The organism is Corynebacterium glyciniphilum AJ 3170 (genome assembly GCF_007673095.1).
Taxonomy (GTDB): domain Bacteria; phylum Actinomycetota; class Actinomycetes; order Mycobacteriales; family Mycobacteriaceae; genus Corynebacterium.
In genome coordinates, this window is sequence record NZ_VDYZ01000010.1 from 55103 (window position 1) to 107763 (window position 52661).

Here is a 52661-nt window from a genome sequence, read left to right on the forward strand (position 1 = left end):
TTGGCCGCGAACGTTCCGGAACCACAACCTACGTCCAGCACCCGGTCGCAGACCTCCGGCAACTGCCGGAGGAGCAGCCGGTGGTAGTAGGCGTTGTGGTCCCAGGGGAACATGACCGCATGCTACCTGGGCTGCGGGACATCATTCTTCGTGAACTGCCCGGTCCGTCCCCACAGGAACCACAGGGCCGCGCCGAGGATAGGGAAGGCCAGGATCAGGAGGATCCACACGGCCTTTCCACCGGCCGCTAGGACATCACTGGTGGCCACACTGACGATGGCGGCGATGACGAAGGCCAGGATCGCGAGACCGATGACCGCGATAACGACGAGCAGGGCGATGGCCCAGCCGCTGGACAGGCTGCCGTCGGAGTTGGTGACGGCGGCAAGTGTGTACTGCATGATTCCTCCATGGATGGTGGGGATTGAACTCGGCTATTATCTGGCGCTGAGTCCAGTGCCCGCATCATCCCACGGTCTGATTATTCTTGGACGCCGCCCTCCGTCACCGTCGTGCCTCGATGAGATGCCGACTCGAGTAGGCGATGAACGGACGGCCGGCGCGCATCTGCGCATCCAGCTCGCGCAGCCTGCTGCTGTACCGGTCCACGGAGAAATCCGGGACCCACCACACGCATTTGCGCAGAATCCACACCACGGCTCCCACATCGAAGAACTCCATCCGGCAGCGTGCCTTCTCCAGACGTTCCACAGTCAACCCCGCCGCCTCGGCGGCGGCGACTTCTCCGTCAGGCCCCTCGGGATCGCGGTCTTTGCGTTCCGCTGGGCGGGGGCCGAGAAAGAACTCGATGAGTTCGAATCCGGAGGCCGGTCCCACGTGTTGTGCCAGGTAGTGTCCGCCGGGTTTCAGGACGCGGTGGATTTCCTCCCAGTTCGGGGTCACCGGGTGGCGGGCGCTGACCAGATCGAAGGAACGGTCGGGAAAGGGGAGTGGGTCATTGCCGGATACGGCGGTCTCGACGACATCGACGCCTCGCGGTTCCAGGAGTTCGCGTGCACGGTCAGCATTCGGCGCCCATGCTTCGGTCACGGTCATGTGGTGCGGCAGCGTCGGGGCCTCATTCACGACCTCGCCGCCGCCGGTGTCGATGTCCAGGGCTGCGACGCTGGAGGTATCGGAGGCATCGGGATCCGACTCCGCCAGAGCACCCAGGCGGGCTGCCAGCAGGCCCGCATACCCCCAGGGTGGCCGTTCCTCAGTGGCCCGGCCGTCCAGCCAATCGAAGCCCCATCCGTCCACGTCGGCGGTTTCTGCTTCGACGACGAGCTCATCGAAAGATCTCATGGTGACGACTGTATCGGACGGTCGGAGGCACCCTGTTTCTTGACCGTGCGACAATTCTCGCACTATCATCGTGCGGAAATAGTCGAACGAATAAGGAGCACGACATGTCCCCGTCCCGGACCTACGAACATCCCGACACCGACGACATCACCATCCACCGGGTGCTCTTCGCGCTCAGTGAACCCCTGAGATTGAACATGGTGCGGATCCTGGCCGACCGGGGCGAGGTCGACAGCATCGACCTCGGACCCGACCTGCCACGCTCCACGCTGACCCATCACACCAGCCTCCTACGGGAATCGGGCGTGGTCTTCGTCCGCGCGGAAGGACGGAAGTGCATGATCCGGTTACGCACGGCCGACCTTGAATCACGGTTCCCGGGGCTCGTCGACACCGTGCTGAGCGGATATGAGGAGGTAGGGCAGTGATCCGGAAGGTCTGGCCACTCACCGTCGCCGCCGTCGCACTCGGCATCGACGCCTACGTCCTCGCCGGCGTCCTACCCCAGATCGCCGACTCCCTGTCCACCACTGCAGCGATGATCGGACTCGGTGTCACCGCGTTCACTGCCGCGTACGCGGTGGCGGGTCCCCTGTTGTCAGGACGGCTGACCCGCGGCAGCACCGCCCGTGCGTTGTTGATCGCCCTCGGCGTGTTCAATCTCGGCAATCTCATCACCACCCTGGCGCCCGGAGTGGAGGTTTTCCTCCTTTCACGGGTCATCGCCGGCGCTGGTGCCGGCATCCTCACCGCAGTCGCGACGGCGACGGCTGCAGCGATGGTGGAGGACGCCGAACGGGGCCGCGCGATGTCGATGGTCACCTTCGGATTGTCCGCCGGAACAGTCGCCGGAGTCCCGGTCGGCATGCTGATCGGCGACACCGCAGGTTGGCGGTGGACGATGGCCCTGGTCGTCGCATTCGGAGTCTGCAGCATGGTGGTACTGGCCACGCGCGCCCGCAGCCTCCCGGTGCTGGACAGCGGTGGAGGCACACCTGTGTTCAGCGTGCTGCGTTCGGCGAAGACCGTTCTCGGCGTCCTGTCGGCTTTTCTTCTCGGTATCGCCAGCCTCGGGCTCTACACCTATCTCCTGCCGATGGCGGAATCCCGCGGCCTCGGGGACTGGGGATTCGCACTGGTCTGGGCCTGGGGGATCGGTGGTGTCGGAGCGACGGCACTGATCGGACGGCCGCTCGACCGTGTCGGCCCGCGACCCTTCCTCATCGTCCTGCCGGTGATCCTCGCGCTCGGTTTCGCTGTGGCTTGGCTCAGCGGCAATCCCGTCGCGTGGATCATCGCCGCGGTGCTGTGGGGCGGGGCAGGGTGGGCGACGGTCCCCACACTGCAGCAGGCGTTGACCGCCGACCGGCCGGCTCAGGCCATGCCGGTCATCGCCTTCCAGATGGCGGCGATGTACCTCGGCTCAGCCGTCGGCGCCGCGCTCGGAAGCAGCCTGCTCAGCGGTGGCACAGTCGCCGCGGACCTTGCCGGATGGGCGCTGATCCCCGCCCTGGCAGCGCTGTTGTCAGCCGGGACGGTCAGCCTGCGATACCTGCAGGCGAAAGGCTCTGTCAGGACTGCAGGTCGATCAGTACCTTGATGTCGTCGTCCTGGTGCTCGAACGCCTCGGCGAACCGCGACAGCGGCACGGTCCGGGTAATCAGCGACGACAACCAGTCGCGGTCGGCCTTGCCCAGCACTTCTGCCGCGGTACGCCAGTGGTCAACATTGGCGTTGACCGAGCCAACCACGGCAGTGTTGTTGAGCACCATGCCTTTACCGGCAGCTGCGATGTCGACCTCCATCTCGTCACCCTCGCGGATGCCCAGCAGGCAGATCACCGGATAGGGGTGCTCGTGGGTGAGCGCGGCACCGACGAGCGGGCCGGCGCCGGTGGTCTCGATGACGATGTCCGGGTCGACCGAGTCCAGGATCTCCCGGAATTCTCCGGTGTGGTACTCGGCGCCCAGGTCGGCGACGAGTTTCGGCTTGATGCCCTCGGTGACGCGGTCGACGACGTGGACGTCCAGACCGCGTTGCTTGCCGATCAGCGCGGCCAGCAGGCCGACGGGCCCGGCCCCGGTCACCACCACCGAGGACGGTTCGAACCAGGCGCGGTTGCCGAGACGGTCCACCTGGTCCCAGGCCTTGGCGACCACCGATGTCGGTTCCAGCAGGGCACCGGCGATGCCGAGGGCTTCGTCGACCTTGACCACGAAGTCCTTGTCGATGACCCACTGCTCGGCACCGAAGCCGTCGATCTCCTTGATGCCACGTTCGCGGTACTTTCCGTTACGGCACATGTCGAACTCGCCCCGGGCACACGCTCCGCAGGGCTCCGGGTCGGGGCGTCGTACCACGCCCACCACATGGTCACCCTCCTTGAATCCGGATCCCTCCGGGGCTGAGATCACTTCACCGAGTGACTCGTGACCGATGATCAGCCTTTTGTGGCCTTCCGGGGCCCAGCCGTACCCGCCGGAGTTGAGGTCGTGGTCGGTGCCGCACACGCCCAGTGCGAGACCTCGCACCAGAAGCTGCCCGTCGCCCGGTGTGGGGGCGTCAAACTCCTCGACGGACAGCGAGTCCGCCTTTCCCGGTTCTACGGTGATGGCTTTCATGCTTCCTCCTGAGCTAGTGGATTATCCGGCGAACGGCCGTACCGGTTGTCCGCGGGCCCCGGGGACGGCGACGTACACCGCACCGGCGGTCGGCTGGGTGCCGTCCGGCACATTCTCCCGGGTCGTGGTGATGAACAACCGGTCCAACTCCGGGCCGCCGAAGGTGCACGCGGTCACATTGGTCACCGGGAGTTCCACGACGTCGACCAGGACGCCGGAGGGGTCGCGGCACTCGACCCGGGAACCTCCGTAGATAGCCGTCCAGACATTGCCCTCCGCGTCGACGCACAGACCGTCCGGGCCCCCGGCCGGGTCACCGTCATCGAGAGTGAACAGTGTCCGACCGTCGTGCAGCCCGAGATCGGTGTCCCACGAATAGATCGTCGTCGACCGGGTCGGGGTGTCGTTGTAGTACGCCAGTGTTCCGTCGGGGCTCCAGTCCAGACCGTTGGAGACGGTCACACCGTCGCGCACGGTCGTCACGGAGGTGTCGCTGGCCACCGAGACGAGGACACCGCCGCCGGACGCCTGGTCATAGCGCATCGATCCGCCGTAGAGGGTGCCGTCCGGTGCACATCCACCGTCATTGAAGCGCACCTCGGGGGAGTCCAGCACCGTCACGACAGGACGGAGGTCCGACAAGGCGGCATCGTCGGCCAGGCAGACCGCATGTTCGGTGGCGACCACCGCACCACCGTCGGCACGGGGGCGGAAGAACGCCGCGACCGGGCTGCCCACGTCCGCCGCTGTGACGGAACCGTCCCCGTCGGCGGTGAGAATCCGACCGGCGGTCATGTCGACGTAGCGCAGCGTGCCTGCCACCGGCGACCCGTCCTGAGGCCACCACACGGGGCCTTCAGCGTGGTAAGCGACCGGGTCGGTGAACTGCACTGCCTTCATCCCGCCGAGTCTAAGCACACTGCCTGACGGGTGCAGCGGTGACACCCCCGCACCCCACTCGGAGTACCGTGGCGGCGACATCACCGGCGAGAGGAGAACGACGTGGCGAAACTAGGGAGCCGGGAGACGTGGCTGCGCAGTGGTTATTCCCTGGTCGGGGTGATGATCATCGGACTGGGGGCGGCGATCCTGCAGACCGGGGGCGTGGGTGTGGACCCCTACACGGCGCTGAACACCGGCGTCAGTTCCACCATCGGGTGGACGCTGGGAACCTACCAGCTGGTCAGCAACCTGGTGTTGTTCATCCCCGTGCTGATCTGGGGACGGAAGTACATCGGGCCCGGCACCGTGATCAACATGGTGCTCACCGGGTTCTTCATCGACCTGTTCTCCTTCCTGCTGGGACCTGTCATCCCGGACGACCCGTCCCTGTTGCTGATGACCTTCTTCTTCGCCGCCGGGATCTGCGTCTTCGCCTTCGGTGCCAGCGCGTACATGAGTGCAGGCGTGGGCACGGCCCCCTATGACGCCATCGCGCCGATGATCGTCGACAAGACCGGATGGAACTACACCAAGGTCCGTGTCCCGCAGGACGTGCTGACGGTGATCGGCGCGATCCTGTTCAAGGGCCAGGTCGGCTTCGGCACCGTCATGACCGCTTTCTTCAACGGTCCGCTGATCCAGTTCTTCACCGAGAAGGTGAACCAGCCCGCGGTCGACCGGCTGGTGGGTAAAGCCTGAGACGCCTGAGACCAGGGGTCTAGAAGACCGGCCAGGGTACGGCAGGTAACCCGGGCTGCGGACCGGGGAACACCCCCGCAGCCAGCAGCTGGTCGCACCGGTCGGCCACCGCGGTCACCTCGGCGGTAGCCAGCAGCTCTCCCAACGCTTCTCCGAGGGAGTCATCCCGACCGGAGTCCAGCTGGTCGCGGACGCTGCGCACGGCAGCGAGCTCCTCGTCTGACAAAGGTTCGGCGACCCAACCCCACAGCACGGTGCGCACCTTGTTCTGCGTGTGGAACGTCAGTCCGTGGTCCACACCGAAACGGTGTCCGTCGGCCGTCGGCAGGATGTGCCCGGCCTTCCGGTCGGCGTTGTTGGCGAGCAGGTCGAAGATCGCCATCCTGCGGAGTGCTGCAGAGTCCTCGTGCAGCAGGACGACAGGCTCGTCCTCCTCGTCCACGCCGTCAAGAACCCGGCACCACCCCGCGTCCTGGAGGACGTCGGCCTCGTCCGGGGAGACGAGGTCCACGGGGTGCCGGCCACTTGTGGTATCACACCAGAGCTGCGCCATCCCCACGCCGAAAGGCCCGTCGCGCAACCAGGTCAACGGAACCACACCGAATCCCAGTGCCTCCGACAGCAGGTAGGCCGCGACCTCGCGACGGGCGAGTGTGCGGTCGGGGAAGTCCCACAGCGGCTTCTCGCCGATCAGGGGTTTGTACACCACCGTCGTGTCACCGATCTGTCCCCGGAACGTCGCGTTCGAGGCGGTGACGATACGCCCCTCCAGCTCAAGGTCGCCCTCCGGCGCGGTCACGTCAGAACCCGTCAGGGATGTCACACTCGTGACCCTCCGGGTCCATCGGTTCACCGCAGCGTGGGCAGAGGGGGCGACCGGAGTTCACGATCGCCAGTGTCCGGTCCACGAACGCCTTCGCCGCGCCGACGGGGATACGCACGGAGAACAGTTCGTCCGGCTCCACCTGGATCTCGACGGGTTCATCGGAGTCGACGGACGCCTGCAGTTCCTCGATCTCCTCCGGATCGAGCTCAGGCGGGGGAGCGGCCTCGATGACCACCTGGGATGTCTTCGGGTCCCAACCCAGACTCAGGACGCCGACGCGGAACTCCTCGTCAACCGGCATGTCCAACGGCTCGTCATCAACGAGCAGTTCATCGGTCTCATCAGGGACGTTGAAGGGGTTGCCGTCCTGGTTGCGCAGCTTGCCGAGCAGCTCGGCGACGCCCTCGGCGAGCGCGGCGGACTGCTGCTTCTCCAGTGAGACGCTGACGGTCACACCCCGGTCACGTGCCTGCAGATAGAACGTCCGGTCACCGGGCAATCCCACAGTGCCGACGACGAAACGGTCCGGCCAGTCGAATCCATATGTGGTGGTGGGCATAAGCGCCATTGTAGGAGCCTTACGCTGATTGGTGCAGCGAATGGTGCAGTGAAAGGCGTGCACCGGACGCGCGGGGGAACCAGGTCAGTCGGCGTGACCGGCGCCGCCACCGACCTGGGCACCGTCATCCGTGCTGTCTTTCTGCTGGTCGGGGGACGGCGCCAGCCAGGACAGATCACCGGCCTCGGTGTTGACGCAGAGCACGTGCGGCATAGCCTCGGTGTAGCGGATGACCGACACGGAGGCGGGGTCTGCGTGGACCCGCTGGAAATGGTCGAACGGCATGCCGTAGGCGTCGGCGATGACGGACTTGATGATGTCGCCGTGTGTCACGGCCACCCAGACCGCGCCGGCGCCGTGGTCAGCCTCCACGGCTGCATCGTGCCGCCGGACAGCAGTGACCGCCCGTTCCTGCATCCCGGCCAGGGATTCCCCACCGGGGAACACGGCCGACGAGGGGTGCCCGACGACGGTCTTCCACAGTTCTTCCTTACCGAGATCGGTGAGCTTGCGGCCCTGCCAGTTGCCGTAGTCGCACTCGGTGATGCCGTCGTCGGTGGTGAAGGACGGGGTGCCCGACTGCCGCCCGAGGATGGCCTGGGCGGTCTGCCGGCACCGTTCCAGAGGGCTGGAGACCACCCCACGCAATGGGACGGTCGCGAGACGGTCTCCGGTGCGCTCGGCCTGCCGGTGGCCGGTGTCGTCGAGGGTGACGCCGGGTGTTCGTCCCGCCAGGGTGCCTTCGGTGTTCGCGGTGCTGCGTCCGTGCCGGACCAGGATGACTGTGGCCATGCGGCCGAGGTTAGTCGGGACGGGGCCAGTCGTGCAGTGGTGCCGGTGCTGTCCCGTTGAGGTAGCAACCCCGCAGGTTGGTGCGACCGACCTCCGGGGTTGCTGACTGCTGCTGGGTGGGTAGTGCTGAGGGGTCAGGTGGGCCGGGGCCAGTTGACGAGCCGGTTGTTCGCTACGATGAGCGCCCGGGCCGGGGTGAGTCGCAGTGCTCCATCGCGTAGACCGGCGAGCAGTGGATTGGACGCTTGGGCCACCCGCCCGGCCGTACGAGACCCCCTCATTACTGAGGTCGTGCGGGGTCGGCGGAGTTCGTCATAGGTGAGCAGCGTCGATTCGAGGGCATCCGGGGAGGCGTCCCGTAAGAGGACGGTGAGCGTCGCGGCGTCCTCAATGCCCTGGCCCGCCCCCTGGCCGAGATTCGGGGTCATGGCGTGGGCGGCGTCGCCGATGACTACGGTGCGGCCCTTCACCAGGGAGGGGAGTGGTGCGGCGAGGTCGTAGACGTCATGTCTCAGGAGCACTTCCGACGGGGTCGCTTCGATGCATTCCTGGATCGGCGGGTGCCAGTCGGCGAAGCGTCGGCGGACCTCTGCATGCTCATCGGGGAAGGTTGACCCGGCGGGGCAGTTCAGCGTTCCGAACCAGTAGATGCGGTTGTCGGAAAGGGGGACGATACCGAAGATCTGCCCGCGTCCCCACGTCTCGCCTGCCTCGTGGTGGACGTCCACCGGCGCGCCGGTCACGCCGCGCCAGGCGGTGTAACCGGCGTAATGCAGACCGGTGTCCAACCCAAGAATACGACGGTTGGGGCTGTGGATCCCGTCCGCGACGACGACCAGGTCGACATCCTCGGACTGGCCGGCCGCGACGATGCGTGGTGTCCCGTCGGCCGAGACAGTGGCGGGCGTGCCTGTGCGCAGCGTCCCCGTGTGAAGGGAGTCTATAAGGACTCGGTGCAGGTCACTGCGATGAATGCTGCGTACCGCTCCTGAGGTCGACGGAGAAGCGGTGGTCATCCAGCGTCCTGAGGGAGTGCGTTGTCCGGCGCGCATCGATCCGATGGCGGTGCTCGACACACCCCGGACAGTATCGCCGAGTCCGACGAGGTCGAGGGCTTCGAAGGCATTGCCGAACAACGTGAGCCCTGCACCCACGGCATCGGAGTTGGAGCGACGTTCGAAGACGGCCACGTCGTGACCGTCTCTCTGCAGGCCCGCGGCGGCGACCAGTCCGGCGATCCCGGCACCGATGACGGCGATTCTCATGGCGTACACCCTTTCGCGTTATCAAGTACTCTACATATGTAGAGTACTCGATGTGCACTAGGATTGCCGATGTGTCGGAGCAGTCACCAGGGCAAGACCGCCGAACAGAGATCGCTGACGCCGGGATCCGGATCATCGCGTCGCGCGGTGTCCGTGCGCTCACCCACCGGGCCATCGACACGGAGGTGGGACTGTCCGCCGGATCGACGTCGTACTACGCCCGTACCCGGCGTGACCTCATCGTCCTCATCGTGGGGCGGTTGGCGACGCGCACGACAGCGGATACGTCAGCGGTGCGGTGGCCGGAGTTTCTCACGGTGTCTACCGCAGCGACGCTGGTTGCACGGGCCATCGGGGCGACGCTACGGCGCGAGGAGGAGCACGTCGCCCGGATCGCCCTGCGCATCGAGTACCGTCACGACGACGAGATACGCGTCCTGTTGGCGGGGGACCTACCGGTGCGTCCGCAGCTGGTTGCAGCAGCCGAGCGGTGCCTCCAGCTCCTCGGGGTGGATGACGCTGCGGAGGCGGCCGCCGATTTTGTCGCGTTGGTCGATGCCCTGCTGACGCAACGGATCATTCGGGGAGGCGGTGTCGACGTGAGCGACGATGCCGGCGTGGAGCGGATCGTCCGTCACTACCTTGCCGGACTGGTCACCGGCGAACGCTGACGGTCGCGGTTCGGCAGCCCCACGGGCTATGGCTGTCACTGCCGGTGCTAGTCACGGCAGGGGCCTGGCTACCTGGTTCGCGCCGGGGCACGGTGACGGGCATGGAAACAGTAGAGGAGACTTGTTCACCCGGTATGTCGCGACGCACCGCCTCCCTGGCCCTGCTCGCGTTGAGTACCGGTGGTTTCGGGATCGGGCTCACGGAGTTCGTCATCGCCGGACTGCTCACCGAGGTCGCGGACGACCTGGGGGTGAGCATCAGCGTCGCCGGTCATCTCGTCGGTGGTTATGCCCTGGCGGTGGTGCCCGGTGCGCTTGTTCTCACACCGTTGCTGATGAAACGTCCGCCCAAGCAGGCGCTGCTGGTACTGCTGGCGTTCTTCATCGCTGGAAGCCTGTTGTCCGCCTGGTCGCCGAACTACGAGGTCATGTTCGCTGGGCGTGTCTTCGCCGCGCTCGCCCACGGCGGCTACTTCGGAATCGGTGCCGTGCTGGCTGCATCCCTGGTCCCGCGTCAACGGCAGGCCTCCGCCGTGGCGGCGCTGTTCGCCGGGCTGACTATCGCCAATGTTCTCGGTGTCCCGGCCGGGTCGTTGATCGGCCAGCAGTTCGGGTGGAGGACGGTTTTCTGGGTGATTTCGGCGGTGGGCGTGGTGGCTTTCGCCGGACTCGTCGCTCTCGTCCCGCGCACTGAGCCGGAGGAAGAGCAGCTTCCGGTCGGCCAGCAGTTCAGGGCACTGGCACGGCCGCAGGTGCTGGCGTCACTGCTGACCACCGCGCTGGTTTTCGGAGGCATGTTCGGCGTCTTCACCTACATCGAACCGCTGCTGCGCGAGGTCAGTGGCTTCTCGGCTGCGACGGTGCCGTGGCTGTTGGTGTTGTTCGGTGTGGGGCTGTTTCTGGGGAACATCGTCGGCGGAAAGGCGGCTGACCGCAACGCCGACAACGCCGTGCTGATCCTGTCTCTGCTGCTGCCTGTCGTTCTGCTCGTCCTCGGGGCTGTCGCTGCGATGCCGGTGGCTACCGGCATCATGCTCTTCCTGCTCGGGCTCGTGGGTTTCGCCACCGTGCCGGGGCTCCAGGCGCGGGTCATGCGGCATGCTCATGGTGCAGCCACCCTGGCGTCGGCCACGAATATCGCGGCGTTCAACCTCGGCAACACCATCGGTGTGAGTATCGCCGGAGCTGCCATTGCTGCCGGGTTCGGGCTGCGGAGTCCGACGTTCACCGGTGCTGCACTGACTGTTGTCGGGTTGATTCTCATCGTCATTGCCAGAGCCGCTGCCCTGCGCCGTACGGAAGCGTAGGCCGGGGAAGGAGAAGCTGGCTATCACGTACGGCCGTCTCAACGGCCGCGGGGGATGGTCAGGGCGCTCTTTTCGTTATACATTATTGTCATGAGCGAGAATGAGACCATCAACGGGATACCTGTTACTGACGACCAGATTGAAGCGTGGGCGGAGGAGGCTGAGGCAGGTTATGACGTCAACGCGCTCAAGAAGCGTGGTCGTGGGCGTCCTGGCCGCGGTGCAGAACCTTCTCAGGTGGTCGCCCTCCGTCTCACTTCCGAGGAGATCGCCGAGGTTGATGAGCGGGCCGGGAGAGAAGGGAAAACCCGCTCCGATGTTATCCGCGAGGCTCTGCGCAACTCGGTCGCATGAGAGTTCATGATTCGGCTCTGAAGCATGGAATTCCGCCTCAAGATTCGATTCAGGCGGCTTCGCGGCCGTTGTGGATCGATGATCTTGATGAAGAATCCCCGTCACGACAGCTGAGACTTGGTTTTGATACTCACGGAGAATGCTTGAGACTGTCGTGCTGGTATTCGACAGTGGCAATGAGCTGATCATTCATTCGATGAAGGTTCGGCCGCACATGTTGGATCTGCTCCCTTGAGGATATTTGTGCTGTTCCACCGCTAGTCCGTCCGTTCAGTAGGTAATTGAGCTGGCGGGAGTGCACTGTCGGCAATTTTCGCGATTGCCTCCAAGCTGTGCCGCGGAACACCGTCACGAGCCCGCTGGGCCAGCCCGCTCAGCACGGTCATCACGTAGGCAGCTGTCGCTGATGAGTCTGTTTCTGAGGGGAGCCGTCCTGCTCTGGTGTCATCGTCGATCTTGGCGGCGATCTGGGCCGTCTTGCGCTGGCGGAGTTCTGACAACTCATGGTGGACGTCTTCATCGTCTGTGCCGGCGTCCCCACCGGCAATCAGGCAACCCGGGGGCAATCCGTCGCGGGTGTAGCGCTGTGGTGCTTCCGTCAGAATTCGGCGCAGTGCGAGGGTGGCCGTCGGTTCCTCGTCGAGTGCGGCATCGATGAATCCTCCGTACGTGTGGTCGTACACACCGACAGCTTCGGTGAACAGGGCGCGTTTTCCGCCGAAGGCGTTGTAGAGACTGGGTTGCCCGATTCCCAGCTCCTGGCTGAGGTCGCGTACCGACGTGGCCTCGTAACCCTTGCGCCAGAACACCCGGATCGCGGTGTCGAGGGCGGTGTCCCGGTCGAAGCCGCGGGGCCTGCCGCGGGGTGGCGTGGAAGTCATTCCTCCATTGTATGTCGGGCGCTACAAAATGTGCTACGGTCTCTTTTTGTAGCACTCGATATAAAAAGGAGGACGGCGATGACATCGCTCACGGGAATGAACACTGCAGTACCCGGGTATGGAGAGGGGGCACTATTGTGATGCCACTCGCAATCTGGGGTATCGGATTCGGCATCTTCGCTCAGGGCACCAGCGAGTTGATGCTCGCTGGTCTGCTGCCTGACATGGCCGAGGACCTCGACGTGACCATCCCGCAGGCGGGCATGCTCATCAGTGCATTCGCGCTCGGCATGCTCGTCGGAGCGCCAGTGCTTGCGGCACTGACCCTGCGCTGGCCCCGACGCTTCGCTCTGCTGCTGTTCCTCGCAGTGTTTGTCGTCAGCCATGTGGTCAGCGCGCTCACCGGAAGCTATGAACTGTTGCTCGCCATGAGATTCATCGGAGCATTCGCCTACGCCGGTTTCTGGGCTGTCGGTGGGAGCACCGCGATGGCCTTGGCTGGACCAGAGCGACGTGGTCAGGCGATGAGCATCGTCGCCGGCGGGCTGACCGTCGCCACCGTGCTCGGTCTCCCGGCAGGAACGTGGATCGGGCAGCATCTCGGCTGGAGGGGCGCCTTCTGGACGGTCGCGGCTGCCGTCATTGTGTTCTGCGTGCCTGCTCTGCGTCCGGAGAACCCGCCGGATCTCCGTGCGGAGCTCAGGGGCATGCGTCCGCCCCGACTGTGGTTGTCCTATGCGATGACGGCGACAGCGACCACCGCACTGCTCGGGACGTTCTCCTACCTCTCGGCGATGTTGGTCGAGACCACGGGCGTCGCCTCCTCCTGGGTGCCGGCGGTGTTGTTCGGCTACGGTTTCGGGGCACTCGTCGGCATCGCCCTCGGTGGCAAGGCTGCCGACCGTTACCCGAAGTCCGTTCTCGGTATCGGATTCGCCGGGCTGCTGGTGACGTCCGTGCTGCTGGCTCTGTTCGCGCAGTATCCGGGGGCGGTCATCGCACTAGTCGTGGCGCTGGGCTTCCTCGGTTTCAGCACCAACCCTGCGTTGAACTCGCGCTTCATCCCTCTTGCTCCGGATGCTCCCACGTTGTCAGTCTCGGGGAATGTATCGGCGTTCAATGTCGGGATCACTCTCGGGCCGTGGCTCGGCGGGTTGGCGCTGTCGGTGGGGCATGACTATCCGGCGATTCCCGCTATTGGTGCCGCGGTCGCGGTTCTTGCGCTGGTGCTGTGGGCGTGCGACATGCTCCTGGACGGTAGGACGAAGCGAGCGTCTGCCAATCAACGACGAGAGCAGGGTAGTCGGCAGGTGGAAGGAGCCGAGACTCCTTGTGGATAGGCGTCAAAGGCGTGGGGCTTCCTGGGACGTGCACTGCTGGTTGGTTTTGAGAGGCGTGGCCACCCCTGAGTGTCCGTCCCGGAGGCACTTTAGTCTGAGGAGCTAAACTCTGACACTTATGTGAGAGTCATTCCCGGAAAGGAGTCCTCGATGCGGATCGGCGAACTGTCGCGGCAGACCGGGGTGAGTATCCGTTCCCTGCGTTACTACGAAGAGCAGAACCTGCTGCACCCGGACCGGCTGTCCAGTGGGTACCGGATCTACGACGACGCTGATGTTGACCGTGTGCATCGTATCCAGACACTGCTGTCTGCGGGGCTGAGCACCCACAAGATCGAACACATCCTGCCGTGTCTCCAGGGCCACGAGGGTGATCCTATGGCGCTGGCCTGTTCGGACCTCTACGACGAACTCGTTGCTGAGCGTGATGAACTCCTCGACCGTATTGACGCATTACGCACCTCAGTGACGGCACTGGATGCTGTGATCACTGCCAGCCCGCGGCCCACGACGGCTTGACTCTCACACCGGTGTGAGGCTTTAGCGTCGACACCATGAGCAACGTCACGAATAAGCGAATCGCCTACTACCGCTACGGTGGCCCGGGCGTCCTTCGCTGGGAGCTTGAGGAACTCTCCGCTCCTGGAGCTGGGGAGGTGCGGATCCGGCAGGAGATGATCGGGGTCAATCCGGTGGACTGGAAGATGGTCGCCGGATACTTCCGGCACACTGACCGTGTGCCGTTTCCACACGTCCCGGGGTGGGCCGGCACAGGGGTGGTCGAGGCTGTCGGACCTGGAGTGCCTCATCTTCACATCGGTGATCCGGTTATAGCCGGTGCCCGCGGAGGGTCCTTCCGGGAGCATCTGGTGGTGGATGCCAGCCTCGTCGTGTTCCGTCCGGACTCGCTGAGTATCGAGCAGGCGGCAGGGCTGCCGTCCTCCGCAGTGGCCGGGTACTCGCTGGTCGAAAACCTTGGTGTGACGGCGGGGGACACACTGTTGGTGCATGGCGCCGCCGGCAGCGTCGGCTCGGCGGCAGTGCAGATCGCTGTAAGTCGGGGAGCCAGGGTCATCGGGACAGCATCGGCAGGTAACCACGACTACCTGCGCTCGCTCGGTGCGGTCGCCGTGGAGTACGGCCCCGGGCTTCTCGACTCACTGAGACGCCACCGTTCCATCGATGCCGTCGCTGACGCCGTCGGCGGGCGGGAAACGGTGGCCGTGACTCGCGAGGTCCTGGCCACGGGCGGTCGTGCCGTTACGGCGTGGGGAGACCACCACTCGGACGCCGCCGGAATTCTGTGGGTGCGACACCCGGCGGACGAGTTGGAACAGACCGTTGCACTGGCCGCACATGGCGTGGTCAACGTGAGAGTCGGTGCGACCTTTCCACTGGCTCGGGCCGCAGACGCGCTGACGTTCAGTCAGACGGGCCACCCGGCCGGAAAGATTCTGCTGGTTCCTTGACCTGGTCGATTCTCGTCTGTGAGGAACGATGTCAGGCACTCTGGAATCCAGGTAGTTTTCTAGGTAGGATTACTCGCATGAGGACATTCTCGATTACCGAGGCCAACCATGCGGGCATCTCCGGGCTGGTGAGTGCGGCGGAGGCAGGCCAAGAGATCGGCCTGTCGCGTCACGGACGCGTTGTTGCCGAAGTTGTCGGTGCAGATGATATCGCCCAACTCCGCGAGGACCGCGAGAATCTCCGGGAGGTGGCCCTCCTGCTGGCCCGCTTTGCCACAGACAGCGGCGTTCGCACGTCACTCGACGATGCGATGGCAGAGTTCGGTATCAATCGCGACGATATTGAGGCCGAGATCTCTGCGGGTCTCCACTCGTTGCGGTGAGTGGATCCGGACGCATAAGGCGTGTGCGGCTGACAGAATATGCCGTCGAGGATCTCCGGAGGTTGCACCGTAAGGACCCCCAGCTTGTCAGGGACGTCTTCGCTAAAATGCTGCTTCTGGAACGTGCAGCCGACGCCGGGGAACCACTTGTCGGTGCTCTCGTCGGGTTTCGGAAACTGGTTGTCGGGAACCGTGCGTGGAGGATCGTCTGGCGTGAAACCACCGACGAGAACCACCGACCGGTGCTCGATATCGCTGAGATCTGGGCGGCAGGAGCCCGTGAGGACGGGGAAGTCTACGCCGAGATGCGGGACCGGGTCGCCATTCTGAAGGCACAGGGGAATCCGCTCGCACGACCATTGGCGGAGGTAGTCGAGAAGTTAGGGAGGCAGTACGGCGACGTGGACGTCAGTCCCGAGCCGTACGTGTCGGATTCTCTGCCCGCCTGGCTGGTCTCCGGCCTCCGGTCGGAGCTTCACATGACCGAGGAACAGATCTCCGAACTGTCGCAGGCAGAAGCCCACCAGCTCATGATTGCGCACTGGTCACGCCCCACGTAGCTGGACTGAATGGGGCCGGCGAGACGTCACTCCCCCGTATGGATGCGCAGGGCTTCGATGAACTCCCGGTACAGTTCATCGCGAGCGACGAGCTCCTGGTGGGTACCGGAGTCACGGACCTTTCCTCCGTCCAGGACCACGATCTGATCAGCATCGAGAATGGTGGACAGCCGGTGGGCGATGGTCACTACGGCTCCGGTTCGGGCAGCTGTACTGATGACCTTCTGGATCGCGGCCTCGGTCGTGCCGTCCAATTGCGCGGTGGCCTCGTCCAGCAACAGAACGTCCGGCCTGTGCACCAGGGCCCGTGCCACGGCCAGGCGCTGGCGTTCGCCTCCGGAGAGATTGGTGTCCGCCACAGCGCTGTCGAGTCCGTCCGGGAGTGTCTGGATCTTCGCGTCCAGTTGCACGGCGGAAAGAGCGTCCCACGCCTCCTGGTCAGAGGCGTCGGGGGCGCGGAACAGGACGTTGTCCCGGACGGTACCGGGGATGACCGGGGTCTCCTGCTCGACATAGGCGATGCGTGAGCGCACGTCGTTGATGCTCAACCGCTCGTAGGGAACGCCGTCGAGCTCCAGGCGTCCCGAGCGAGGATCGATGAAACGCAGCAGCAGTGAGAACAAGGTTGTCTTTCCTGCTCCCGACGGCCCGACGACGGCGAGATGCCCGGTCCGCGGGACTTCGATGGTCACATCATGCAGTACCGGTTCATCGGCACTCTGGTAACCGGCGGTCACCTGTCGCAGCGCCAGTGCCGGTCCGCCGTCCGAGGATGTGTTCTGTGGGCCGTCGGCGGGTCGTGCGTCGGTGTCTTCGAGCGCCAGGTGCTCTGTCTCCTGGATACGTGCGGCGGCTGCCAAACCGGACTGGATGGACGAGAACGCCCCGGCCAGAGAGGTGATCGGATCGACAATATTGAAGGCGTACATCAGAAAAGCCACCAGCGTCGATACGGCGAGCTCGCCCGAACTCACCCGCCACGCACCCAGCCCCAGGATCACGATGATCGCCAGCTGCATGCCACCGCCGGCCACCGTCCAGATCAGCGACGAATACCAGACGGACCGGATGGAGTAGCGCGCGGACTCCTCGGCCTTACCGGTGACGCGGTCGATCTCACGGTCTTCGGCACGACTCGACTTCACCGTGCGTAGGGCCCGCATCCCGCCTTCCAGCGTTGACCCGAGCCCTCCGATCGCGTCCTGCGCCTGTTTGTCGGCCTTACCGATCTGGGGCACGAGAACGCCGAACATCACGCCGATGATGAGCAGTGCCAGCAACGTGGTTGCCAGCAGAGGCAGGTCGAGAAGCGCCATCAGAACGATGGTGCCGACCAGGGACACCGCTCCGTTGATCAGTTGGACAACGCTGGACGTCGCGGCCTCGCGGAGCAGCACGGTGTCGCTGGTAACCCTGGTGACCAGCTCACCGGTCTTGAAACGCTGGATCTGCTCCAGGCGTGCACGGAAGAAACGGTGGATCAGCGACCGCCGGGCGTCCAACACGATATGCTCCGCCAGCCGACCGAGCAGCACACTCTGTACGAAGCCAGCCAAAGTACCGACGAGCAGGAGCGCCACCAGGATTGTCACCGGGCCGGCGAGACTACGCCCGGTACCCAGCCCGTCCAGAACCCATTTCGCTGCCATCGGGGTCGCCAGTGTGACCGCGGTGGCGAACAGTCCCAGGAGAACGCCGACGAGGAGAATGCGCAGGTGTGGCCGCGCGTAGGAAACCAGCAGGGAAAGCCCTCTGCGGAGGGGGACGTCGGCTGTCGGGGCGTCAGGAGTTGCCATCGTTTGCCGCGAGAGCGCACAGGCGCTCGCGTTTCTGCTCGAGTGTGCTCTGCTGCGCCGTCAGCTTTGTGGCCAGGGCATCGAGTTCGGCACGCAGATCCGGGCACATCTCCAGCGACAGACCATGATCACCGGTGCGGGCACAGTCGATGTAGCGGCGGATCGGATCAGTGCCCAGGCCGGCAGCGATCATGGTCTGGATCTGTGCCACCCGGACAACGTCCTCCTCTGTGTAGATCCGGTAGTCGTTGGTGTCGCGGTGCGGGACCAGCAGTCCGCGTTCCTCGTAGTGGCGCAGCGCGCGGGTGGATACCCCGGTCCGGTCCGCCAGTTCACCGATGAGCACATGTCCTCCTCGTGGATTTGACCTTCACACTAACGTGAACCCCTATCGTTCCGTCGCATGGTAACTGGAACAACCTCACGACGTGCAACGATCATCCACGGCTACGGAGCGACGCCCGAGGACCACTGGTTCGGCTGGTTGGCCGAACGTCTTCGCTCCGACGGCATCCCGACGACCGTCCCCGCGCTACCTGATCCCCTTAACCCGGAGCCCGTGAAGTGGTTCGACGCTGTGCGCACCGCGGTCGGGGAGGTGGACGAGAACTCGGTCATCGTCGCGCACAGCCTCGGATCCCTCACCGCCCTTCGGTATCTGCAGTCACTGAGTGGCGCATGGCGCCTGGGGACTCTGGTGCTGGTCTCCGGCTTCATTGACCGGCTTCCCTCCCTGCCGGAACTGGACGACTACATTGCGGACGGAGGTGATGTGACGGGACTGGACGGTCACATCGACCGAATCGCCATTCTGCGTTCCGACAACGATCCCCTCGTCCCGCCGTCGTACACGGATCGGCTGGCCGAGCTTCTGGGGACGACGGCACAGGTTGTACCCGGCGCCGGCCACTTCCTTGCCGCTGACGGCGTCACCTCGTTGCCCGAGGTCCTGGAGGTCATCGGACAGTGAGATTCATGAAAGACCCCATGTACATCCGCATGGCCGTCCTGATTCTGGCCATTTTCTGCGTCGGTACCGCGGAACTCTCGCCCAGCGGCATGCTGGGCGAACTGTCCCGGGACATGTCCGTGACCATCCCCACCGCAGGACTCCTGGTCACCGTCTACGCATTGACCGTGGTCTTCGGCGGGCCGATCATGACCGCTGTCACCACCCGTATCCGACGCAAACACCTGTTGGTCCTTCTTCTGCTCGTCTTCGTCCTCGGTAACGTGGTCTGCGCCACCGCCCCCAGCTTCGGTGTCCTGCTCGTCGGTCGGGTGATCACCGCCGTCATCCAGGGAACTTTCATGGCTGTCTGTGTCGTCACCGCCGGCGCCATGGTCGCGGAGAACCGGCAGGGGTCCGCGGTGGCAGGCACGCAGTTCGGTGTGACACTGGCCACCGTGCTCGGCGTGCCGTTCGGAACGCTGATGGCGCAGCAGGTGGACTGGCGGGCAACCTTCGGCACCGTCGCCGTCCTTGCCTCCATCGCGATCGTGCTCATCCTGCTGACGATTCCTGACGCTGGTGGAGCATCGGTTCACTCCTCCGTGCGACATGAGTTCCGCGCGTTCGCGAACTGGCAGGTGATCGGCACCGTAATGGCCACCGTGTTGTGCTCGGGTGCCATGTTCACGGTCATCACCTATATGGTGCCGTTGCTCACGGATGTGGGAGGTTTCCCCGCTGCGTGGGTGTCAGCGGTACTCCTTGCCTACGGCGTTGGCTCCATCATCGGCAACGTCATCGGTGGCCGGTGTGCCGACCGTTCCGTCGAGGCCACCGTCCTCGGACTCTCCTGGACGCTCGCCGTCGTGTGCGTCATCTTCTGGATCGCCGCCCCGTCGGCGGGCGGTAGCGCAGCTTTGCTCATCTTGTTCTCGATAGCGACGTTCGCACTGATCCCGGGGCTACAGGTGAGGATCCTCTCGACGGCGTCGGACGCCCCGACGTTGTCGTTGACGGTCAATATGGCAGCTTTCGCGCTGGGTGCCGCGCTCGGGTCGTGGGCCGGGGGACAGGTCATCACCCTCGGCTTCGGCGTCCGCGCCGTGACTCTCGCTGCCGGCCTGTTCGGTGCTCTCGGCGCACTCGTGATCACGCAGGTCGTGTATGCCGCTCGGCGTACCACTGCGTCGACGGACGCGGGGGCGGCGGGGAGCAAGGTAGTTCGATGAGAGACTCCTCTGCGCAGAACCAGGTCAACGCGACGACGATAGCGAAGCTGATCGCGCTTGCCGGCGCGACGTTCGTCTACGTCACCTTCGAGGTGTTTCCTGTTGGGCTCATCCGGGACATCGCGGACGGAGTCAACGTCGGTGAAGGGCAGGTCGGTCTGCTGGTCAGTGGCTATGCGATCGTCGCTGCTTGCGCCACGATCCCCACCGTGGCGCTTGCCTCGCGGGTACGCCGTCGAACTGCCCTCGTTGTTGGCTCTTCGGCTTTCAGAGTGCGTAGCAACTGTGAAGCCAGTGGGATGAGCGATCACAACATGTAGGGTGCCGGGGCCGGGAAGGTAGAAGGATCCTGCAGTGACAAGATGAAGGTGTCTAATCACCACCTCGTCACTCCAGGATCCATGTCTCACCCTACCGTCACACCTGCCTCTGCCCCGAACCTCGTCGCCGACACGATCTGCCGCACCGTCGAACTGGGCCTGAGCATCGACAACGCCGCCGACGCCGGTAACACCACCCACCTGTACTGCCACCCCGTCACCGTCACGACCGCCTGCCCGCACTGCGGACAGGCATCCCGGGTCCGTGACCATGTCGAACGCCGATTGACCGATCTTCCCATCGCCGGGCACCCCAGCATCCTGCATGTCCGCCTACCACGGTTGACCTGCGGCAACGACAACTGTCCGGTGAGCATCTTCCGCATGCCGATCCGCACAGCCGCCGCCGACCGACAGTCAGTCACCGACAGGGTGACCCGGTGGATTCTGCAGCGCATGGCCACCGACGGGATGAGTGTCGCCGCCTGTGCCCGCGCCCTGGGCCTGGGGTGGAAGACCGTCGGCCGGCTGGCCACCGAGGCGTGCCGGCACCTGGCCTACGGTGACGCCCACCGCCTGGACCACGTCCGGGCGCTGGGGGTTGATGAACACAAGTGGAAGCACGTGCGCGGTGACGGGTCCTCCAGCTTCGTGACAGTGATCGTGGATCTGACCCCGCAGGTCGACGGTACTGGTCCGGCCCGACTGCTGGACATGGTGCCCGGTAGAAGTGCTGGCGCCTTCGGTGACTGGCTCGCCGCCCGCCCCCAGCGGTTCCGCGACACCGTGAAGACGGTGACGATGGATGGCTACACCGGCTATGCGAAAACAGCCTCCCAGCAGATCGGTAAGGCCAGGCAGGTCATGGACCCTTTCCATGTCGTGCACCTGGCGGCGAACAAGCTGGATTTGTGCCGCCAGCGAATCCAGAACGAGACCACCGGTCACCGGGGCCGGTCAGGGGATCCGTTGTACGGGATCCGCAGGGCGATGATGACCCGGATCAGGCTGGTCACCCCAACGAAGGCGGAGAAGCTCGACGAGGTGCTCACCGACGACAGGCATGTGGCGGTGCAGGTGACCTGGCAGGTCTACCAGCAGATCATTGCGGCGTTCGACGAGCCGGTCGCCCGCGACGGTAAGCGCCGACTGTTCAAGTTGCTGAAGAGGATCAGGTCCGGCCTGCCGGCCGGGCTGAGCGAGTTGGCGACGCTGGGTAGGACGTTGTGGCGTAAGCGCTCCCAGATCCTGGCGTACTTCGACACCGGGGCGACCAACGGCCCGGTCGAGGCGATCAACGGCAGGCTGGAGCATCTGCGGGGTATCGCGTTGGGTTTCAGAAACAAGGAGCACTACATCTTGCGGTCGTTGATTCACTCCGGTGGGCTTCGATCCGCAATCGACGCACTCTGAAAGCCGAAGAGCCTCGTTGTCGCGCTTGTCTTCCTCGTTGTCGCGGAAACGCTCACCGTCGCATCGACGTCGTTTGCGATGCTCGCTGTCAGCCGACTCATTGCTGCACTCACCCACGGCGTGGTCTGGTCGCTGGTGGCACCCGCCGCCGCGACGCTCGTTCCGCGTGAGCGGGTCGGTACCGCGACTGCCGTGGTGTTCGGCGGAGCCTCGCTGGCGTTGATCCTCGGCAGCCCCGGAACCACGTTCATCGGTGGGCTCATCGGCTGGCGGGCCACTGCTCTTCTGCTCACCGGAGTGACGATCGCGGTCACCGTTGCCGTCTTCTACTCTCTACGGTCAGTGGGGGAGGAGGCTGCGGTGCCACACGGGGACGCCGGGCCGTCCCTCGCCGAGGTGAACTGGCGCACCGTGCTGGTGCTCTGTGGGATCTCGGTCCTGCTGGTCACTGCGCATTTCATCTCCTACACCTACATCGCGGTCATCGTCACCGAGGTCACGGGGACAGCGGGGCTCGTGGTGGCAATCCTCACGCTCTTCGGCCTCGCTGGAGCTGTCGGTACGGTTCTCATAGGACGTGTTATCGACCGCGGGGCACGGCGGGCGGAGGTAGTCACGATGTGGACGTTCGCTGCTGGCCTGGTGATCCTGGCGCTGGCCATGCTGTCTCTGCCCACGGGGCTTCGGTACGCCGGAGTGTTCGTTGCTGCAGCGGTGTGGGGGCTGGCGTTCGCTGCCACGGGCCCGGTGTTTCAGACCGGTGTCATGCGTATCGCGGAGGGTGACGCTGACCGGGCGTCTTCGGTGTACGTCACCAGCGTTCAGGTCGGCATCGCCACCGGATCCGCGTTGGGTGCCCCGATCCTTGCCCGGTCGGTTGCATGGCTGCCGGCGGTGTCGGCGATGTTGGCGCTGGTTGTCCTGGCGCTGGTTGTCCTGGTGCTTGTGATCGTCCGCCGTCCAACGTCTGCTGTAGTTCCTGACCGGAGGTTGCGGTAAGAGATGTGCCTTGACCACTGGAATCGTACCGATGCCCGGGTTTCCGGTGACTGACGCCCTTTCATTAGCGAAGGCTCGTAAGCTGTTGTGCGCTTGCCCCCGCCCTCACCCTATAACGGAGTCTGGAACAGGTGAGATGGACAATTACGAATCATCAGGAGGCTGGTTGATACTCGTTGGCGTCGGGGTAGAAGCCCGCCCATTCTCGCATGATTCGCGCCTAGCATAGATCACCACGGCACCTGCTAGTGCGAGGAGTAGCAGCGCGGCACCGGCCGTGATGACCGACTGACCTGCGGCGAAGGCAGTCTGCGCGGCTTCTATCAGCCTGCTTTCGTCCGATTCAGACAAGGTGTCAGCAGTGGCCGCGGCATTCTGAAGAGACTGTTCTGCTTGCTCGGTGTCGCTGGTGTTAAGCCCCGGAGGAAGCGAGAGCATCCTCCGGTAGACCATAGAGGCAGCGGTACCGAGGACGGCGATGCTCAGTGCTGCGCCGAGTTCGGAGCTTGTCTCCGACAAGGCGGAGGCAGACCCCACCTGATCAGGCGGAGAAGCGGAGACTGTGAGGTCAGTGGCCAATGAGAGGAACGTGGTGACGCCGATACTCAGCACGATCCCGCCGAGCAGAACCAGGATGAGCGACTGCGTAGGTGTCGCCACGGCGATACCGATGAGGCCGATACTCGCAGCAATTAGTCCGAATACGATCACCCGGGTTTTGGGTAGCTTGGCGATGAGAGCGCTCGCCAGGATCGCGCCTGAGATCCCGAATACTGCCATCGGGACCATTGCCAACGACGTCAGCAGCGGGGAGAGGCCGATAACGAGTTGCATGTACTGAGACAGGAACATGTTTGGCCCAGTGAGTGTGAACATCCCCGCCGCTACGATCAGAAGTCCTAGCCTGACAGTGGGCATACGGACCAGGCCACGGTCAACCAGAGGGTGCGCTGCACGGCGTTGGTGCCCCGCGAACGCGGTGCACGCTGCAATCGTGAGAGTCAACAGAAGCCACTCAGTTGCACTCCAGGCACCGGCAGTCGCCTGCTTCAGTAACGCCATTGCAGAGACGACGAGGACGAGACCAATGAGGGCACCGACGAGGGGTAATGGCGCGGGCATCCTTGCACGAGACTCTGCCACCCAAAGTCGTATACCGAGCAGGAGGAGCAACACAACGGGAACGTTGATGATAAACACCGAACCCCACGGGAAGAACTCAAGCAGTACGCCGGCGACCACGGGCCCCAATGCGCCGCCTGCCGCGAACGCCGCCGTCCATAGGCCGATGGCCCGGGCACGTTGCTGCTCGTCGGTAAAAGACGTGCGGATGAGCGCAAGCGTCGATGGCATGGGCGTGGCGCCACCAAGGCCCATCATGGCGCGGGAGATAATCAGCCACTCGGCCGAAGTCGAAACGGCGGAACTCAGGGATGCGAAGCCGAACAACAGTGCTCCGATCAGAAGCAAGCGTCGACGCCCAATGCGGTCACCGAGCCTTCCTGCAGGAATCAGTAGCGCGGCCAGGACGAACCCGTAAGCGTCCATGATCCACAGCAGTTGCGAACTGGAAGGACGTAACTGCTCACTGAGGGAGGGGGCCGCCAGATAGAGCACTGTGAGGTCCATCGAAATGACCACTACCGGAAGTAATAGCGTGGCCAGAACAAAGCGCTGACGTCGATTCATTTTCATGTTCTTGACGTTAGAACTTGAACATTAGTTGAAGTCAAGTGATACTGAAGGCATGATCACCATCGAATCCAATGGAGCCGAGTTACTGACCGTCGGCGAGGTGGCAGAGCTCGCTGGCGCCGCAACATCGGCGATCAGGTTCTACGAACGGCGGGGGCTGATTGAGTCGCAGCGTACTTCTGGCAATCAGCGCCGCTATCAACCGTGGGTACCTTGCGTCGTTCGTGTGGCCCGCGTGGCTCAGCGTGTCGGGTTGTCAGTGCAGGAGATCGCCGAAGTGTTAGAAGACATTCCTGATGAACCGAGGCCCGAGGACTGGCAAAGGGTGACCGACTACCTCGTAGCTGATGCCGAACGACGGATTGCCGAACTCCGCGAGGTACTTGTAGACCTAAAATCGGAGACCAAACGTTGCGACCTTCCCGGTCGGTGAGCTTCCTTGCTCAGAACCCTGCTACCGACAGCTGGATTCCTTGGTCAATTTCCGAGGGAGTCGTGGAACTGCCTCAGTGTTTCGAGCCGTCGATCATATGGCTGTCACCATGGGCTGCAACGAAGGTAAGTGGTACGGACGTGCCGTTCTGGATCAGAGGGTCGAGATTTTCGATATGCTGTCGGAATCTATCCGTCTGGGCCCAATTTTGCATCGCCTCTGCGGACTGGAAGCGGGTCAGGACAATCAGCCTGGTGTTGTCCTGTGAACGGTAGACTTCGTTGCCCAGCCAACCGTAGGCGGTCGCTTCCTCGCTCATGTCCTGCATTTCGGTGATCTGAAAGGCTGTCAGGGCCTCGATTCCGCCTTCAATAGCGATGAAGATGTTGATTGATATGTGCAGGCGATTATTCTGCTCACTGGCCATGGGATGATCCTCTTGGGTCGATGTGCGGAGTGCGTTTAGAGTTTCTATGATCAGGTGGGGAACGGGTGGTGGGTGCGAGCTTGGGTGAGAATACTGGCCCACCAGTCCAGCTCTCTCAGCGCACGATTGAGTGCCGTTGCCGCCGTCTCGCCCGGTGCAAAGCGTTCTGCCTCGTCCAAGGATTCCCACGGGGCAGGCAGACCGAGGCACCGGCGGATCGTGACCATGTTCAGCTCTGCCAGTACCCCTCGTAGGTGCTCTATTGCCGCGTGCCCACCGTGAACTCCGTAAGCAACGATTGTGGCTGGCTTGAGCTTCCACTGGGAGTAGTGCCAGTCGATCAGTCGCTTCAGTGACGCGGGATAGGAGTGGTTGTACTCCGGGGTGACGAACACAAATGCGCTGGCCGCCTCGATCCTTTCGCCGACCTCAGTGGCGGGCCCGCCTCCGGGGTAGAGCAGGTTATCGTCGGGAAGCGTGATTTCGGCAAGGTCGACTAGGTCGACCTCGAAGTCGGCCTGGTCTGCCAGCGACGTGAGAACCCAACTGGCGATGTTCGGGCTGATCCGATCGCTACGGACACTGGAGGAGACGACCATAATCCGGTTCCTGCGGGGTACTGGGGCGGGGTAGTGATTGCGTAGTTTTGGTGTCGATGAGGTCATACGTGCCATGGTGATGGTTGAACATATGTTGAAGTCAAGCCCCTTACAGCGGCTTTTGTGCCTCAGTGTCCGGGTCGTTGCTAGTCAGTCGTCGCGCGTTTCATTGATGATTACCGTGAACCGCTCATGCCGCGGTCTGTGGCCTCCGGTGGCAGAACGGGTCCGAGTGAGCCGTGGCTGTGTAGGGCGAACGTTCCTCGCACCGGTTGTCCTCATGCTTGTTGTCGGCTCGTCCTTGACGACTCGGAGGTGCGCCCCTATTTTCGTCTCGATATCGACGAGCGTATCGACCGAGAACTTGTCGGGGTTTCCGTGGTCAGGTCAGAGAGCCCCCAGCGGGGGACAAATCAACTGACGATGCCCGGCGATCTCCGAGGGCAATGAGAGTATGGATATACCCTAGAAGGGAAAAGGGAGGAATCCCCGGCAGTCGGCGTTGATGAGAGGGGATCATGATGGCTGAGCGCAAGGGCTCGGTGGAGCCAAAAGCAGTTATCGTCGGGACCTTCGGTGCAGTTGCGGCGATATGGCTCGCCGCACGGAACGAATCGGTGGTCGGTGGCCTCATATTCTTCGTTGTCGTTCTCGTCGGCGCGGGATTCGTCCATTGGGTGAACCGCAGGGCCGGCAGGTAGCTCAAATAGCTGTGGGTCCCGCCGCATCACATCGGATGGCTACCACAGGGATCGACCGTGCTCGCAATGGGTGTTCTCCTCGAGATGCAGAGCCTTCGCAGGCGGTGGCACTCTAGCTCACCCTCGAAGAGGTCTCTGCTGACACCGTTTGTCATCTGAGTCACCGCTCAGGACGAATCGGAGGCCAGAATCGCCCTGAGCGGTGACTCAGATGACAGGGCGTGCACACGGAGTCGGGAGCAGGCACGTCGGCCCGGCCCACACCGCCCGGAACCCACCCCGGAACCCGCCCCGGAAAACTACCCCGACCACGCCGAATCCAGCGCCGCGACCCCGGGCGCTACACTCTTCCCCGATGGTAATCATGCGTGCAGAGGCGGCCTATCAACGGACAGCGGCGGCCTTCAAGAACCCGACACTCGACCTGCTTCACGGCCGGTACGCGCCGTTCGTCGTCGCAGCGTTGTCGCTGATCTTCACCCCGGACCGTCCCACCGTCGCGATCTCCGATGCGCATGTGGAAGTCGGCGATGTCGTGGACGAACTCCGCACCGCCGGATATGACGAGGATGACCGGGGTTCCCGTGGCCTGCCGTCCGGGAACGGTCGGGAGATCTGCCGCTACTGGGTCCGCGTCGGGTGGCTCGTTCCCCAGATCGAGGATGATGTCGAGGTCTACCGGCTCTCCGCTCAGGCGGTCGGTGCCCTGGAGATCGTCGGCCGCAGTGGACTCGGACGCGCACGGGTGTCCCGCTCCCGTGTCCGGACCCTCCTCGACGCCGTCGACCAGCTCGCCCATGCGGCGGAGACCGACCCGGAGGAACGCATCGCCACGCTGCGTGCCGAACGTGCGTCGATCGACGAGGAGATCGAACGGCTTGAGCGCGGGGACATCGACCCGGTCGACGACGATCAGCTCCTGGAAGAGGCGGAGAACGTCGTCCACCTGTCCCGCGAACTCCCCGCTGACTTCGCCCGGGTGGCGGAGTCGATCAATGCGATGCAGCGCGATGTCGTCGCCGACCTCCGGCGGGACGTCCGCCCGACCGGCGAGGTGCTGCGGGAGTACCTGCACCGTGGTCAGCATGTCATGGAGGCCACGCCTGAGGGGCGCGCCTTCTCCGGTGCACTCAACCTCATCGGTGACCCGGAGAACATCGACCACCTCACCGACCAGCTCAGCATGCTGATGGCGTTGCCCTTCTCCCGGCACATGAGTGCTGATCAACGCCGCGAACTGCTCGCCATCGCCCGCCGCGTCGAGCAGGGCGTGCAGGAGGTGCTGACGGCGCAACGTCGCGCGTCCCACGTGATCACCGCGCAGGTGAGAACCCACGACCCCGTCCGTGACCGCGAGGTCGACGACCTGCTGCGCAACGTCATGTCCGGCCTGCAGGCCTGGATGCAGGAGACGAAGACCGATTCCCGTGGACATGACGCCGTCGAGCCGCTGCGCAGTTTCCCCACCGCGCATCTCGGCCACCTGCGTCAGACCCTCAACGACCTGCACCTGCCGGGCGCCCCGGAGCCGCTTCGACGCGAGGACGACGACGGGACCGACATCGAGTTCCTCCATGCCGACACCCGCGCCTGGGGTGGGCCGCATTACCCGGAGCTGGAGCAGTTCGTCGCGGATCTCGAGGGCCCCTTCGATCTGGCCACGGCGTTCGGCACGGTGCCGGACGGCTCCCGGCGCCCCGTCGACCTGCTGGGGTTGCTGGAGATCGCCCACCGCAACGGCATGGAGGAGGGCGAGGAGATGTCTGTGGTCGAGACGCTCCGTCCGGACGGTACTGTCAGACGGTTCGCCTTCGGAGCTGTCAGCGCCCAGTCTGTACAAGGAGCAGAAGAATGACCGAGAACGATCCGTTCATCGACACCGTCTCGATGGAGAAGGACCCGGACGAATGCTTCGCCGGTGACCGCGGCGTACTCGACCCGGAGGTCCGGCGCGTACTGGTGCGGTTGTTGCAGCGCCGGTTCCTGCAGGCCGACCGTAACCGCGACGACTGGAAGGTGCTGATGGACAACCAGCAGGTCATCGAGTCGCGGCTGCACGACCTGTTCGTCCGGCTGGTGGTCGATTCCGGACGTGGGGTCGCCTACAAACAGCAGGTGCGCTCCGATGAACTCGATGTGCCGATCCTGCTCCGCGACGAGGCCTACACCAGGGCCGAGACACTGGTGCTGGTCTACCTGCGCACCGTCTACCAGCGCGAGTCCACCGCCGGTGAACTTGCCGCCCGGGTGGACGTCGAAGAGGTGGAGCAGACCGTGATGACCTACTTCACCGAAGCCAACGGCGACGTCGCACGCCGACAGAAACTGATCCGAAACGCCCTGGGCCGGCTGCGCCAGGAAGGCATCATCGACGAGGAGACCGAGGGTCGCTACCGGATCAGCCCGCTGGTCGAGATCGTGCTCAGTGCCGACCGGCTGCGTGAACTCAACGACTGGCTGCAGGAACAGACACGGAGTGGACAGACACAGGGAGGCACTGAGCTGTGACCATGCTCGACACATTGTTCGGACTGGTGCCGGCGGAGTCCCGCGGGCAGCAGTGGCTCGCCGACGAGCTTCACCTGGTCAACTGGGGCGGGTACGACGGCGCCCACCGGGTGAAGTTCTCTCCCGAGGCGACGCTGCTGTGCGGTGGGTCCGGTTCCGGGAAGTCCACACTGATGGACGCCTACATCGCGCTGATGATGCAGCACACCACGCCGTTCAACGGCGCCTCCAACGGTGGTGTGACGGGACGTCCACGCGGGGAGGACCAGCGCAACATCCTGTCCTACGGCCGCGGGAAGATCGACGAGTCCCGCACCGATGACGGAACCCAGGTCACCGTCCTGCGCGGTGACGGGTGCGACACCTGGACGGCGGTGTCGATGACCTGGCGTGACCACGACGGTTCGCGGTTCACCGCGGTGCGCGCCTGGTACATCCCGGCATCGGCCCGGGTCCTCGACGACACGGTGAAGGTCCGCGGTGTGGTCGACGGGGACTTCGACCTCGCCGTGCTCGAGGGTGCAGCCACGCAACGGCTCTCGGACTCCGCGGTGAAGGCGACGGGGCTGGAAACCATGGCCACCGACCGTGAGTTCCTGGCGCGCGTGCACTCGGTGCTGGGCATCGGAGCCGCCGGGGCAGGTGCCAAGGCCATGAGCCTGCTTGCCCGAATCCAGGCGGGCCAGCAGATCACCACCGTTGATGAACTCTACAAACGCATGGTGCTCGAAGAGCCTGAGACGATGGCCACCGCCGACGCCGTCGTCGCCCACTTCGACGAACTGGAGAGCACCCGGAGCCGGATGGTCACCGCGCAGAAACAGGTGCGGATGCTGCAGCCTGTCCGGGGGTTCCGGACGAAGATCGAGGATGCTGCCGAGCGGTTGCGCCTACTCGATGAGATCGGGCGTTTCTCGGATCCGTCGTCGCTGGCGGCCCTGTGGCGCACAGGACGCCGACTGGAGCTGCTCCACGAGGCGGAGACCGAGGTCCGGAAGCAGAAGCAGGCGGCGGACGCCGACGTCCGGGCGCAGGCGGCCCTGGCCGAGGCCGCGGAGGTGGAGCGCGACGGTCTGCTGGACGTCCTGCGGCATTCCGGCGGCGACCGGTTGGACACCGCCGAGCGTGAGCTCGCACAGGTGGAACGTCGGCTGACAGCGGTGCAGCAGAACCGCGCGCGGTTCGACGAGAACATCGCCTGCCTCGAGCAGGACATCGACTCCGAACAGGACTTCACCGAGCTGGCGGAGCGTGCCCGCGCCGCACTCGCTGACCCCGGGGCGAAGACCTCCGCCCGCGACGGTTATGCGGAGTCCCGTGTGGAACTGAAGAAGCTGCGGCGTCAGCTCGCCGAGCTGGAGACCGAACAGCGGTGGACCGAGCAACGCAGGGACAACATCCCGGAACGTCTCCATGTTGCCCGTCGACTCCTGGCGGACGCTGCGGGCCTGCAGATCGACGATCTGCCGTTCGTCGGTGAGCTCGTCGACGTGTCAACCGAGTATGAACCCTGGCGGGAGGCGTTCAACCTTGCCCTGGGTGGGTTCGCCACCACCATGCTCATCGACGCCGACGACCTGCCCCGCTTCCGTGGTGCCGTCGATGCGGTCCGCACGGACGTCCGGCTGCGGTACGAAGGCGTGCACACCGACTTCGAACAGCGCGACCGACTCGACCCGCAATGCCTACCCGGACGACTGGACTACCGGGACACAGCCTTCACCGGATGGTTGCAGGACCGCCTGGAACGGCAGTTCGGGTTCTACTGTGTGGATTCCTTCGACTCCGCCGAGGGGCTTTCAGCGCGGCAACCTGCGCTGACGATCAACGGTCAGGTGTCCCAGGGGGACCGTGGTGCCCATGGCGGTCACGGCGGGCGTAATGTGCTGGGATTCTCCAGCCGACGGCGGCTGGCGGAACTGGACGACAGTATCGCCGCGCTCCGGGACGAGATCAGGGGAGCCGAAGCCGCTGAGCGACGGGCAGGCGCCGAACTGGATGACCTGGACGCCCGCCATGCCGCCTACACGCGGGTGACCGACGTGACCTGGGACCAGATCGACGTCCGGTCCGTCGAGCAGGAACGTGACCGCTGGGCCGGCATCATCGCCGAGATCACCGACGGCAACCCGGAGATCGCCGACCTGCAGCAACAGATCGCTGACCTGAAGGCCAAGGTCACCCGGTTGCAGGAGAGCACCGGTCGTGCCAAAGGCGAACAGGACCGGCTGGCCCGCCAGTGGGCCGACACGGTTGACGAGGTCGATGCCGCGCAGGAGGCCCTCGACGAGGCGGAAAACGCCGAGCGGACCTTGAACGACGCCCAGGCGTCCTACCTGAACGAGCGCTTCGACCCGGCGGGCGGTGAGGCCTCCGGCTCCCGGCTCGCCCGCTTCGACGCCGCACTGGACACCGCGTCCCGACGCCTCGAGGAGGACCGTGCGGCCGCTGAGGCCACGCTGACTGAGCAGCGCGAGTCGCTGCGCCGCACCCTGGAGACCTTCCTCGACACCTGGCCGAACCCCACGCTGCGTGCCGATCCGGACACCTCCCTCAAGGACTTCGAGCGGATCCTCGAGGACCTGGAGACCAGCGGTCTGCATGAGCTGGAGGCGGAGTGGAAGAACAGTCTGCTGACGCTGTCGGGCAACGACCTCACCAACCTCGAATCGACCTTGGGACGCTCGCTGCGGGAGATCCGGGAGCGGATCGAACCGATCAACCGGATCATGGAGAACCTGCCGTTCTACGACGACGACCACCGTCTCCAGATCGTCCCCCGGGAGAACCAGTCGGAGGTGCGCCGACGGTTCCGCAAGGACCTGCGTGACGTCCGCAGCCTGATCGAGGACGCCGCCAGCGACGCGGAGCGGGAACAGGCCTACGAGCGCATGGCACGGTTGATCAACCGTATCCGTCGGACTGCGCCCGACTTCGCCGACCTGGTGGACGTGCGCAACCACGTGCGGGTCAGCGCGGAGAAGATCGATGCGGAGACCAAGGAGCATGCCGCGTTGTACGACCACATCGGGGAGAAGTCCGGCGGTGAGTCGCAGGAGTTGATCGCCTTCATCGTCGGCGCTGCGCTGCGCTACCAGCTCGGTGACGCCGACGCTGAACGGCCGCGGTATGCGCCGGTCTTCCTGGATGAGGCGCTGATCAAGGCGGACGCGCACTTCACCAAACGTGCCATCGGCGCATGGCGTGGTCTGGGATTCCAGCTGGTCATCGGGGCCCCGAATGACAAGTACAGTGCGATCGAACCGCATGTGGACGTCGAGTACGACATCCTCAAGGACACCTGGGGCCGCTCCTGGGCGAAGCCGAAGGTGGGGCTGCCTGTTTAGCCGTCGTCGGTGCGGCGGGTGACTTTCAGCTCGCTGGGTGCGGTCGCGGTGAGGTGCCAGTTCTTCGCGTCGATCGCCGTTCCTGCACCGGTGGTGTAGGCGCTGACGAGCAGGCGGCCGGCAGCGGTGTCGGTGCTGTGGTCGGGAATGATTTCGGCCTCAGCTTCGGATTCGTCGGAGAACAGCAGCAGACACTCGGCAGGAACGGCGGGGTACGGCTGGCCCTCCGGGAGACGCAGTACCGCTCCGGGGAAGAGGTGGGAATGGCTCACGCGGAGGGTGATGACGCTGTCCATACGGTTTATCGTACGGAGGATTCTCAGCGGGCCGTGAACACTTTCAGCGACCAGGCGCACACCGCCACCGCGACGAGGGCGACGATGCCGTTCGTCACTGCGGCGGCGGTCGTCACCTCGTCGAAATCGGACAAGGACACCACGACATCCAGGAAGATCAGGACGGTGCCGAGGAACAGCAGCGTCACGCAGCTGACCACTCCTCCGGTACGGAGGACGTGACAGAGCCACGCCGCCCCGACGAGAAGGGGGCCGAGGACCAGGGAGACCAGGAACACGGGCCGGTGCCGTGCCGTCCTACTGCTGGGTGGTGTTGACGATGTAGAGGTCGCACGCGGCTTCCGCCGCCACCTTGCGCGCCACACTGCCGAGGATCCGCGAGATGCCCTGGACGTGCTTGTTGCCGACGACGATGGTGTCGGCGTCGAGCTTCTCCGCCTGGAGCAGGAGTACGTCGGCCGGGGTTCCTTCGACGGCGGAGGCGTGGACGGTCAGCGACGGGTAGGCCTCGCGCAGGACGGCGGCGACGGAGTCGGCGACCTCCTGGGCGGCGCGCGAGTAGCCGTCGGTGAGTTTCTGGTAGGCGGCCGAGGTCCCGGGACCCATGTTGTTGCTCTTGGCCGCCTGCAGGGTGACCGAGGCGCTGATGCTGTACGCGGAGAGGACGTGGAGTTCCGCGCCGATCCCGTCAGCCAGCTCTGCCGCTTTCTGCGCAGCGGCGAGCGCCGTCTGGCTGGAGTCGACTCCGGTCACAATAGTCTTCGTCATGGTGCGCCTTTCGGAAAGTGTCGCGGACACCGTGGTGGGTTGTGTTCCGTCAGTGTAGCTTGATGCGGCCTGCCCCGGAGTGGCGGCGAGCGTCAGCGGTGGGTGGTGTTGACGATGTAGAGGTCGCAGCTGGCCTCGGCCGCGACCTTCCGGGCGACGCTGCCGAGGATCCGGGAGATCCCCTGGACGTGCTTGTTGCCCACCACGATGGTGTCGGCCTTCAATCTCCGGGCCTGGTGAAGGAGAACCTCGGCGGGCGTCCCTTCCTCCGCGGAGGCCTCGATCGTCAGGTCCGGGTGCGCCTCGCGGAGGACGGCGGCGACAGCATCGGCGACCTGGTCAGCCGCCCGGGCCTGTCCTTCCGTCAGGTTCTGGTAGGCCACGGAGGTGGAGATCCCGAGGTCCTTGGTCTTGAAGGACTGGAGGGTGTCTGCGGTGCTGATGCTGTACGCGGAGAAGACGTGGAGTTCCGCACCGAGGCCTTCAGCCAGCTCGGCTGCCTTCTCTGCGGCGTTGAGGGCGGTCTGGCTGGCGTCCACACCAGTTATGATCGTCCTGGTTTCTCTGGTCATCGGGTGCCTTCCTGTTCTTCGGCGGGTGCCGCGTCGGTGTCGGTGGTGCCGGTGGTGCCGGTGGTGCCTGTGGTGCTGTCGGCATCGGTGTCGGTGGCACCTGTGGTGTTCGGGCTGGCCTGCTCGGCCTTCTCGATCAGCTTGGGGCGCCGGACGGCCTGCCAGATGGCGAAGCCGATCGAGGCCAGGGTCAGGATGCCGAGAACCAGCGGGATGGGTTCAAGCATCCACCGGAAGCTGCCGTCGTTGATGATCATGGCACGCCGGAAACCGCTCTCGGCGATCGGCCCGAGGATCACGCCGATGATCAGCGGGGCCAGCGGGAAGCCGCCCTTGACCATGATGTAGCCCAGGATCGCCGCCAGGAACATCACCAGCACGTCGAAGATGCTGGAGCGCATGGCGTAGGACCCCACGACGGCCAGGACGATCACCGACGGCCAGAGCAGGCGTGGTGGGACGGACTCGATGAGTTTCACCCAGAAGCTCGTGCCGAACCATCCCAGGATCAGCAGGACGAGATAGACGAGGGCGAAGCCGATGAACAGGCCGTAGATCAGGTCGGGGCTACCGGAGAAGAGGGTCGGTCCCGGCTGCAGACCGTGTACGGTCAGCGCGCCGATGAGCACCGCGGAGGTCACGTCGCCGGGGATGCCGAGGGTCAGTGTGGGGACCAGGGCGCCGGCGGTGCCGGCGTTCTTCGAGGACTCTGCGGCGGCGATACCACGCGGGTCGCCCTTGCCGTACCGGGACTTGTCCTTGGATGCCCGCTTGGATTCGTTGTAGGCGACGAAAGAGCTGATGTCACCGCCGACGCCGGGGATGATCCCGATGATGAATCCGATGGCGGAACCCAGGAGGCTCGACGGCATGAGCTTGCGGAACCAGGACGGAGAGGCGCGGAACTTCTCCGGCTTCATCTTGAGGTTCAACTTCGCCAGCCGTTCGACCTGGAGGAAGGCCTCGGACACGGCGAAGAGGCCGATCATCAGGGGGATGAAGGAGATTCCCGAGATCAGGTCGGCGTTGCCGAAGGTCAGGCGCGGGAAGCCCTGGATCGTGTCCAGGCCGATCATGGCGATGCCGAGGCCCAGGAAACCGGCGATGAGGCCCTTGACCATCCTGCCCTCTGAGATGGAGGCGATGATGGTGAGGGCGAACAGGGCCAGCATGAAGTTCGCCGAGGAGCCGAAGCCCAGGGCGAAGTCGGCGATCACGGGGGAGAAGAAGGCGAGGAGCAGCACGCCGATGAAGCCACCGATGCAGGACGCCAGGACCGAGATCTTCAGCGCCTGCACACCCTTTCCTGCCAGCGTCATGGCGTGTCCGTCGGCGACCGTCGCTGCCGACGCCGGTGTTCCTGGCGTCCGGATCAGGATCGCCGGGATCGACCCGGCGTATACGGCACCACCGTAGATACCGAGCAGGAGCATCATGCCGGCCAGCGGTTCCAGGGCGAAGGTGAAGGGGAGCAGCAGGGCCACTCCGACGGTGGCGGAGATGCCGGGCAGGGCACCCACCACCATGCCGATCAGGACACCCAGGACCAGCATGATCACGACCTGGACGTCTGCGACGGCGCTCAGGCCGTCCATCCAATTACTCATGGCAGAATCCCCTCAATGATGCCGGAGGGCAGGTAGACCCCCAGGGCGTCGGTGAACAGGTAGTAGACGGCGACCGAGACGATGATCGGGACGAGGACGAGTCGCAGGATGCTCCGGATGCCCATGATCAGCAGGGCGAGCACCATGAAGATCAGGGAGGAGAGCATGAACCCCAGGGGCGTCAGCGCGAATGCGTAGGCGATCCCTGCGACGATGATCAGCCCGGTCCGTGTGCGTGTCCCCGGTTCCGGCAGGAAGATGTTCTTCTCGCTGTTGAACAGGAGCATTATTCCCAGGATGACCAGTGCCCCGCCGATCAGACGTGGCAGCGCTGCGGTTCCCGGATCCTCCGGCTGCCCTGGGGAGGGGAAACCGAATGCCAGGAAGAGGATGACCGCTCCCAGCACGATGACGATCGCGGCAATGATGCGGTCGCCGAGCAGCGAACCGTCCTGCGTGGGCGCTCCGGTGCCGGTGGGTGTGTCTGTAGGTGATGACATCAGTTGCCTCCCAGTCCAGCGTCCTCGACGACCGTCTGGTACCGGTCGTATTCCTCGGAGAGGAAGGAGTCGAAGTCGGCGGCGTTCTTGTACTCCTGGGTGAATCCCAGGTTGTCCATGTAGCTGGAGAATCCTTCGGTCTCGCGTGCCTCGTTGAAGCAACGGTTGAGTTCGTCGACTGCGTCATCCGGGGTACCCGCAGGTGCGAAGAGCCCGAGGATGGCGAAACTCGTCCAGTCCATGCCCGCTTCCCCGAGGGTGGGGACGCCGGGGAGGAAGTCGTCCAGCCTGTCTTCGCCGGCGATCGCCAGGGCGCGCAGCTGCCCGCCCTCGATGAAGGGGGCGATCTCCGCGGCACCGACGGAGACGGCCCGGGTCTCGCCGCCCATCACGGCCTGGAGCGCGCCGGCGGCACCGCCGTAGGGGACGTTGCGGATGTTGGGCTGGTCGGCCTCCTGGGCGAGGCCGGCGAAGCCCATGTGGTAGATCGAGCCGGTGCCGGAGGTCGCCATGGTGACGTCCTCGTCGGTGGTCAGCAGCTCGTCGATGTCCTCGATGTCGGAGTCCGGCGGCACGCCGTAGGCGATGGGTTGTTCGCTGTACTGCATGATGCCGCGGACATCGTCGGGGCCGATCTCGGAGACGCCCAGGTGCGGCAGGATCGACAGTTCGATGGACGCCACGCCGATGGTGTTGCCGTCGGCGGCGGAGGACGCGACGGACTGGAAGCCGACGGTGCCGGAACCACCGGTCTCGTTACGGATGATCACGTCCCTCCCGCAGGTCTCCTGGGCGTAGACGGCGAGCTGGCGGGCGGTCCCGTCCGCGGATCCGCCGGGATCGAAGGGGACGACGAGGTTCAGCGGTGCACCGCCGCCGGAGGATGAGCCCTCTGATTCGTCATCGGCGCTGCAGGACGTCAGAGCAAGCGCTCCGATCATCGTGAGGGCTGCGATGCTGGTACGTGCTGTGCTGCTGGTTCGTGTTTTTCGTCTAGTTGGGATCTGTCCACTCATTCATGTGTCCTCTGGTCTCAACGTCTTCCGCGACGATCGTTCGCTGTGCGCACGTTCGTTCGCTTTACGACTAAAACTTACCTCATGAAAAGTGTCAGTCCCAACATTGGGAGGAAAACGCGAGGTAGATCACACAGTGGTGCGTGTGACATAGCTATAGAAGGCATGAATAATCACGAAGTGATGTAACTGAGGTGCCAGAAACGGTCGGTCTGGAGGCTCTGCGCCGACCGATCCTGGCACCTGGCTCACGTCACCCGTCGAGATGTCCCGACCATCGATTCCCTGTCGCTATGCGGCATGGGTCCTGGCCCCCGGAGGAGGACATTCTCCGGGGTGCAGGCGGTTCACGGTGCTGAGTGGAGCGGAGGCTATCCCTCGGAAGCGTCGGTGACCTCAACCGTCGTCGCGCCGAGAATCCGCCCATTGGCCTGGATCTCGATGAGGTGCGGACCGGGCCGGATGGTCCTGATCGAGACGTGTTTGAATGCATGGCGCCGCGAGAAGCTCACGGGCTCACCGGCCGGGAGGTCCCGTACCGTCAGTTTGAACACCTTGCCCGCTTTCGCGCCGTGCGCACCCTGGTAGTGCACCAGGTAGTCGATCGCAGCCCTAGCGGGAGTGGATGCGTGCAGCGTGAAAGAGATCGTCGTCGTTTCCCCGATGGAGACCGTCGACGGACTGCAGGTCAGTTCCGTGAGCTCGATCGGCGCGTCGTGGTCGAAGCCGAGAATGGCGAGAGCCCCGGGGTCGCCTCGTTTGATCAGTGTGCGCAGGCCGTGGCGCACCACGAAGTCACCCTGGGTGGACTCTCCGGCCCACCTTCGGGCGGTGTCGAGGACGAGCCCGGGGTGGTCCTTGCTGATGTCGTTGAGGTGGTTCGCGACCGAGCGCCGGACGTAGAGTGAGTCGTCGTTGATCAGCGGTTCCAGGAGCGCCAGAGAATCGCTGGGGTCGACGATGAACCGGTGGAGACGGCGCCCCCACGGGAGCCGTGGCCGTGACCCCTCGGAAACGAGCCGCCGGACATGCTCGTCAGCGCTGGTGGTCCACGCCCGCAACTGCTCCATCGTCGTGTCGTAGTGCGCGTCGATGAACGGACGGATCGCGAACTCCGCCGTGTAGAGGGACGTCAGAGTGCCCAAGAGGGGTAGAGCGATGTCAGGACGGTCGAGCATGGCCGCGGAAATGTACTCGTTGACGGCCATGGACGCCCAGCCCTGCAGGTTCCCCGTCCCGGTCCGGTTGTCGTTGTCGACCACGTGCCGAATCAGTTGGGCGGCGTCATCGGGTGGCGTCGGTAGCGACTCTGCGAGTGCTCGGGCGATCCAGGTAACCCGGGCTTTCAGTTCGAGACCGTCGAGTCCGGATACCGCTCGTTGCTGGAAGTTGGCACCGTCGAAGGATTCCGAGACAGCCGTGAATGCGTCGGCCAGGCGAGTGACGAGCTCGGGTGACAGTTCATCCTTGAAATCAGCCATGCGGATGCACCTCCGGAGCCTCACCGCGCAGCGTGGACGTCGCCCGCTGCAGCAGAGCGCGTAGCTGCCTGCGTTCGGAGGTGCTGAAAGCCTGGCCGAGCCGTTCCTCGATGCCGCGGGCGAGGTCGTCGGCGCGGAGGACGAGCTCGGCACCGTCCCGGGTGAGGGTGGTGACCAGCACCCGACGGTGGATGGTGGACGGGGTGCGCTCGACCAGGCCGCGCTTCTCCAGTTTGTCCAGGATCGTCCCCATCGTCTGCGGTGTCACCGCGGCGACGCGGGCGAGCTGGGCGGAGGACTGTCCCGGTACATAATGCAGCGACATCAGAACGGCGTACTGGGGCACTGTCAGTCCGAGGGGACGCAGGGCGGCAGTCTTCGCCGTCATCATCGCCTGCTCTGCCTGCTTGATGTGCGATCCGACCCGTGCGTCCAGATCCTCGGCGAACTCGTCGCCCCCGTGGCGTGGCAGGGGGAGACAGAAGTCGGGGTCCGGGGTATCAGTCATCTCACCAGAATAACGGTGCTGAGACCACGTCGGCGACCAGCACACGATGTCGGCCAGAACGATCAGCTGGGCGAGGAGCGTCCGACCTTCCAGTAACCGTAGAACGAAATCGCCGACTTCGGTACGCCTGCCGCAACGAGCCCACGTCGTGTGCCTGTCGCCAGCGAGTTCTCTCCAGCCACGAAGACGGTGCCAGGACCGCCGGGCGGTGGCGTGGCCAAAGCTGCGGCGCGGGCCAGCTCACCTGGCACCCCGCCGTCGCCGTCAGAGCTCGCGAGCCATGTCGCGGAAACATGAGGGCCGAATGTCGTTCCCAGGATGTCGTCCGGCGTCGGGACCTCGACGATGAGACGGGTGGGAAGGGACGAGGGTGTCTCCTCGGCGATGGCGAGAGCGGCGGGTAAGCCACTTCCGTCGGCGACCAGAAGTTGCCACTCCGCATCCTCGCGCGGCTGGTACCTGCGGCCTTCGTCGAACATCCCCACCGGGCTGCCGGGTTCTGCCTGTTGCGCCCACACGGAGGCGGGCCCGTCACCGTGGACGACGAAGTCCACGTCGAGTTCATTCGACTCGGAGTGGAAAGCGCGGACCGAGTAATTCCGGACGTAGGGCCGTACGTCCTTGGACATCAGGAAGTACTGCGCAGCCCAACCGTTGTTGGCGAACGTGGGCATGCGTAGCTCAGTCTGTCCGGGGCGAGGGAAGAACAGACGGAAGCACTGGTCACCGCCTTTGTAAGAGAAGCCTTCGAGGGCATCGCCTCCGACGGTCACTCTGACCAGGTGCTCGGACATCCTGGTTCGTCTCACCACCGTCAGCGACATCATCTGACGCCGGTTCTCTTTCCCGAAGCGGGCCATTCTCATCTCCATTCCAGTGGCGTCCAGGACGCGTGCGACCGGATAAATTTCTTGGTCAGCGACCAAGGAGTTACTGTAGGCTTACATGGGCGGCAGGTCAACAGGGTCGAGAACGCGGCATGAAACGGGGAAGAACACTATGGCGACTGAACGACGGGTGCGTGGAGACGTGGTCACCGCCGCATTCGAGCTGCTCGATGAGGCGGGACTGGAGGTACTCACCCTGCGTGAAGTGGCGCGGCGCCTGGGCGTGCACCTCAACACGGTCTCGTACCAGGTGAAGACGAAAGCCCGGTTACGCGAACTCATGGCAGATGCGATCCTCGGCTCGCTCTCCCTCGACGGCATGACCGGTGACCCGGTGGTCAGGGTGAAAGAGATCCTTCGTCGCTACCGGACGGCGCTGCTCTCCCATCGTGACGGAGCACGCCTGGTCGCCGGCACTGTCGCCGTGGAGAGGAACACGTTACGGGTGGGGAATGCGATCATCGGGGCGCTGTTGGAGTCCGGTGCCGACAATGAAAGTGCCGTGCGGACATTCTGGGGCCTCCACTACTTCCTTCTCGGCCTCGTCCAGGAGGAGCAGGGGCTCCCCGCCCAGGAGCATAAGGACGTCCTGGAGGTGATCCATTCCGGGGGCTACCCTGCGATGGCAGAGGTGGGGGACATCATCCTGAACGATCCATTCGACTGCCGATTCGAGTTCGGCCTCGACGCCTTTCTCAGGCATCCAGAACGATGAGGGAGAGTGAACTGGCGGCCAGGGCAAGGTAGAAGCCGGGGAAGGCGATGGTGTGGAACACCCGCGCCCGCAGATGCGCCAGGTTCGCCCCGAGGAAGAAGCACACCAGTCCGGCGGCAGCGACGGTCGGCACCACGGGCACATCGAAAAACCACAGCGACAGACCCACACCACCAGATCCCTTCAACACCGCAAGGGTGGGCAGCCACTTGGCGGGCACGTTCACCTCCGCCGAGTTTTCCAGGACGAAGCGTGCACGCAGGAGGTCGGCCGCCGCGATGAAGATGTTCGCTGCTACGGTCACCCCGACGACCGCACCGGTCAGAAGCGTTATTGCCATCGTCATGCGTCCGGGAATTCGGCGGCGACGGTAAACAGACCCGGCCTCGCAGTCGCCAGCGCCGCAACCCTCTGCGCGTAGCGCGCCGCAGCGGGTTCCGCCTGGGTCTGGGACGCAGCCTCAGCATCTTCCCAGGTGGCTATGTTGAGGACACGTGACCTGTCGACACTGGCCAGGATTTTCGAGGATATGAAACCCGGGCGCTTGGAGATGACCTTCTCGGTACCCTCGACGAGAAGATCGACGACCTCCTGCTGTTTCTCCGGGACTGCATCGATGAGGTCAATGATATTGACGAACGTCGCGGACATGGTGTGCTTCCTTTCTCTGAGCGGTGATGGTCGGCACGTTGTCGCGCCTACCGTGGTGATGAGACGAGACAGCGTCTCTTTCCGTGAGGCGCCTCACGCTATTACCGGCTACGTCGTCTCTACAGTGAGATCACTGTGTGTCGAGGTGGAAGGACAAAGGATGCGGGACGAGGCGACGAGCACCGGGAACCCGGAGGCAGACCGTGGCGTCCTGTTGGGGTTGTCGTACCGACTGCTCGGGACGTTGTCTGATGCCGAGGATGCGGTACAGGAAACCTACGTCCGCTGGTACCGGATGAGTCCGCATCAGCGCCAGGAGGTTCGTTCACCGCGGGCGTGGCTGATCAAGACCGCGGGACGTATCGGGCTGGACATGCTGACCAGTGCCCGGGCGCGCCGGGAGACCTACGTCGGGGAGTGGCTTCCAGAACCCGTACCTGGGGATGTGCCGTGGAACGATATACCCGGGCGCGCAGATGGGGAGGATCCGGCGGTCCAGCTGGTCCAGTCCGAGTCCGTGTCCATGGCGTTGATGGTGGTTCTGGGGACAATGACTCCGGCCGAGCGGGTGGTGTTTATCCTCCATGATGTCTTCGGGTTCACCTTCCCGGAGGTTTCCGAGGTGGTGGATCGCTCTCCGGCGGCATGCCGGCAGCTGGCCACATCGGCACGTCGGCGTGTGCGGCGTGAGCGGGTAGGTTCCACGGTGGCGGCAGATGCGGAGGAGCATTCGCGGATCGTGCGATCGTTCCGCCGGGCCTGGAGTGCGGGGGATGTGGCCGGTCTGGTCCAGATATTGGATCCACAGGTGACGGCGGTGACCGATGGCGGTGGAGTGGTGTCGGCGTCGATTGCACCGTTGCGTGGAGCGCAGGATGCGGCGAAGTTCTTCGTCGGGGCTTTGACGAGGCAGCCCGGACTGGTGATCGTGGAGGACCAGGTCAACGGGCAACCTGGGCTGGTGGCATCGCATGAGGGTCGGGTGGTCGCGGTGGTCAGCCTGCTGGTCGACGGCGGACGGGTCGTTGAAGCGTGGGCGGTGCGTAACCCGGAGAAACTTGTAGCGTGGAACCACGGTGAGTGATGCGGACGAACCGCTTGGACATGGTGTACTGCAATTCGATGTAGTACAGCACCAGCCGCTGACCGGCTGTGTCACAACACTACCGTTTTCGGTATAGTTGTGACATGAATGCCGACGCGAAGTACCGGGAGATCGTGCGGGAGATTGCACTCGATCACTACGGGTATGTCACAACTCGTGAAGCGACCCAAGCTGGGGTGCCCGCTGTGGAACTGCCCAAGCTTGCCGCACGCGGCGGCCTGGAAAACGTCGCTTACGGTCTCTACCGCGTGCCGGATATTCCGCCGACGGCCTACGACCAGTTCGCTGAAGCGCTCCTGCGGGTCGGTGAGGGGGCTTATTTGCATGGTGAATCCACGCTCGCGTTGTTCGGTCTCGCAGACGTCAATCCACGGCGGATCAAGGTAGCTGTCCGCCGCCGTGCCCGTCCCACACTGCCGCCGTTCGTCGAGATGACACGGGTGACGAACGAGGAGCGCACGACATTCTATGAGGGGCTGCGGGCTCAGCCGGTTGTGGACGCTATCCTCGAATGTCGAGGTCGCATCGGGACCGAGCGTCTTCTGGACGCTGCCAGGCAAGCACGTGGCGAAGGGCTGTTGACCACCACCGAGTGGCAGCAGGTGAAGAAAGGGGTTCGACCGTGAATTACACTGCCATGCCGACAAGCGTGCGTTCTCTTGAGCAGCGCATCCGCAACGTGGAGGGTAGTGACGGGCTCGCACTGCGGCGTCGTGTCGGAATGGCACTGGTCGTCGTTGGCCAGATGCTGCCCGACGGAGCGATCAAGGGTGGCAGCGCGATGGCGTTGCGCTACGGGCGAGGTACGCGGTTCACTCAAGACCTCGATGCCGCGAGAGTCCAGCCGATTGCGAGATTCCGCAGCGACTTTGAGGACGCTCTTTCTGTTGGGTGGTCAGGGTTTACCGGAAGGCTGGTCGAGAAGTCGCCACCCCGTCCACCGGCGGTGCCTAGGGCGTATGTCATGCAGCCTTTCGAAGTGAAGATCGACTATCGGGGACGGCCATGGTGCACCGTGAAGTTCGAGCTGGGTCATAATGAGATCGGTGACGCTGACGAGCCCGAGTACCAACTCTCCCCGGATCTAGTCCAACTCTTCATGGAGGTCGGGCTCGAAGCGCCGAAGCCCGTGGCTGTCATGCGATCTGACCATCAGGTCGCGCAGAAGCTCCACGCCGTTTCGAGTGTAGGAAGCGAGCGGGCGCACGATCTCGTCGATCTCCAACTTCTCGACAAGGGTGAAGACCTCGATCTCGCTCAGGTGGCAGGGACGTGTTCGCGGCTCTTCGACTATCGCCGCCAGCAGGCATGGCCACCCATCATCACGCCTGGTACTCGGTGGGACACACTGTATATCGAAGCCACTGATGGTCTCGATGTTCTCCCGGTTGTCGAGGAAGCGGTGGCCTGGGTGAACAACTTCGTCCAGCGTATCGTAGCGTCGATGGACTAGGAATCCCTGAAACGGTCGCTTAACGCAAGACCGGCCTATTGTCGCCTCCCGCGGCGTGGGCGGTGCGTAACCCGGAGAAACTTGTAGCGTGGAACCAGTGTAAGTGAAGCGAATGAGGGGAGGATCTGGTTCATGATCGAGGAGGGAACAGGGTTTTACGCGGTTCCGAGTTCGGTGAAAGTGGTGGTCCTCGCCGCTGGGAACGCAGGTGGGAAGGTCTTGCTCGGACTTAATGGCAGAGGGGAGTGGGAGTTGCCTGGTGGGTGGCCGGATAAGCAGGACGTGACCCTGGCGGATACCGCGGCTCGGGAGGTGCTGGAGGAGTCAGGAATCGTTCTTGATAATGATCCCGTACTCGTCGGTGCCGAACTTTTCTCCCCGGTGCCGGGGCGCCAGGTGACTCTGGTCTGCCTCGCAACCCGACTGGATACTGCAGAGGCACCGACACCCAGTTCGGAGCACAAGGACGTGCGATGGTTCGGGGTGGACGCGCTGCCTTCGAATCTTCCCGCGGTGTACCGGGGGTTCATCGACGGCGCTGCACGGCAGGAAGCAAGAGCGAGATGAGAGCGTATTCCGTCCGAGAAGGCCGCGACGACGAGATCTATCCCGCCGTCACGGCCTGTTCAGTGTGGATCGTGGTTGGTGCTGTCGTGCTGCGGCGTCAAGCAGCCAGCGGTACGGCCTCCGGAGCTGCTTCGGACGACTCCTTCTCCTTAGGCAGATGCAGGAACGCGCCGAGCAGTATCGCCGCAACCAGCGCGATGGCGGCGTTGACACCGATCGCCAGCTGCAAACCGGGCAGCAGGGTTGCTGCGACCATACCTGTGGCGATGGCTGACATGACTGGGGTGCCCAGGGCGATACCGACCTGCTGACTCATGGTCACCAACCCCGTTGCCAGCCCCTGCTGGTGGGCCGGCACACCTGCGGTGGAGGTCACGGTGTAGCCGACGATAGCCACCAGGTTCGCCACACCACCGAGGAACGTGAGGATCAACAGGGGGGTCAGCCAGCCGTGGCTCTCCTCGGCGAACGCCAGAGGGGCGGTCGCGGCAGCCTGGACGAGAAGACCAATGACAATCGCGGTCTTCGGGTTGGTCTTACCGATGATCCTTGGGGCAATGAGACCACCGATGACGGTACCGATACCGAGAACACCGAGGATCAGTCCCGCAGCGATCGCGCTGTAGCCGAGGATCTGCTGCAGGTACAGGGTCAGCAGGAAGACCAGCGACGTGAACGTACCGAAGGCGAGGAGCCCGGCGGTGTTGCCCCAACCGATGTTGGACCGCTTGAGCAGGGAAGGCGCCACGAGAGGCTCCGTGACGCGTCCTTCGATCGACAGGAACACGGCGATCAGAACGACGGCGGCGACGATCGGGCCCCAGGTACCCGGGTGCGTCCACCCCTGGTGACCGGCGGTGTCGATACCGAAGACCAGGGCGACAAGAGCCAGTGTGATGGTGATCGCGCCGGGGACGTCGAGCTTCGGGCGGGCGTCGGACGCCGGCTCGCGCAGGACGAAGGGGGCGATGATGATCACGGCGACGGCAACGACGACGTTGATGAAGAAGGCCCAGCGCCAGGACACCGCACCGGTGAGCAGGCCACCGAGGACGGAACCTGCGGTGAAACCGGCAGCCATGAGCGCTCCGTTGAGGCCGAGCGCCTTGGACCGGGCGGGTCCTTCCGGGAACATGGTGGTCATCAGCGACAATGCGGCGGGAATGACCATGGCACTGGCGATACCCTGACCGACGCGGGCGGCGAGCAGCAGGACGGGCTCGGTGGCCAGTCCGCCGGCGAGCGAGGATAGCCCGAGCAGGACGATACCGATCATAAACAGCTTCTTGCGACCGAAGAGATCGGCCACGCGGCCGAAGAACAGGGTGAACCCGGCGGCACACAGGGCGAAGGCGGTGACGATCCACTGCAGGGACGCCGTGGCGAAACCGAGCTCAGAGCCGATGTGCGGCAGAGCCACATTCAGGATCGAGAAGTCCACCGCGAGGGTGAAGTTGGCGGTCAGCAGGACGACCATCGCGATCTTCTGCGCGGCAGTGAAGCGTTCGGTGGGGGACGGGATGGGTGGGTGTAATGTCTCTGTGTTTCTCATGTGTCCCAGCATCGTGGGAGGCGACAAGGGTAACCAGAGCCCTGATGTGCGTGGTCTGGGGTCAGCTGGCCTGAGGTTGCCTAGCACTGACAGGGGTAGGCAACCATCGGCCAGGTAGGCAACAATAGGTTGTATGAACACACCACAGTCGTTGCAGGCAGGCGGTCCGGTCACCGAGCTGGGGGAGTTCCTGCGGTCACGTCGCGACCGCATCAGCCCTGACGACGCCGGGATCAACAGCTACGGACGCCGCCGCGTCCCAGGCCTACGGCGCGAGGAACTCGCCCAGTTGGCGGGAGTGTCGGTGACGTACCTGACCCGGTTGGAGCAGGGGCAGTCGCAGAATGCCTCTGACGCGATCATCGACGCCCTTGCCCGCGCCCTGCAGCTCGACGCCGATGAGCGGGCACACCTTTATGCCCTGGCACACCCCGCCCCGGTGAAGCGTCCGCGGTCCGCGGTGAAGCCGGAGGTCGCCAAACCGGGCGCTGAGCGTCTGCTGCATTCGATGGGGGACGTCCCGGCGGTGCTGTTGGGCAGGTTCAACGACATCCTCGCGTGGAACCACTCCGGTCACCTGCTGCTGGCCGGCCACCTGGACTGTGACGCCCCGTCGCGCGTCGAGTACCGGCCGAACCAGCTGAAGCTGTTGTTCCTGGACGAGCACGTCCGCGATCTCTACGTCGACTGGGAGGACGAGGCCGCTCTCGCCGTTGCCTCGTTGCGCTATGTCGCCGCGCAGTTCGCCGACGACCGGCGCCTGGCAGAGTTGGTCGGGGAGCTGAGCATGAACAGTCCGGAGTTCGCGCGGCTGTGGGCCGGTCATGACGTTCGTCTGTGCACCAACGGAGCCAAACGATTCCGCCATCCCGAGGTCGGTGAGATGACGTTGGACTACGAGGTGCTGCATCTGCCTGAGGGCAACGGCCAACGCATCCTCACCCATACCGCGGAACCGGGAAGTGCGTCCTTCGCAGCGCTGCGCCTGCTCACTGCTGTGTAACGGCTATTGTGCGCACTGATGCGCGTCGCCGAGTCGCGTCGGGACGCTACCACCGGCCGGCGTGAGCCAGGTGCCAGAATCGGTCACCGCGGCCCCTCCGATCCGACCGATTTTGGCACCTGGCTTACGCAGAACCCAGAAAGCTCAGTCGGCGAATTGTTCGGCCAGTAGCCGGTAGGAGGTCAACCGGTCGTCCGGGTCGCTGGTGAGCGTGTTGACCATGATTTCGTCCGCGCCATGGTCCCTGGCGACGTCGTGAAGCCGCTGAGCTACCACGTCCGGAGTGCCTGCGATGATCGCCGTGGACCGGGCCTTCGCCCGGGTGCGTTCCGCGTCCGACCACTGGTGGGCTGCGGTGGCATCGACGGACGGAACCGGCCCGTCGTATCCGAGGTCCTTCCGGGCGCGCCACAACAACATGGCATCGGCGAGCTGCTGTGCTCGGTCAGGGTCTTCGGCGGTGACCGCCCGTACCGCCAGCACCGTATGGGGACGGTGATCCTTCGCCGTCGAGGCCTCCCGGTAGGCGGCGGTGGCCTTCTCTCCATCGCGCAGGACGAAGAAGTGCCCGTGCGCGTAACCTGCGCCGAGGCCTCCTGCCAGAGGTGCCGCCGAACCACCGGCACCGAGAACCCACACCCTCCCGTCCGGCTCACCGGGCACGGCGGGGTGCTCGGCGCCCAGTGATCCCACGAGGGCATGGATCTTCTCCGCGTAGGCGGGATCATCCAGAGCGGCCCTGCCGACCCCGGTGTCCACCCGGTCGCCGTGGACCATGCCGAGCAGGCCCATCACCTCGATGACCTTCGTCGCCTGGTATCGGGGCAGCAGAATGCCACCGGTGCCGACGCGGATCGTCGCCGTACGTTCGAGTGCCAGTGCGGCCATCATCTCCGGGGCGGGGCTGGCGAATGAGGCGGAGCGGTGATGCTCGGCGAACCAGATGCGATGGTAGCCCAGCACTTCGACCTCTTGTGCCAGGCGCAGACTACTGGCGAGCGCATCTGCTGGAGTCGGGGTGTGGTCGGTGACGGGGACCTGGTCGAGGACGGAGAGCCTCATGCCGACCGCCTCTCGGTGGCGGGGTGGACGGCCGGGATGATCCGCCAGTCACCACCGACCTGGAAGACCAGGTTGTGGATGTCTGCCGCGGCGATGGTGCGCAGCACCGGTACCAGCTCATCGGCATGCTCCGGGCTGGCGACGTTCAGGGGCCATTCGCCGATGGTGGCACCGCGCAGGTGGGGATGGTGGAATCCGGCGCCGTAGGTCGCGATGAGGCTGACCGGCGCCAGTTTCGCCGCGCGTTGCTCCGGCCAGGTCAGCAACCACGAGGAGAGCAGGCCACCGCGCTGGTCGCGGTGCAGGCCGGTCACCTCGATCTTGCCGGTGCCGGCGAGCAGGTGGTCGTTGAACTCGACGAGAACCTGTCGGGCCGGCCCATCGAGAAGCTGTACGGCCTCGGTGAACGCAGATTCTTTGCCGGCACGGGTGATGTGGCCGAAGTGGTTACCGTCGCGGAGATCGATGAAGTGGCGGGTCAGTGCTTCCAGCGGGGCGGGAGCGGTTGTGGTGGTCATGGGAGTTTTCCTTCCAGGTAGTGGTGGGATCGATGTTGGTCGCGGTCACCGCTGAGCTCGTTGAGCCTGGTGACGACGGCGGGTAGGACGAGTCCGGTGGGGTCGAGGATGTCGGCGTGCCCGGTGTTCGGCACCGTGCGTAGTGCCACCTGCACGCCGTCGTCCTGCAGCCGGGCGGCGTAGGCGCGCACGTCGTCGCGCACCGGGTCGTCGGCGCCGACGATGAGGGACACCGACGCCAACCCGGTGAGGCTGTCGGCTTGCAGGGGAGTGGTGGGGACGGACCGGGGCGATGTGTGATCGCCCAGCCACAGCCGCCAGGCGGTCACGAGGCCTGGACGATCAGGTGGCACTCCTGGTGCGCCGCGGTAGGACGCACGGGAACATTCAGGGTCCAGGGGCGGGTAGGCCAGTAGTTGCGGTGGCACCCGATCGCCGGTGTTCCGGCGTGTCAGGGCAGCGAGGGCGGCGATCGTCCCGCCGGCGCTGTCACCACCGACGACGATCGGCAGGCCGTCCGTCTGTTGCTCAGCCCAATCGAGCGCGGCGAGTGTGTCGAGAACCGCCGCCGGATGGTGGTGGCCGGGGGCGAGACGGTAGTCGACGGAGACAACCGCCCACCCAGACAATGCGGCGATCCTGCCGGTGAGGGGTGCCCACTGGCGGGCGGACCCGTACTGCCAGGACCCTCCGTGTGCCCAGACCAGCCAGCCTCGTGGCTGGTCGGGATGGTGTACGAGGAGCGGAACGTGGGTCCCGTCGGACGTCGGAGAGTACTCCCACCGGGTCTGCACCCGGATAACGACCCGGCTACCGACGTGGGGTTCTGTGGGGCTCATGGGTCGGCCTCATATCTGGCGCAGCGCGCCACCGTCGACGGACCACTCGGCACCGGTGACCTGTGCGGCACGCGGGGAAAGCAGATAACAGATCACCGTGGCGACCTCGCCTGGTCGTCCGATCTTCCCGGTCGGCAGTCGACGCTCCTCGCGGATGAACCGTTCGATCGCCGTATCGGGGTCGGTGCCGAATCGTGTGGAGAGCTGGTCACCGAACCCACCGGGTGCGTCGAACAGCGCGGTCCGGGTGGGGCCGGGGGAGACCACGTTCGACCGGATTCCGGTGGGGCCGAACTCGATGGCCAGCGACTTCGACACCGACAGCACTGCAGCCTTGGAGGCGGCGTAGGCGGACATGGTCGGATCGGGCATCCGGGCGGCCTCACTACCCAGGTGGACGATGCTGCCGGCCGTGTTCGTGGTCCGCATCGCGGTAATGACGGCACGGGTGAGACGGACGAGCGCGACGACGTTCATGGCGAACGTCTCGTCCCACAGTGCGTCGTCGAGATCGGTGAACGAGTCGCGGGTGTCGAACAGGGCAGCGTTGTTCACCAGCCCGTCGATATGACCGTGGCGGTCGAGTGCGTGGTCGACCAGCCGGGTCGCTGATCCGGGGTCGGTGAGGTCAGCGGCCACGAAGTCGGCACCGGGTGGAAGGAGGTCGGATGAGGGACGGTGGCGGGCGACAGCGACGACGCGGGCACCCTCCGTGACGAGTTCCTGGACGGTAGCCAGGCCGATGCCGCTGGTGGCTCCGGTGACGATGATGACGTGGCCATCAAGCTGCAGGTCCATGATCTTCTCCTGTGTGGGGGCATGTACGTGTGGTCATGCCCCCACACTCGTTCGTTCTGCGAGAGGTAGCCAGAACCCCCGGTTGCCTAGCACCGGTAGGGACAGGTAACAGCTGCCGCGTGCAGGGCCCCTTTGGCGCAGTCACCAGGATTGCGCAACATATCGTAAAATCGTAATGTGGCAATGTGGCCGACAATCGGTCACTACTTGATCTCGGGGTCTGACGGCGCTGCCGTTATCGTCCGTGCCTGGTATCAGACACGATAGGACAGAGGAAAAGATGTCTACCAGAAACAAGCCGCTCATCGTTGTCGCAGGTGCGACCAGTAAACAGGGCAGGAGCGTGGTTACCTCCTTACTGGACAGTGGACGGTTCCGGGTCCGGGCACTGACACGAAACACGGATTCTCCGCAAGCTCAGAAATTGGCGCACCTCGGAGCGGAGATCGTCACCGTTCCGCTCGAGTTGGGGCATCAACACGAGTTCGTGCAGGCTTTCCAGTCGGCCGACGGCGCGTTCCTCATGACACCTCCGATAGCGCCGCCCTCGACGGCGGAGTTTCCGCTGGGATCCCAACTCGCCGACGCCGCGGTAGAAGCAGGGGTAGGACATATCGTCTTCAGTGCGCTCGAGAACGTTCAGGAGCGATCGGCTGGGACCAAGTATGCTCCGCATTTCACCGACAAGGCGTTCATTGCCGAGCACATCCGAGGGTTACCTGTCGATCACGCCATCATCATGCTGTCGTTCTTCTACACCAACGCGCTGGAATACTATGTCCCGCGCGTTGAGGGCGACAGAGTGCTAATGCCGTTCTATCTTCCTGAAGACTTCCGCGCACCGTTCGTCGACCCGACCACCGCGACTGGTCCGGCAGTGCTTGAGATATTCTCCGATCCCGGGACGTACCGTGGTGCCTGCCTTCCTGTGGTCGGCGAGGAAATCTCGCCACGCGACATGGTCGAGACCTTTTCTCGCGTCACGGGGGCTCAAGGCCGAGTACCGGGACGCCTACTCCAGGGAGGAACTACTGAAGTTTTTCCCTGCGCTCGGTGACAATCCTCTTGAAGTCGATGAGATTCTTGGTATGGCCGAATATGCAGTCGAGTTCGGGTACTACCGGGAGGACCGTGACTTGCAGTGGAGTCGGGGACTCGGCACTGGTCCGCTGAGTTGGGAGCAGTTCCTGCGCGCGACTGATTGGCGCGGTGGCCGGATGTCCTTCGGGAGTTGAGCAGGACTGGCGATACCGCAGGAAGGGGGGTCAGGCTGTCTCGTCGTGTGGGGCAATGGCCTGGCTGATCTGTGCCAGGCGCTTCTCGTCACGCTTGTAGTGGGTCCACTTGCCCACGCGGGTGGAGTGCACGAGACCCCCGCGCTCGAGGGTTGCCATGTAGGACGACACGGTAGACTGCGCCAGACCGCTTTTTGCCTGGATGTGGCTGACGCAGGCGCCGACCTCGTTACGGTCGGCGATGGGTTCGTAGTCGGCGAACTCGGTGTCCGGGTCACGCAGCCAGTCCATGATCTGCAGGCGGACCGGGTTGGCCAGCGCCTTCAGTGCTGTGAGCAGAGCCTCGGCGGACAGGGGTTCAGCCTCTTCGGCATCTGCAGCCATTTGCGTCTCCTCCTATGCGTCGAAACCCGATATGTCGATCTGTCGACCGATAGTAGCAGCGACGATACACGGGGCTCCACCGAGGCCCCTGGTGGACAGACGGGTTTCGGCCTGGTCACGCTGCTGTCGGGGTCCTGGCTTCGAGCGCCGGGCTGTCGGCCAGCTTCAGCCAGACGACGCCGGCGATGATGACCGCCAGCCACAATGCCTTGACCAGTGTCAGGGTCTCGTCGAAGAACACCGGACCGAGGACGGCGGCGCCGACGGCACCGATGCCGGCCCACACGGCATAGCCGATACCGACGTCGATCCGTTTGAGGGCGATGCTGAGGAAGAACAACGTGAACAGGAAAAACACCACGGCGATGATCGACCAGAGCGGGTCAGTGAACCCGGCGCTGCCGTTGACGCTGAGGGCGTAGCCGACCTCGAAACCGCCGGCGATGAGCAGGGCGATCCAGCCGCTGCCCTTACCCTCGGTCCGGGTGGGGCTGTCAGGTGAGGTTGTCGTTGTCATGGGGATGTCCTTTCGGGGAAGTTGTGGGTGCTTCAGGCTGTGCCGGCGAGGTTGAGTCCGATGACGCCACCGATGACGACAGCGATACCCAGGAGCTTTCTCCAGGTGAGTTTCTGTGCCAGGAATAGTGCGCCGACGATGACGATGCCGACGCCTGCCAGTGACGTCCAGAGTGCGTATCCGACACCGACATCGAACGTCAGCAGGGCGAGGCTGAGGAAGAAGGTCGCAATG

General features: G+C 64.7%; 63 protein-coding genes and 1 pseudogene (2 of these 64 running past the window's edge). 29 read left to right on the forward strand and 35 right to left on the reverse strand.

All coding sequences use genetic code 11. The features are described from left to right. The 3 genes from FS507_RS10830 to FS507_RS10840 form a co-directional block, all read right to left on the reverse strand. Positions 1 to 113 carry the 5' end (the start) of a class I SAM-dependent methyltransferase gene (locus FS507_RS10830; RefSeq protein WP_145942800.1) on the reverse strand. The gene continues 523 nt to the left of window position 1, outside the view, so only the first 113 of its 636 coding nucleotides appear in the window; its start codon is at positions 111 to 113; its stop codon lies off the left edge, out of view. A gap of 9 nt (positions 114 to 122) precedes the next feature. Beyond that, positions 123 to 401 carry a PLDc N-terminal domain-containing protein gene (locus FS507_RS10835; protein WP_145942801.1) on the reverse strand — a complete coding sequence of 93 codons (279 nt, stop codon included), beginning with the start codon at positions 399 to 401 and terminating at the stop codon, positions 123 to 125. 103 nt (positions 402 to 504) lie between these two features. After that, entirely contained in the window at positions 505 to 1305 is an 801-nt protein-coding gene (locus FS507_RS10840; RefSeq protein ID WP_145942802.1) for a class I SAM-dependent methyltransferase, read from the reverse strand. A 104-nt stretch (positions 1306 to 1409) separates the two neighbouring features. On the opposite strand from FS507_RS10840, the gene FS507_RS10845 reads away from it, so the two are divergent. Continuing rightward, positions 1410 to 1733: an ArsR/SmtB family transcription factor gene (locus FS507_RS10845; protein ID WP_145942803.1), complete on the forward strand. Its 324-nt coding sequence runs from the start codon at positions 1410 to 1412 to the stop codon at positions 1731 to 1733. Further along, complete coding sequence (locus tag FS507_RS10850) at positions 1730 to 2905, forward strand: MFS transporter (RefSeq protein WP_145942804.1); 1176 nt, start codon at positions 1730 to 1732, stop codon at positions 2903 to 2905. Before FS507_RS10845 ends, FS507_RS10850 begins: the two co-directional genes overlap by 4 nt. Here the strand turns inward: FS507_RS10850 and FS507_RS10855 are convergent. Both FS507_RS10855 and FS507_RS10860 read right to left on the reverse strand, forming a co-directional pair. Next, entirely contained in the window at positions 2877 to 3926 is a 1050-nt protein-coding gene (locus tag FS507_RS10855) for a glucose 1-dehydrogenase (protein WP_145942805.1), read from the reverse strand. The two genes, FS507_RS10850 and FS507_RS10855, sit on opposite strands and share 29 nt — an antisense overlap. A 21-nt stretch (positions 3927 to 3947) precedes the next feature. Then, positions 3948 to 4826: an SMP-30/gluconolactonase/LRE family protein gene (locus tag FS507_RS10860; RefSeq protein WP_145942806.1), complete on the reverse strand. Its 879-nt coding sequence runs from the start codon at positions 4824 to 4826 to the stop codon at positions 3948 to 3950. A gap of 102 nt (positions 4827 to 4928) precedes the next feature. Here FS507_RS10860 and FS507_RS10865 point away from each other — a divergent pair, with 102 nt between their 5' ends. After that, the gene (locus FS507_RS10865) at positions 4929 to 5567 is read left to right on the forward strand and encodes a YczE/YyaS/YitT family protein (RefSeq protein WP_222121412.1); all 639 of its coding nucleotides are present in this window, start codon (positions 4929 to 4931) and stop codon (positions 5565 to 5567) included. Positions 5568 to 5586: 19 nt separating this feature from the next. Here FS507_RS10865 and FS507_RS10870 read toward each other — a convergent pair whose 3' ends face one another. From FS507_RS10870 to FS507_RS10885, 4 genes are all read right to left on the reverse strand, one after another. Then, complete coding sequence (locus FS507_RS10870; RefSeq protein WP_260853333.1) at positions 5587 to 6390, reverse strand: SCO1664 family protein; 804 nt, start codon at positions 6388 to 6390, stop codon at positions 5587 to 5589. Further along, entirely contained in the window at positions 6368 to 6952 is a 585-nt protein-coding gene (locus FS507_RS10875) for a DUF3090 domain-containing protein (RefSeq protein ID WP_145942807.1), read from the reverse strand. Before FS507_RS10875 ends, FS507_RS10870 begins: the two co-directional genes overlap by 23 nt. Positions 6953 to 7036: 84 nt before the next feature. Beyond that, positions 7037 to 7744, reverse strand: coding sequence for a histidine phosphatase family protein (locus FS507_RS10880; protein ID WP_145942808.1), 708 nt, complete (start codon positions 7742 to 7744; stop codon positions 7037 to 7039). Between the two features lie 134 nt (positions 7745 to 7878). Further along, positions 7879 to 9009, reverse strand: coding sequence for an FAD-dependent monooxygenase (locus tag FS507_RS10885; protein WP_145942809.1), 1131 nt, complete (start codon positions 9007 to 9009; stop codon positions 7879 to 7881). A gap of 71 nt (positions 9010 to 9080) precedes the next feature. On the opposite strand from FS507_RS10885, the gene FS507_RS10890 reads away from it, so the two are divergent. The 3 genes from FS507_RS10890 (at position 9081) to FS507_RS10900 (ending at position 11341) form a co-directional block, all read left to right on the forward strand. After that, a complete protein-coding gene (locus tag FS507_RS10890; RefSeq protein ID WP_145942810.1) occupies positions 9081 to 9680 on the forward strand; it encodes a TetR/AcrR family transcriptional regulator in 600 nt (199 codons plus the stop codon). Between the two features lie 101 nt (positions 9681 to 9781). Continuing rightward, positions 9782 to 10987, forward strand: coding sequence for an MFS transporter (locus FS507_RS10895; protein ID WP_145942811.1), 1206 nt, complete (start codon positions 9782 to 9784; stop codon positions 10985 to 10987). Positions 10988 to 11077: 90 nt separating this feature from the next. Further along, entirely contained in the window at positions 11078 to 11341 is a 264-nt protein-coding gene (locus FS507_RS10900) for a ribbon-helix-helix domain-containing protein (protein ID WP_145942812.1), read from the forward strand. 257 nt (positions 11342 to 11598) lie between these two features. Here FS507_RS10900 and FS507_RS10910 read toward each other — a convergent pair whose 3' ends face one another. Next, on the reverse strand, positions 11599 to 12222 hold the full coding sequence (locus FS507_RS10910; protein WP_145942813.1) for a TetR/AcrR family transcriptional regulator: 624 nt from the start codon (positions 12220 to 12222) through the stop codon (positions 11599 to 11601). A gap of 140 nt (positions 12223 to 12362) precedes the next feature. On the opposite strand from FS507_RS10910, the gene FS507_RS10915 reads away from it, so the two are divergent. The 5 genes from FS507_RS10915 (at position 12363) to FS507_RS10935 (ending at position 15974) form a co-directional block, all read left to right on the forward strand. Beyond that, complete coding sequence (locus FS507_RS10915; protein ID WP_145942814.1) at positions 12363 to 13562, forward strand: Cmx/CmrA family chloramphenicol efflux MFS transporter; 1200 nt, start codon at positions 12363 to 12365, stop codon at positions 13560 to 13562. A gap of 150 nt (positions 13563 to 13712) precedes the next feature. After that, positions 13713 to 14081 (forward strand): MerR family transcriptional regulator, encoded by a 369-nt coding sequence (locus FS507_RS10920; protein ID WP_145942815.1) that lies wholly within the window; start codon positions 13713 to 13715, stop codon positions 14079 to 14081. Positions 14082 to 14116: 35 nt separating this feature from the next. Continuing rightward, entirely contained in the window at positions 14117 to 15031 is a 915-nt protein-coding gene (locus FS507_RS10925) for an NADP-dependent oxidoreductase (RefSeq protein ID WP_145942816.1), read from the forward strand. 77 nt (positions 15032 to 15108) lie between these two features. Beyond that, entirely contained in the window at positions 15109 to 15414 is a 306-nt protein-coding gene (locus FS507_RS10930; protein WP_145942817.1) for a type II toxin-antitoxin system Phd/YefM family antitoxin, read from the forward strand. Positions 15415 to 15437: 23 nt separating this feature from the next. Beyond that, positions 15438 to 15974 (forward strand): type II toxin-antitoxin system RelE family toxin, encoded by a 537-nt coding sequence (locus tag FS507_RS10935; protein ID WP_145942818.1) that lies wholly within the window; start codon positions 15438 to 15440, stop codon positions 15972 to 15974. Between the two features lie 26 nt (positions 15975 to 16000). Here the strand turns inward: FS507_RS10935 and FS507_RS10940 are convergent, their stop codons facing one another. Next, positions 16001 to 17770, reverse strand: a complete 1770-nt coding sequence (locus FS507_RS10940; protein ID WP_145942819.1) for an ABC transporter ATP-binding protein — start codon at positions 17768 to 17770, stop codon at positions 16001 to 16003. After that, on the reverse strand, positions 17757 to 18116 hold the full coding sequence (locus FS507_RS10945; protein ID WP_145942820.1) for a MerR family transcriptional regulator: 360 nt from the start codon (positions 18114 to 18116) through the stop codon (positions 17757 to 17759). The genes FS507_RS10940 and FS507_RS10945 overlap by 14 nt, the downstream gene beginning before the upstream one ends. 57 nt (positions 18117 to 18173) lie before the next feature. On the opposite strand from FS507_RS10945, the gene FS507_RS10950 reads away from it, so the two are divergent. The 5 genes and pseudogenes from FS507_RS10950 to FS507_RS10970 form a co-directional block, all read left to right on the forward strand. Then, positions 18174 to 18740 carry an RBBP9/YdeN family alpha/beta hydrolase gene (locus FS507_RS10950; protein WP_145942821.1) on the forward strand — a complete coding sequence of 189 codons (567 nt, stop codon included), beginning with the start codon at positions 18174 to 18176 and terminating at the stop codon, positions 18738 to 18740. Positions 18741 to 18745: 5 nt separating this feature from the next. Continuing rightward, on the forward strand, positions 18746 to 19951 hold the full coding sequence (locus FS507_RS10955; RefSeq protein WP_145942822.1) for an MFS transporter: 1206 nt from the start codon (positions 18746 to 18748) through the stop codon (positions 19949 to 19951). After that, positions 19948 to 20271 (forward strand): MFS transporter, encoded by a 324-nt coding sequence (locus FS507_RS10960; protein WP_145942823.1) that lies wholly within the window; start codon positions 19948 to 19950, stop codon positions 20269 to 20271. Before FS507_RS10955 ends, FS507_RS10960 begins: the two co-directional genes overlap by 4 nt. Before the next feature lie 81 nt (positions 20272 to 20352). After that, the gene (locus FS507_RS10965; RefSeq protein ID WP_145942824.1) at positions 20353 to 21684 is read left to right on the forward strand and encodes an ISL3 family transposase; all 1332 of its coding nucleotides are present in this window, start codon (positions 20353 to 20355) and stop codon (positions 21682 to 21684) included. A 21-nt stretch (positions 21685 to 21705) separates the two neighbouring features. Beyond that, positions 21706 to 22683: pseudogene (locus FS507_RS10970) on the forward strand (MFS transporter); the annotation flags it as partial. Between the two features lie 144 nt (positions 22684 to 22827). Here FS507_RS10970 and FS507_RS10975 read toward each other — a convergent pair. Next, positions 22828 to 24378 carry an MFS transporter gene (locus FS507_RS10975; protein WP_145942826.1) on the reverse strand — a complete coding sequence of 517 codons (1551 nt, stop codon included), beginning with the start codon at positions 24376 to 24378 and terminating at the stop codon, positions 22828 to 22830. Positions 24379 to 24430: 52 nt separating this feature from the next. Between FS507_RS10975 and FS507_RS10980 the strand changes: the two genes are divergently transcribed. Further along, positions 24431 to 24811 (forward strand): MerR family DNA-binding transcriptional regulator, encoded by a 381-nt coding sequence (locus FS507_RS10980; RefSeq protein ID WP_145942827.1) that lies wholly within the window; start codon positions 24431 to 24433, stop codon positions 24809 to 24811. Positions 24812 to 24884: 73 nt separating this feature from the next. Here the strand turns inward: FS507_RS10980 and FS507_RS10985 are convergent, their stop codons facing one another. Continuing rightward, positions 24885 to 25238 (reverse strand): antibiotic biosynthesis monooxygenase, encoded by a 354-nt coding sequence (locus FS507_RS10985; protein ID WP_145942828.1) that lies wholly within the window; start codon positions 25236 to 25238, stop codon positions 24885 to 24887. A 50-nt stretch (positions 25239 to 25288) separates the two neighbouring features. Continuing rightward, positions 25289 to 25837, reverse strand: a complete 549-nt coding sequence (locus FS507_RS10990; RefSeq protein ID WP_145942829.1) for an NADPH-dependent FMN reductase — start codon at positions 25835 to 25837, stop codon at positions 25289 to 25291. Positions 25838 to 26355: 518 nt separating this feature from the next. Between FS507_RS10990 and FS507_RS10995 the strand changes: the two genes are divergently transcribed. The 4 genes from FS507_RS10995 to FS507_RS11010 all read left to right on the forward strand — a co-directional run bounded on the left by FS507_RS10995 (position 26356) and on the right by FS507_RS11010 (position 32393). Then, positions 26356 to 26538, forward strand: coding sequence for a hypothetical protein (locus FS507_RS10995; RefSeq protein ID WP_186314651.1), 183 nt, complete (start codon positions 26356 to 26358; stop codon positions 26536 to 26538). Between the two features lie 355 nt (positions 26539 to 26893). Next, a complete protein-coding gene (locus tag FS507_RS11000; protein ID WP_145942831.1) occupies positions 26894 to 28393 on the forward strand; it encodes a DUF3375 domain-containing protein in 1500 nt (499 codons plus the stop codon). Continuing rightward, on the forward strand, positions 28390 to 29046 hold the full coding sequence (locus tag FS507_RS11005; RefSeq protein ID WP_260853337.1) for a DUF4194 domain-containing protein: 657 nt from the start codon (positions 28390 to 28392) through the stop codon (positions 29044 to 29046). Before FS507_RS11000 ends, FS507_RS11005 begins: the two co-directional genes overlap by 4 nt. A gap of 2 nt (positions 29047 to 29048) precedes the next feature. Further along, on the forward strand, positions 29049 to 32393 hold the full coding sequence (locus FS507_RS11010; RefSeq protein ID WP_260853338.1) for an ATP-binding protein: 3345 nt from the start codon (positions 29049 to 29051) through the stop codon (positions 32391 to 32393). Here the strand turns inward: FS507_RS11010 and FS507_RS11015 are convergent. The 10 genes from FS507_RS11015 to FS507_RS11060 form a co-directional block, all read right to left on the reverse strand. Then, positions 32390 to 32689 carry a hypothetical protein gene (locus FS507_RS11015; RefSeq protein WP_145942833.1) on the reverse strand — a complete coding sequence of 100 codons (300 nt, stop codon included), beginning with the start codon at positions 32687 to 32689 and terminating at the stop codon, positions 32390 to 32392. The two genes, FS507_RS11010 and FS507_RS11015, sit on opposite strands and share 4 nt — an antisense overlap. A 23-nt stretch (positions 32690 to 32712) precedes the next feature. Continuing rightward, the gene (locus FS507_RS11020; RefSeq protein ID WP_145942834.1) at positions 32713 to 32967 is read right to left on the reverse strand and encodes a hypothetical protein; all 255 of its coding nucleotides are present in this window, start codon (positions 32965 to 32967) and stop codon (positions 32713 to 32715) included. A 19-nt stretch (positions 32968 to 32986) separates the two neighbouring features. Then, a complete protein-coding gene (locus FS507_RS11025) occupies positions 32987 to 33457 on the reverse strand; it encodes a universal stress protein (RefSeq protein ID WP_145942835.1) in 471 nt (156 codons plus the stop codon). A gap of 92 nt (positions 33458 to 33549) precedes the next feature. Further along, a complete protein-coding gene (locus FS507_RS11030; protein ID WP_145942836.1) occupies positions 33550 to 34029 on the reverse strand; it encodes a universal stress protein in 480 nt (159 codons plus the stop codon). After that, the gene (locus FS507_RS11035; protein WP_145942837.1) at positions 34026 to 35636 is read right to left on the reverse strand and encodes a tripartite tricarboxylate transporter permease; all 1611 of its coding nucleotides are present in this window, start codon (positions 35634 to 35636) and stop codon (positions 34026 to 34028) included. The genes FS507_RS11030 and FS507_RS11035 overlap by 4 nt, the downstream gene beginning before the upstream one ends. Next, complete coding sequence (locus tag FS507_RS11040) at positions 35633 to 36136, reverse strand: tripartite tricarboxylate transporter TctB family protein (protein ID WP_145942838.1); 504 nt, start codon at positions 36134 to 36136, stop codon at positions 35633 to 35635. Before FS507_RS11040 ends, FS507_RS11035 begins: the two co-directional genes overlap by 4 nt. Further along, positions 36136 to 37152: a tripartite tricarboxylate transporter substrate binding protein gene (locus FS507_RS11045; RefSeq protein WP_145942839.1), complete on the reverse strand. Its 1017-nt coding sequence runs from the start codon at positions 37150 to 37152 to the stop codon at positions 36136 to 36138. Before FS507_RS11045 ends, FS507_RS11040 begins: the two co-directional genes overlap by 1 nt. A 371-nt stretch (positions 37153 to 37523) precedes the next feature. Continuing rightward, a complete protein-coding gene (locus FS507_RS11050; RefSeq protein ID WP_145942840.1) occupies positions 37524 to 38633 on the reverse strand; it encodes a DNA alkylation repair protein in 1110 nt (369 codons plus the stop codon). Then, positions 38626 to 39141, reverse strand: a complete 516-nt coding sequence (locus FS507_RS11055; RefSeq protein WP_145942841.1) for a MarR family winged helix-turn-helix transcriptional regulator — start codon at positions 39139 to 39141, stop codon at positions 38626 to 38628. The genes FS507_RS11050 and FS507_RS11055 overlap by 8 nt, the downstream gene beginning before the upstream one ends. A gap of 62 nt (positions 39142 to 39203) precedes the next feature. Continuing rightward, positions 39204 to 40067, reverse strand: a complete 864-nt coding sequence (locus FS507_RS11060) for a siderophore-interacting protein (RefSeq protein WP_222121413.1) — start codon at positions 40065 to 40067, stop codon at positions 39204 to 39206. A gap of 73 nt (positions 40068 to 40140) precedes the next feature. On the opposite strand from FS507_RS11060, the gene FS507_RS11065 reads away from it, so the two are divergent. Beyond that, positions 40141 to 40743, forward strand: coding sequence for a TetR/AcrR family transcriptional regulator C-terminal domain-containing protein (locus FS507_RS11065; protein ID WP_145942842.1), 603 nt, complete (start codon positions 40141 to 40143; stop codon positions 40741 to 40743). Here FS507_RS11065 and FS507_RS11070 read toward each other — a convergent pair. Continuing rightward, positions 40724 to 41083, reverse strand: coding sequence for a DoxX family protein (locus tag FS507_RS11070; protein WP_222121414.1), 360 nt, complete (start codon positions 41081 to 41083; stop codon positions 40724 to 40726). The two genes, FS507_RS11065 and FS507_RS11070, sit on opposite strands and share 20 nt — an antisense overlap. Before the next feature lie 2 nt (positions 41084 to 41085). Beyond that, positions 41086 to 41394 carry an antibiotic biosynthesis monooxygenase gene (locus FS507_RS11075; RefSeq protein WP_145942844.1) on the reverse strand — a complete coding sequence of 103 codons (309 nt, stop codon included), beginning with the start codon at positions 41392 to 41394 and terminating at the stop codon, positions 41086 to 41088. Between the two features lie 160 nt (positions 41395 to 41554). On the opposite strand from FS507_RS11075, the gene sigJ reads away from it, so the two are divergent. The 4 genes from sigJ to FS507_RS11095 all read left to right on the forward strand — a co-directional run bounded on the left by sigJ (position 41555) and on the right by FS507_RS11095 (position 44519). Beyond that, positions 41555 to 42478, forward strand: coding sequence for an RNA polymerase sigma factor SigJ (gene sigJ, locus FS507_RS11080; protein WP_145942845.1), 924 nt, complete (start codon positions 41555 to 41557; stop codon positions 42476 to 42478). Between the two features lie 104 nt (positions 42479 to 42582). Beyond that, positions 42583 to 43125, forward strand: coding sequence for a type IV toxin-antitoxin system AbiEi family antitoxin domain-containing protein (locus tag FS507_RS11085; RefSeq protein ID WP_145942846.1), 543 nt, complete (start codon positions 42583 to 42585; stop codon positions 43123 to 43125). Further along, on the forward strand, positions 43122 to 43952 hold the full coding sequence (locus tag FS507_RS11090; RefSeq protein ID WP_222121415.1) for a nucleotidyl transferase AbiEii/AbiGii toxin family protein: 831 nt from the start codon (positions 43122 to 43124) through the stop codon (positions 43950 to 43952). The genes FS507_RS11085 and FS507_RS11090 overlap by 4 nt, the downstream gene beginning before the upstream one ends. A 132-nt stretch (positions 43953 to 44084) precedes the next feature. Then, positions 44085 to 44519, forward strand: a complete 435-nt coding sequence (locus FS507_RS11095; protein WP_145942847.1) for an NUDIX hydrolase — start codon at positions 44085 to 44087, stop codon at positions 44517 to 44519. Between the two features lie 97 nt (positions 44520 to 44616). Here the strand turns inward: FS507_RS11095 and FS507_RS11100 are convergent, their stop codons facing one another. Beyond that, positions 44617 to 46071: an MFS transporter gene (locus FS507_RS11100; RefSeq protein ID WP_145942848.1), complete on the reverse strand. Its 1455-nt coding sequence runs from the start codon at positions 46069 to 46071 to the stop codon at positions 44617 to 44619. A gap of 133 nt (positions 46072 to 46204) precedes the next feature. On the opposite strand from FS507_RS11100, the gene FS507_RS11105 reads away from it, so the two are divergent. Beyond that, positions 46205 to 47074, forward strand: coding sequence for a helix-turn-helix transcriptional regulator (locus FS507_RS11105; RefSeq protein WP_145942849.1), 870 nt, complete (start codon positions 46205 to 46207; stop codon positions 47072 to 47074). Between the two features lie 144 nt (positions 47075 to 47218). Here FS507_RS11105 and FS507_RS11110 read toward each other — a convergent pair whose 3' ends face one another. From FS507_RS11110 to FS507_RS11125, 4 genes are read right to left on the reverse strand one after another with little or no spacing between them, the layout of a single operon-like run. After that, positions 47219 to 48136 carry an MsnO8 family LLM class oxidoreductase gene (locus tag FS507_RS11110; RefSeq protein ID WP_145942850.1) on the reverse strand — a complete coding sequence of 306 codons (918 nt, stop codon included), beginning with the start codon at positions 48134 to 48136 and terminating at the stop codon, positions 47219 to 47221. Then, positions 48133 to 48654: a hypothetical protein gene (locus FS507_RS11115; RefSeq protein WP_145942851.1), complete on the reverse strand. Its 522-nt coding sequence runs from the start codon at positions 48652 to 48654 to the stop codon at positions 48133 to 48135. The genes FS507_RS11110 and FS507_RS11115 overlap by 4 nt, the downstream gene beginning before the upstream one ends. After that, positions 48651 to 49493, reverse strand: coding sequence for an alpha/beta hydrolase (locus FS507_RS11120; RefSeq protein WP_145942852.1), 843 nt, complete (start codon positions 49491 to 49493; stop codon positions 48651 to 48653). The genes FS507_RS11115 and FS507_RS11120 overlap by 4 nt, the downstream gene beginning before the upstream one ends. A 9-nt stretch (positions 49494 to 49502) precedes the next feature. Next, positions 49503 to 50291, reverse strand: coding sequence for an SDR family NAD(P)-dependent oxidoreductase (locus FS507_RS11125; RefSeq protein WP_145942853.1), 789 nt, complete (start codon positions 50289 to 50291; stop codon positions 49503 to 49505). Positions 50292 to 50571: 280 nt separating this feature from the next. Between FS507_RS11125 and FS507_RS11130 the strand changes: the two genes are divergently transcribed. Both FS507_RS11130 and FS507_RS18070 read left to right on the forward strand, forming a co-directional pair. Continuing rightward, positions 50572 to 51348 carry an NmrA/HSCARG family protein gene (locus tag FS507_RS11130; protein ID WP_222121416.1) on the forward strand — a complete coding sequence of 259 codons (777 nt, stop codon included), beginning with the start codon at positions 50572 to 50574 and terminating at the stop codon, positions 51346 to 51348. Positions 51349 to 51379: 31 nt separating this feature from the next. Beyond that, on the forward strand, positions 51380 to 51526 hold the full coding sequence (locus FS507_RS18070) for a hypothetical protein (RefSeq protein WP_222121417.1): 147 nt from the start codon (positions 51380 to 51382) through the stop codon (positions 51524 to 51526). A gap of 30 nt (positions 51527 to 51556) precedes the next feature. Here the strand turns inward: FS507_RS18070 and FS507_RS11135 are convergent, their stop codons facing one another. The 3 genes from FS507_RS11135 to FS507_RS11145 form a co-directional block, all read right to left on the reverse strand. Further along, on the reverse strand, positions 51557 to 51910 hold the full coding sequence (locus FS507_RS11135; RefSeq protein ID WP_145942854.1) for an ArsR/SmtB family transcription factor: 354 nt from the start codon (positions 51908 to 51910) through the stop codon (positions 51557 to 51559). 115 nt (positions 51911 to 52025) lie between these two features. Then, entirely contained in the window at positions 52026 to 52427 is a 402-nt protein-coding gene (locus tag FS507_RS11140) for a DMT family transporter (protein ID WP_145942855.1), read from the reverse strand. 32 nt (positions 52428 to 52459) lie between these two features. Beyond that, positions 52460 to 52661 carry the 3' portion of a DMT family transporter gene (locus FS507_RS11145; protein WP_145942856.1) on the reverse strand. Its footprint extends 119 nt past the window's final position, so the window shows 202 of its 321 coding nt (coding positions 120-321); the start codon falls outside the window, past its right edge; it ends in the stop codon at positions 52460 to 52462.

Excerpts from the sequence above, each read along its gene's own strand:
- FS507_RS10835 (WP_145942801.1), bottom strand. The coding sequence starts at position 401 with ATGCAGTACACACTTGCCGCCGTCACCAACTCCGACGGCAGCCTGTCC.
- FS507_RS10840 (WP_145942802.1), bottom strand. The coding sequence starts at position 1,305 with ATGAGATCTTTCGATGAGCTCGTCGTCGAAGCAGAAACCGCCGACGTG.
- FS507_RS10845 (WP_145942803.1), top strand. The coding sequence starts at position 1,410 with ATGTCCCCGTCCCGGACCTACGAACATCCCGACACCGACGACATCACC.
- FS507_RS10855 (WP_145942805.1), bottom strand. The coding sequence starts at position 3,926 with ATGAAAGCCATCACCGTAGAACCGGGAAAGGCGGACTCGCTGTCCGTC.
- FS507_RS10860 (WP_145942806.1), bottom strand. The coding sequence starts at position 4,826 with ATGAAGGCAGTGCAGTTCACCGACCCGGTCGCTTACCACGCTGAAGGC.
- FS507_RS10875 (WP_145942807.1), bottom strand. The coding sequence starts at position 6,952 with ATGCCCACCACCACATATGGATTCGACTGGCCGGACCGTTTCGTCGTC.
- FS507_RS10880 (WP_145942808.1), bottom strand. The coding sequence starts at position 7,744 with ATGGCCACAGTCATCCTGGTCCGGCACGGACGCAGCACCGCGAACACC.
- FS507_RS10885 (WP_145942809.1), bottom strand. The coding sequence starts at position 9,009 with ATGAGAATCGCCGTCATCGGTGCCGGGATCGCCGGACTGGTCGCCGCC.
- FS507_RS10895 (WP_145942811.1), top strand. The coding sequence starts at position 9,782 with ATGGAAACAGTAGAGGAGACTTGTTCACCCGGTATGTCGCGACGCACC.
- FS507_RS10900 (WP_145942812.1), top strand. The coding sequence starts at position 11,078 with ATGAGCGAGAATGAGACCATCAACGGGATACCTGTTACTGACGACCAG.
- FS507_RS10910 (WP_145942813.1), bottom strand. The coding sequence starts at position 12,222 with ATGACTTCCACGCCACCCCGCGGCAGGCCCCGCGGCTTCGACCGGGAC.
- FS507_RS10915 (WP_145942814.1), top strand. The coding sequence starts at position 12,363 with ATGCCACTCGCAATCTGGGGTATCGGATTCGGCATCTTCGCTCAGGGC.
- FS507_RS10920 (WP_145942815.1), top strand. The coding sequence starts at position 13,713 with ATGCGGATCGGCGAACTGTCGCGGCAGACCGGGGTGAGTATCCGTTCC.
- FS507_RS10925 (WP_145942816.1), top strand. The coding sequence starts at position 14,117 with ATGAGCAACGTCACGAATAAGCGAATCGCCTACTACCGCTACGGTGGC.
- FS507_RS10930 (WP_145942817.1), top strand. The coding sequence starts at position 15,109 with ATGAGGACATTCTCGATTACCGAGGCCAACCATGCGGGCATCTCCGGG.
- FS507_RS10940 (WP_145942819.1), bottom strand. The coding sequence starts at position 17,770 with ATGGCAACTCCTGACGCCCCGACAGCCGACGTCCCCCTCCGCAGAGGG.
- FS507_RS10950 (WP_145942821.1), top strand. The coding sequence starts at position 18,174 with ATGGTAACTGGAACAACCTCACGACGTGCAACGATCATCCACGGCTAC.
- FS507_RS10955 (WP_145942822.1), top strand. The coding sequence starts at position 18,746 with ATGAAAGACCCCATGTACATCCGCATGGCCGTCCTGATTCTGGCCATT.
- FS507_RS10960 (WP_145942823.1), top strand. The coding sequence starts at position 19,948 with ATGAGAGACTCCTCTGCGCAGAACCAGGTCAACGCGACGACGATAGCG.
- FS507_RS10965 (WP_145942824.1), top strand. The coding sequence starts at position 20,353 with ATGTCTCACCCTACCGTCACACCTGCCTCTGCCCCGAACCTCGTCGCC.
- FS507_RS10975 (WP_145942826.1), bottom strand. The coding sequence starts at position 24,378 with ATGAAAATGAATCGACGTCAGCGCTTTGTTCTGGCCACGCTATTACTT.
- FS507_RS10980 (WP_145942827.1), top strand. The coding sequence starts at position 24,431 with ATGATCACCATCGAATCCAATGGAGCCGAGTTACTGACCGTCGGCGAG.
- FS507_RS10985 (WP_145942828.1), bottom strand. The coding sequence starts at position 25,238 with ATGGCCAGTGAGCAGAATAATCGCCTGCACATATCAATCAACATCTTC.
- FS507_RS10990 (WP_145942829.1), bottom strand. The coding sequence starts at position 25,837 with ATGGTCGTCTCCTCCAGTGTCCGTAGCGATCGGATCAGCCCGAACATC.
- FS507_RS10995 (WP_186314651.1), top strand. The coding sequence starts at position 26,356 with ATGATGGCTGAGCGCAAGGGCTCGGTGGAGCCAAAAGCAGTTATCGTC.
- FS507_RS11000 (WP_145942831.1), top strand. The coding sequence starts at position 26,894 with ATGGTAATCATGCGTGCAGAGGCGGCCTATCAACGGACAGCGGCGGCC.
- FS507_RS11005 (WP_260853337.1), top strand. The coding sequence starts at position 28,390 with ATGACCGAGAACGATCCGTTCATCGACACCGTCTCGATGGAGAAGGAC.
- FS507_RS11010 (WP_260853338.1), top strand. The coding sequence starts at position 29,049 with ATGCTCGACACATTGTTCGGACTGGTGCCGGCGGAGTCCCGCGGGCAG.
- FS507_RS11015 (WP_145942833.1), bottom strand. The coding sequence starts at position 32,689 with ATGGACAGCGTCATCACCCTCCGCGTGAGCCATTCCCACCTCTTCCCC.
- FS507_RS11025 (WP_145942835.1), bottom strand. The coding sequence starts at position 33,457 with ATGACGAAGACTATTGTGACCGGAGTCGACTCCAGCCAGACGGCGCTC.
- FS507_RS11030 (WP_145942836.1), bottom strand. The coding sequence starts at position 34,029 with ATGACCAGAGAAACCAGGACGATCATAACTGGTGTGGACGCCAGCCAG.
- FS507_RS11035 (WP_145942837.1), bottom strand. The coding sequence starts at position 35,636 with ATGAGTAATTGGATGGACGGCCTGAGCGCCGTCGCAGACGTCCAGGTC.
- FS507_RS11040 (WP_145942838.1), bottom strand. The coding sequence starts at position 36,136 with ATGTCATCACCTACAGACACACCCACCGGCACCGGAGCGCCCACGCAG.
- FS507_RS11045 (WP_145942839.1), bottom strand. The coding sequence starts at position 37,152 with ATGAGTGGACAGATCCCAACTAGACGAAAAACACGAACCAGCAGCACA.
- FS507_RS11050 (WP_145942840.1), bottom strand. The coding sequence starts at position 38,633 with ATGGCTGATTTCAAGGATGAACTGTCACCCGAGCTCGTCACTCGCCTG.
- FS507_RS11055 (WP_145942841.1), bottom strand. The coding sequence starts at position 39,141 with ATGACTGATACCCCGGACCCCGACTTCTGTCTCCCCCTGCCACGCCAC.
- FS507_RS11065 (WP_145942842.1), top strand. The coding sequence starts at position 40,141 with ATGGCGACTGAACGACGGGTGCGTGGAGACGTGGTCACCGCCGCATTC.
- FS507_RS11070 (WP_222121414.1), bottom strand. The coding sequence starts at position 41,083 with ATGGCAATAACGCTTCTGACCGGTGCGGTCGTCGGGGTGACCGTAGCA.
- FS507_RS11075 (WP_145942844.1), bottom strand. The coding sequence starts at position 41,394 with ATGTCCGCGACGTTCGTCAATATCATTGACCTCATCGATGCAGTCCCG.
- sigJ (WP_145942845.1), top strand. The coding sequence starts at position 41,555 with ATGCGGGACGAGGCGACGAGCACCGGGAACCCGGAGGCAGACCGTGGC.
- FS507_RS11085 (WP_145942846.1), top strand. The coding sequence starts at position 42,583 with ATGAATGCCGACGCGAAGTACCGGGAGATCGTGCGGGAGATTGCACTC.
- FS507_RS11095 (WP_145942847.1), top strand. The coding sequence starts at position 44,085 with ATGATCGAGGAGGGAACAGGGTTTTACGCGGTTCCGAGTTCGGTGAAA.
- FS507_RS11100 (WP_145942848.1), bottom strand. The coding sequence starts at position 46,071 with ATGAGAAACACAGAGACATTACACCCACCCATCCCGTCCCCCACCGAA.
- FS507_RS11105 (WP_145942849.1), top strand. The coding sequence starts at position 46,205 with ATGAACACACCACAGTCGTTGCAGGCAGGCGGTCCGGTCACCGAGCTG.
- FS507_RS11110 (WP_145942850.1), bottom strand. The coding sequence starts at position 48,136 with ATGAGGCTCTCCGTCCTCGACCAGGTCCCCGTCACCGACCACACCCCG.
- FS507_RS11115 (WP_145942851.1), bottom strand. The coding sequence starts at position 48,654 with ATGACCACCACAACCGCTCCCGCCCCGCTGGAAGCACTGACCCGCCAC.
- FS507_RS11120 (WP_145942852.1), bottom strand. The coding sequence starts at position 49,493 with ATGAGCCCCACAGAACCCCACGTCGGTAGCCGGGTCGTTATCCGGGTG.
- FS507_RS11125 (WP_145942853.1), bottom strand. The coding sequence starts at position 50,291 with ATGGACCTGCAGCTTGATGGCCACGTCATCATCGTCACCGGAGCCACC.
- FS507_RS11130 (WP_222121416.1), top strand. The coding sequence starts at position 50,572 with ATGTCTACCAGAAACAAGCCGCTCATCGTTGTCGCAGGTGCGACCAGT.
- FS507_RS18070 (WP_222121417.1), top strand. The coding sequence starts at position 51,380 with ATGGCCGAATATGCAGTCGAGTTCGGGTACTACCGGGAGGACCGTGAC.
- FS507_RS11135 (WP_145942854.1), bottom strand. The coding sequence starts at position 51,910 with ATGGCTGCAGATGCCGAAGAGGCTGAACCCCTGTCCGCCGAGGCTCTG.
- FS507_RS11140 (WP_145942855.1), bottom strand. The coding sequence starts at position 52,427 with ATGACAACGACAACCTCACCTGACAGCCCCACCCGGACCGAGGGTAAG.